This window comes from Microbacterium sp. BG28, from assembly GCF_034044005.1.
In the GTDB taxonomy this organism is placed as follows: domain Bacteria; phylum Actinomycetota; class Actinomycetes; order Actinomycetales; family Microbacteriaceae; genus Microbacterium.
In genome coordinates, this window is the sequence record NZ_JAXCHA010000003.1 from 739941 (window position 1) to 796859 (window position 56919).

At 68.5% G+C, this 56919-nt stretch carries 51 protein-coding genes and 1 pseudogene (2 of these 52 running past the window's edge); 32 read left to right on the forward strand and 20 right to left on the reverse strand.

Features of this window, described 5'->3' with window-relative positions; all coding sequences use genetic code 11:
- Together rfaE2 and SK224_RS14525 are read left to right on the forward strand one after the other, a co-directional pair.
- Positions 1-1007, forward strand: partial view of a D-glycero-beta-D-manno-heptose 1-phosphate adenylyltransferase gene (rfaE2, locus tag SK224_RS14520; protein WP_320435368.1) — the 3' portion only. It extends 478 nt beyond the left edge of the window; 1007 of the gene's 1485 nt are visible here — the last part of the coding sequence; its start codon lies off the left edge, out of view; its stop codon occupies positions 1005-1007.
- Positions 1008-1034: 27 nt separating this feature from the next.
- The gene (locus SK224_RS14525) at positions 1035-1616 is read left to right on the forward strand and encodes an SIS domain-containing protein (protein WP_320435369.1); all 582 of its coding nucleotides are present in this window, start codon (positions 1035-1037) and stop codon (positions 1614-1616) included.
- Here SK224_RS14525 and SK224_RS14530 read toward each other — a convergent pair.
- On the reverse strand, positions 1601-2197 hold the full coding sequence (locus tag SK224_RS14530; protein ID WP_320435370.1) for an HAD family hydrolase: 597 nt from the start codon (positions 2195-2197) through the stop codon (positions 1601-1603). The two genes, SK224_RS14525 and SK224_RS14530, sit on opposite strands and share 16 nt — an antisense overlap.
- A 71-nt stretch (positions 2198-2268) precedes the next feature.
- Between SK224_RS14530 and SK224_RS14535 the strand changes: the two genes are divergently transcribed.
- The 9 genes and pseudogenes from SK224_RS14535 (at position 2269) to SK224_RS14575 (ending at position 12752) form a co-directional block, all read left to right on the forward strand.
- On the forward strand, positions 2269-4074 hold the full coding sequence (locus tag SK224_RS14535) for a hypothetical protein (protein WP_320435371.1): 1806 nt from the start codon (positions 2269-2271) through the stop codon (positions 4072-4074).
- Between the two features lie 355 nt (positions 4075-4429).
- Complete coding sequence (locus tag SK224_RS14540) at positions 4430-4696, forward strand: hypothetical protein (RefSeq protein ID WP_320435372.1); 267 nt, start codon at positions 4430-4432, stop codon at positions 4694-4696.
- 35 nt (positions 4697-4731) lie between these two features.
- Positions 4732-7377, forward strand: a complete 2646-nt coding sequence (locus SK224_RS14545; protein WP_320435373.1) for a hypothetical protein — start codon at positions 4732-4734, stop codon at positions 7375-7377.
- A gap of 214 nt (positions 7378-7591) precedes the next feature.
- Complete coding sequence (locus SK224_RS14550) at positions 7592-7858, forward strand: hypothetical protein (RefSeq protein ID WP_320435374.1); 267 nt, start codon at positions 7592-7594, stop codon at positions 7856-7858.
- On the forward strand, positions 7855-8982 hold the full coding sequence (locus SK224_RS14555; RefSeq protein WP_320435375.1) for a glycosyltransferase family 2 protein: 1128 nt from the start codon (positions 7855-7857) through the stop codon (positions 8980-8982). The genes SK224_RS14550 and SK224_RS14555 overlap by 4 nt, the downstream gene beginning before the upstream one ends.
- 139 nt (positions 8983-9121) lie before the next feature.
- Entirely contained in the window at positions 9122-9985 is an 864-nt protein-coding gene (locus SK224_RS14560) for an NAD-dependent epimerase/dehydratase family protein (RefSeq protein ID WP_320435376.1), read from the forward strand.
- A pseudogene (locus SK224_RS14565) lies at positions 9985-10545 on the forward strand (dTDP-4-dehydrorhamnose 3,5-epimerase family protein); the annotation flags it as partial. The gene SK224_RS14560 and the pseudogene SK224_RS14565, both read left to right, overlap by 1 nt.
- A 75-nt stretch (positions 10546-10620) precedes the next feature.
- Positions 10621-11529 carry an ABC transporter permease gene (locus SK224_RS14570; RefSeq protein WP_320435377.1) on the forward strand — a complete coding sequence of 303 codons (909 nt, stop codon included), beginning with the start codon at positions 10621-10623 and terminating at the stop codon, positions 11527-11529.
- A gap of 2 nt (positions 11530-11531) precedes the next feature.
- The gene (locus SK224_RS14575; protein ID WP_320435378.1) at positions 11532-12752 is read left to right on the forward strand and encodes an ABC transporter ATP-binding protein; all 1221 of its coding nucleotides are present in this window, start codon (positions 11532-11534) and stop codon (positions 12750-12752) included.
- A gap of 63 nt (positions 12753-12815) precedes the next feature.
- Here the strand turns inward: SK224_RS14575 and rfbB are convergent, their stop codons facing one another.
- On the reverse strand, positions 12816-13814 hold the full coding sequence (rfbB, locus tag SK224_RS14580) for a dTDP-glucose 4,6-dehydratase (protein WP_320435186.1): 999 nt from the start codon (positions 13812-13814) through the stop codon (positions 12816-12818).
- A complete protein-coding gene (rfbA, locus tag SK224_RS14585) occupies positions 13814-14683 on the reverse strand; it encodes a glucose-1-phosphate thymidylyltransferase RfbA (RefSeq protein ID WP_320435379.1) in 870 nt (289 codons plus the stop codon). The genes rfbB and rfbA overlap by 1 nt, the downstream gene beginning before the upstream one ends.
- Before the next feature lie 108 nt (positions 14684-14791).
- On the opposite strand from rfbA, the gene SK224_RS14590 reads away from it, so the two are divergent.
- The 4 genes from SK224_RS14590 to SK224_RS14605 are packed head-to-tail and all read left to right on the forward strand — an operon-like array spanning position 14792 to position 18830.
- Positions 14792-16735 carry a DUF6541 family protein gene (locus SK224_RS14590; protein WP_320435380.1) on the forward strand — a complete coding sequence of 648 codons (1944 nt, stop codon included), beginning with the start codon at positions 14792-14794 and terminating at the stop codon, positions 16733-16735.
- 21 nt (positions 16736-16756) lie between these two features.
- Positions 16757-17503, forward strand: coding sequence for a glycosyltransferase family 2 protein (locus tag SK224_RS14595; protein WP_320435381.1), 747 nt, complete (start codon positions 16757-16759; stop codon positions 17501-17503).
- Complete coding sequence (locus SK224_RS14600) at positions 17500-17901, forward strand: DUF2304 domain-containing protein (protein WP_320435382.1); 402 nt, start codon at positions 17500-17502, stop codon at positions 17899-17901. Before SK224_RS14595 ends, SK224_RS14600 begins: the two co-directional genes overlap by 4 nt.
- Positions 17898-18830 (forward strand): glycosyltransferase, encoded by a 933-nt coding sequence (locus SK224_RS14605; RefSeq protein WP_320435383.1) that lies wholly within the window; start codon positions 17898-17900, stop codon positions 18828-18830. Before SK224_RS14600 ends, SK224_RS14605 begins: the two co-directional genes overlap by 4 nt.
- 3 nt (positions 18831-18833) lie before the next feature.
- On the opposite strand, the gene SK224_RS14610 is transcribed toward SK224_RS14605, so the two are convergent.
- Positions 18834-20060, reverse strand: a complete 1227-nt coding sequence (locus tag SK224_RS14610; RefSeq protein ID WP_320435384.1) for a polysaccharide biosynthesis protein — start codon at positions 20058-20060, stop codon at positions 18834-18836.
- Positions 20061-20092: 32 nt separating this feature from the next.
- Between SK224_RS14610 and SK224_RS14615 the strand changes: the two genes are divergently transcribed.
- Positions 20093-20863, forward strand: coding sequence for a glycosyltransferase (locus SK224_RS14615; RefSeq protein WP_320435385.1), 771 nt, complete (start codon positions 20093-20095; stop codon positions 20861-20863).
- Here SK224_RS14615 and SK224_RS14620 read toward each other — a convergent pair.
- The 3 genes from SK224_RS14620 to SK224_RS14630 are packed head-to-tail and all read right to left on the reverse strand — an operon-like array spanning position 20833 to position 23986.
- A complete protein-coding gene (locus SK224_RS14620) occupies positions 20833-21924 on the reverse strand; it encodes an acyltransferase (protein ID WP_320435386.1) in 1092 nt (363 codons plus the stop codon). The genes SK224_RS14615 and SK224_RS14620 overlap by 31 nt on opposite strands.
- Entirely contained in the window at positions 21921-23057 is a 1137-nt protein-coding gene (locus tag SK224_RS14625) for an NAD-dependent epimerase/dehydratase family protein (protein WP_320435387.1), read from the reverse strand. The genes SK224_RS14620 and SK224_RS14625 overlap by 4 nt, the downstream gene beginning before the upstream one ends.
- 38 nt (positions 23058-23095) lie before the next feature.
- Entirely contained in the window at positions 23096-23986 is an 891-nt protein-coding gene (locus SK224_RS14630; RefSeq protein ID WP_320435388.1) for a glycosyltransferase family 2 protein, read from the reverse strand.
- Positions 23987-24074: 88 nt separating this feature from the next.
- Here SK224_RS14630 and glf point away from each other — a divergent pair, with 88 nt between their 5' ends.
- The 3 genes from glf to SK224_RS14645 are packed head-to-tail and all read left to right on the forward strand — an operon-like array spanning position 24075 to position 26776.
- Positions 24075-25211: a UDP-galactopyranose mutase gene (glf, locus tag SK224_RS14635; RefSeq protein WP_320435389.1), complete on the forward strand. Its 1137-nt coding sequence runs from the start codon at positions 24075-24077 to the stop codon at positions 25209-25211.
- Between the two features lie 30 nt (positions 25212-25241).
- A complete protein-coding gene (locus SK224_RS14640; RefSeq protein ID WP_320435390.1) occupies positions 25242-26033 on the forward strand; it encodes an ABC transporter permease in 792 nt (263 codons plus the stop codon).
- Complete coding sequence (locus SK224_RS14645) at positions 26033-26776, forward strand: ABC transporter ATP-binding protein (protein ID WP_320435391.1); 744 nt, start codon at positions 26033-26035, stop codon at positions 26774-26776. Before SK224_RS14640 ends, SK224_RS14645 begins: the two co-directional genes overlap by 1 nt.
- Here SK224_RS14645 and SK224_RS14650 read toward each other — a convergent pair.
- The 4 genes from SK224_RS14650 to SK224_RS14665 all read right to left on the reverse strand — a co-directional run bounded on the left by SK224_RS14650 (position 26761) and on the right by SK224_RS14665 (position 32448).
- The gene (locus SK224_RS14650) at positions 26761-27738 is read right to left on the reverse strand and encodes a glycosyltransferase family 2 protein (RefSeq protein WP_320435392.1); all 978 of its coding nucleotides are present in this window, start codon (positions 27736-27738) and stop codon (positions 26761-26763) included. The two genes, SK224_RS14645 and SK224_RS14650, sit on opposite strands and share 16 nt — an antisense overlap.
- Positions 27735-29645 (reverse strand): glycosyltransferase, encoded by a 1911-nt coding sequence (locus tag SK224_RS14655; protein ID WP_320435393.1) that lies wholly within the window; start codon positions 29643-29645, stop codon positions 27735-27737. The genes SK224_RS14650 and SK224_RS14655 overlap by 4 nt, the downstream gene beginning before the upstream one ends.
- 89 nt (positions 29646-29734) lie before the next feature.
- Positions 29735-31042 carry an O-antigen ligase family protein gene (locus tag SK224_RS14660; protein ID WP_320435394.1) on the reverse strand — a complete coding sequence of 436 codons (1308 nt, stop codon included), beginning with the start codon at positions 31040-31042 and terminating at the stop codon, positions 29735-29737.
- Positions 31039-32448 carry an O-antigen ligase family protein gene (locus SK224_RS14665; protein ID WP_320435395.1) on the reverse strand — a complete coding sequence of 470 codons (1410 nt, stop codon included), beginning with the start codon at positions 32446-32448 and terminating at the stop codon, positions 31039-31041. The genes SK224_RS14660 and SK224_RS14665 overlap by 4 nt, the downstream gene beginning before the upstream one ends.
- 41 nt (positions 32449-32489) lie before the next feature.
- Between SK224_RS14665 and manA the strand changes: the two genes are divergently transcribed.
- From manA to SK224_RS14685, 4 genes are all read left to right on the forward strand, one after another.
- Positions 32490-33653, forward strand: a complete 1164-nt coding sequence (gene manA, locus SK224_RS14670) for a mannose-6-phosphate isomerase, class I (protein WP_320435396.1) — start codon at positions 32490-32492, stop codon at positions 33651-33653.
- Positions 33654-33822: 169 nt separating this feature from the next.
- Positions 33823-34149, forward strand: a complete 327-nt coding sequence (locus SK224_RS14675; protein ID WP_137416374.1) for a WhiB family transcriptional regulator — start codon at positions 33823-33825, stop codon at positions 34147-34149.
- Positions 34150-34223: 74 nt separating this feature from the next.
- Complete coding sequence (locus SK224_RS14680; protein ID WP_320435397.1) at positions 34224-37094, forward strand: glycosyltransferase; 2871 nt, start codon at positions 34224-34226, stop codon at positions 37092-37094.
- Positions 37091-38500 (forward strand): DUF5719 family protein, encoded by a 1410-nt coding sequence (locus SK224_RS14685; RefSeq protein WP_320435398.1) that lies wholly within the window; start codon positions 37091-37093, stop codon positions 38498-38500. Before SK224_RS14680 ends, SK224_RS14685 begins: the two co-directional genes overlap by 4 nt.
- A 6-nt stretch (positions 38501-38506) precedes the next feature.
- Here the strand turns inward: SK224_RS14685 and SK224_RS14690 are convergent, their stop codons facing one another.
- Positions 38507-38944 carry a metallopeptidase family protein gene (locus SK224_RS14690; RefSeq protein ID WP_320435399.1) on the reverse strand — a complete coding sequence of 146 codons (438 nt, stop codon included), beginning with the start codon at positions 38942-38944 and terminating at the stop codon, positions 38507-38509.
- 58 nt (positions 38945-39002) lie between these two features.
- On the opposite strand from SK224_RS14690, the gene SK224_RS14695 reads away from it, so the two are divergent.
- Entirely contained in the window at positions 39003-39212 is a 210-nt protein-coding gene (locus SK224_RS14695) for a DUF3499 family protein (protein WP_320435400.1), read from the forward strand.
- Here SK224_RS14695 and SK224_RS14700 read toward each other — a convergent pair.
- Positions 39209-40033: an RDD family protein gene (locus tag SK224_RS14700; protein ID WP_320435401.1), complete on the reverse strand. Its 825-nt coding sequence runs from the start codon at positions 40031-40033 to the stop codon at positions 39209-39211. The two genes, SK224_RS14695 and SK224_RS14700, sit on opposite strands and share 4 nt — an antisense overlap.
- 16 nt (positions 40034-40049) lie before the next feature.
- Between SK224_RS14700 and SK224_RS14705 the strand changes: the two genes are divergently transcribed.
- The 3 genes from SK224_RS14705 (at position 40050) to katG (ending at position 43824) form a co-directional block, all read left to right on the forward strand.
- Positions 40050-41045, forward strand: coding sequence for a stage II sporulation protein M (locus SK224_RS14705; RefSeq protein WP_320435402.1), 996 nt, complete (start codon positions 40050-40052; stop codon positions 41043-41045).
- Between the two features lie 83 nt (positions 41046-41128).
- Positions 41129-41560, forward strand: a complete 432-nt coding sequence (locus SK224_RS14710; protein WP_320435403.1) for a Fur family transcriptional regulator — start codon at positions 41129-41131, stop codon at positions 41558-41560.
- A gap of 20 nt (positions 41561-41580) precedes the next feature.
- Positions 41581-43824: a catalase/peroxidase HPI gene (gene katG / locus SK224_RS14715; protein WP_320435404.1), complete on the forward strand. Its 2244-nt coding sequence runs from the start codon at positions 41581-41583 to the stop codon at positions 43822-43824.
- Positions 43825-43965: 141 nt separating this feature from the next.
- On the opposite strand, the gene SK224_RS14720 is transcribed toward katG, so the two are convergent.
- The 5 genes from SK224_RS14720 to SK224_RS14740 are packed head-to-tail and all read right to left on the reverse strand — an operon-like array spanning position 43966 to position 49321.
- Entirely contained in the window at positions 43966-45273 is a 1308-nt protein-coding gene (locus SK224_RS14720; protein ID WP_320435405.1) for a DUF58 domain-containing protein, read from the reverse strand.
- A 1-nt stretch (position 45274) separates the two neighbouring features.
- A complete protein-coding gene (locus SK224_RS14725; protein WP_320435406.1) occupies positions 45275-46234 on the reverse strand; it encodes a MoxR family ATPase in 960 nt (319 codons plus the stop codon).
- On the reverse strand, positions 46231-47373 hold the full coding sequence (locus SK224_RS14730; protein WP_320435407.1) for a DUF4350 domain-containing protein: 1143 nt from the start codon (positions 47371-47373) through the stop codon (positions 46231-46233). Before SK224_RS14730 ends, SK224_RS14725 begins: the two co-directional genes overlap by 4 nt.
- Positions 47370-48005 carry a DUF4129 domain-containing protein gene (locus SK224_RS14735; RefSeq protein WP_320435408.1) on the reverse strand — a complete coding sequence of 212 codons (636 nt, stop codon included), beginning with the start codon at positions 48003-48005 and terminating at the stop codon, positions 47370-47372. Before SK224_RS14735 ends, SK224_RS14730 begins: the two co-directional genes overlap by 4 nt.
- Entirely contained in the window at positions 48002-49321 is a 1320-nt protein-coding gene (locus tag SK224_RS14740) for a glycerophosphoryl diester phosphodiesterase membrane domain-containing protein (RefSeq protein ID WP_320435409.1), read from the reverse strand. Before SK224_RS14740 ends, SK224_RS14735 begins: the two co-directional genes overlap by 4 nt.
- 110 nt (positions 49322-49431) lie before the next feature.
- On the opposite strand from SK224_RS14740, the gene mtrA reads away from it, so the two are divergent.
- The 5 genes from mtrA to hpf all read left to right on the forward strand — a co-directional run bounded on the left by mtrA (position 49432) and on the right by hpf (position 54933).
- Positions 49432-50112, forward strand: coding sequence for an MtrAB system response regulator MtrA (gene mtrA, locus SK224_RS14745; RefSeq protein ID WP_137416386.1), 681 nt, complete (start codon positions 49432-49434; stop codon positions 50110-50112).
- Positions 50113-50114: 2 nt separating this feature from the next.
- Positions 50115-51797: an MtrAB system histidine kinase MtrB gene (gene mtrB, locus SK224_RS14750; protein ID WP_320435410.1), complete on the forward strand. Its 1683-nt coding sequence runs from the start codon at positions 50115-50117 to the stop codon at positions 51795-51797.
- Complete coding sequence (locus SK224_RS14755) at positions 51794-53458, forward strand: LpqB family beta-propeller domain-containing protein (RefSeq protein ID WP_320435411.1); 1665 nt, start codon at positions 51794-51796, stop codon at positions 53456-53458. Before mtrB ends, SK224_RS14755 begins: the two co-directional genes overlap by 4 nt.
- Positions 53459-53551: 93 nt before the next feature.
- Positions 53552-54208, forward strand: a complete 657-nt coding sequence (locus SK224_RS14760; protein ID WP_320435412.1) for a ComF family protein — start codon at positions 53552-53554, stop codon at positions 54206-54208.
- Positions 54209-54273: 65 nt separating this feature from the next.
- Positions 54274-54933 carry a ribosome hibernation-promoting factor, HPF/YfiA family gene (gene hpf / locus SK224_RS14765; protein WP_320435413.1) on the forward strand — a complete coding sequence of 220 codons (660 nt, stop codon included), beginning with the start codon at positions 54274-54276 and terminating at the stop codon, positions 54931-54933.
- A gap of 63 nt (positions 54934-54996) precedes the next feature.
- Here the strand turns inward: hpf and SK224_RS14770 are convergent, their stop codons facing one another.
- Both SK224_RS14770 and SK224_RS14775 read right to left on the reverse strand, forming a co-directional pair.
- The gene (locus SK224_RS14770; protein ID WP_320435414.1) at positions 54997-56313 is read right to left on the reverse strand and encodes a hypothetical protein; all 1317 of its coding nucleotides are present in this window, start codon (positions 56311-56313) and stop codon (positions 54997-54999) included.
- Positions 56314-56369: 56 nt separating this feature from the next.
- Positions 56370-56919 carry the 3' portion of a PadR family transcriptional regulator gene (locus SK224_RS14775; RefSeq protein WP_320435415.1) on the reverse strand. 23 nt of this gene lie beyond the right edge of the window, so only the last 550 of its 573 coding nucleotides appear in the window; its start codon lies beyond the right edge, outside the window; the stop codon is at positions 56370-56372.

Genomic DNA, 56919 nt, shown 5'->3' on the forward strand with positions numbered 1-56919 from the left:
TCATCTCCGACTACGCCAAGGGCATGCTCGACGCCGAGCTCGTGGCCCGAATCGTCGCCGTGGCCCAGCGACACGGTGTTCCGGTGATTGTGGATCCCAAGTCGGACGACATCGCGAAGTACCGTGGCGCGACGGTGGTCAAGCCCAACTTCGCCGAGGCTTCGCAGATGGCGGGTCTGGCGGCGACGGCGCCCGATGAAGAGAGCCTCGACATCGTCGCGCAGCGGCTTCTCGTCGACGGCATCGGCGCCGTCGCTGTGTCGCTGTCGGCCGTCGGTGTCGAAGTGATCGAGGCGCACTCCCGCACTCGCATTCCGACGCGCGCCCGACTCGTCTCCGACGTATCCGGCGCTGGCGATTCGATGATCGCCGGCATCGCCGTCGGTCTCGCGAGCGGGATGACGATCCTTCAGGCGGTGCAGGTAGGCAACATGGCGGCGGGTATCGCGTGTGGGCGCCCCGGAACCGCCGTCGTCTCCGCCGCCGATCTTCTCAACGAGCTGCTCGTGGAGTCCGCTCCCGAGGACCGACCCGGAACGATCGAGGACTGGGCCGAGCTGGCGCAGTTGGTTGCGGTCGAGAAAGCAGCGGGTAAGCGGGTCGTCTTCGCCAACGGTGTGTTCGATCTGCTGCATGCCGGCCACGTCAGCCTCCTGAAAGAGGCGCGCTCGCTCGGTGACGTGCTCGTAGTGGGCGTGAACTCCGATGCGTCCACGGCCAGGTTGAAGGGGCCGTCCCGGCCGCTGCAGCCACAGGCGGATCGGATGGCGGTGCTCGATGCCGTGCGGTACGTCGACTTCGTCACGGTGTTCGAACAGGACACTCCCCGCGACCTCATCCGTGCCATCCGTCCCGATGTGATCGTCAAGGGCTCGGATTACCGGCCCGACGAGGTGGTGGGGGGCGACGACGCCAAAGCCTGGGGTGGGACGGTGCATATCGTCTCGCTGCTCGACGGCGTTTCCACGACAAGGCTGTCGCAGGGGCAGCAGGTGCGCCGCGACTGACGCGGCGAGAACGGGAAGGTGAACGGCGTGAGTGTTGTCGCAGACAATCTCCTGGAGAACGCGGCGCGGATGACGGCGCTCGCGAGTGACGAGAACTTCGGACTCGCGTTCGAGCGCGCTTCCGAGCTGATGGTCACGAGCCTCAAGAGCGGCGGCACTCTCTTCGCGTGCGGCAACGGCGGTTCCATGACCAACGCGCAGCACTTCGCGGAGGAGTTGACGGGGCGATTCCGTGCCAGCCGTCCGCCGCTGCGCGCGATCGCGATCTCCGACCCCTCGCACCTGACGTGCGTGGCGAACGACTACGGCTACGAGTACGTGTTCTCGAAGTTCATCGAGGCCTTTGCGCGTCCCGGAGACGTGCTGCTCGCGCTGAGCACGAGCGGGAAGTCCGCCAACGTCTTGCGTGCAGCCGAGGCGATGAAGGCCGCCGGCGGCACCGTCGTGGCCTCCTCCGGTCCCGCCAGGACCGTGATCTCAGAGGTGGCTGACGTGTCGTTCGCCCTAGGGGAGAGTCGCTGGGCGGACCGTATCCAGGAATCAGAGCTCGTCGTCATCCACTCGCTCATGCAGGCGATCGAAGACGGCTTCGGCTACTCGACCGATTGAGAGCTGCGCGCGGCGTCGACGGCGGCAGCGAACTCGGCGAGACCGGTGAATGTCAGGTTCGCCCGCGGGTCGACTGTGTCGTCGACCCGCACGGCGACACAGCCGCCGGTGGCAGTGGCCAATCGCCTCGCCATCTCGATGTCTGAATCGGTGTCACCCACCATGATGCTCAACGAGCCGTCGACGTCGGGGTTCGCGTCCAGATAGCCGATGGCCATTCCGGGCGAGGGCTTGCGGCATGCGCATCCCTCGGTCGCCAGATGGGGGCATGTCTGCACAGCATCGATTCGCCCGCCTGCGTGCGTCACCTCTGCGATCATTCGGCGATGGATCTCGTCCACCGACTCCGCGCTCATGAGGTGCTTGCCGACGCCTTGCTGGTTCGTCACGACGACGATGCGGGGCGCCCACATCGCGAGTGATCGAAGCGCATCGAGGACTCCGGGGAGGAACTCGAACTCGGACCAGTCCCGGACGTACCCCGCCACGATACGCCGGTTGATGACTCCGTCACGATCGAGGAAGAGGCACCACTCACCCGCGCGCGTCGCCACGAGCTGCGTCATCGCGTGCACCGTCATCCTTCGACGCTACCGTGGTCTCGAGCGTGAGCTGAACGTGGGTCGTCGCCCGGTTCTGTAGAATTCGAATGGTGGAGTCTGGGGGTGCCGAAAGGCGGATCGTGTCGATGCTGAGCGTTGACCACCGCTCGCGCTGGGAGATCTTCGCCGGGGCGGCGCTTGTCGTGGTGGCGACGGTTGCCGTGGCCGGTTGGTCATTCTTCGATCGGGATGACCTGGTCTTCGCGGAGTACTTCCAGCTGAACCCGCTCACCTCCGACGTGTTCTTCCGATCGTGGTTCGGGCACCTCATGCCCGGATACATCGCCAGTGTGTGGGCATTCCTCGAGGTCTTCGGACTCTCTTGGCCCGCCGCGGTGCTTTTCATCTCGGCTATTCATGCGGGGGCGTTCGTAGCGCTCACGCGCTGTCTCGATGCGGTCGTCGGCGCGACCCGTCTGAACGTGATCGCCGCTCTCGCCTTCTCCCTGTCGCTCGGCCCCATGATGCTGAGGCTGTGGTGGGCGGCGACGCTCAACAACATGTTCGCCTTGGCGCTCGGACTCGCCGTCCTGGGGTGTGCGACCCGCTGGCTCGTCACGGGGAGAGCCCGCCATCTCCTCGCCGCACTGTCTCTGTACGCGCTGGCGCTGGCGATGAGCGAGAAGAACCTCCTCTTTTCGCTTCATATCGCGGCCTGGTGCCTGCTCGTGGTCTGGCGAGGTCTTCCCCTCGGTCAGAGGCTACGCAACGCGGTGCGCGCCTGGCCGCTCTGGGCCGGACTGGTCGTGCTCTCGCTCGTCGACGTGATCGCTTTCCTCACGGGAGGCTACGTCGATGAGTCGGGTGATTCGCCGTCGGTCATGTCGACCGTCAGCTTCGTCACCCACAACATCCTGGGTGGTCTCGTTCCGTCACTGTTCGGCATCGACATGGCCGACGAGACGACCAACCTCCTCGACCCCCGCGTGGTCATCACGGTGCTGCTGCTTGCCGCGTTCATCGTGTGGAGTCTTGCGGCTTCGCGGCTTAACCGTGGAGTCTGGGCTTTCGCGCTGATCGCCGTGCTCGCCAACGCTGCGGTGCTCTCGCGGCGTGGCGAGATGATCGGGGACGCGGGGAGTCGCCAACTCCGCTACTTGCTGGAGAGCTCGGCCCTGCTTTGGCTGGCCCTCGGCGTCGTCCTGGTGCTGTCCTTGCGCGCTCGGCGAGGGATGACCTCCGTCGCCGGTGGACGGCATTCGGTCCGTGCGGTAACGCTCTTCGGCCTTACGAGCGCCACCCTGCTCGGCGTCGCGGCGAGTCTTTCGTGGGCGCTGACGCTGGTGGGCGCCGTCGAGCGCAGCGGCGGATACCAGGCGCGAGGGTGGGTTTCCGCGCTACGGGATACGCTGCCTGATCCGACCCCGCCCTTGATCGACTCGCCGCTTCCCTTGTCGTTCGGGATGCCGACTCTGCATCCCTACGATATGGTCGGCGCTCTGTTGCCGAGCCTCGGTTGGAACGACGTGCGCACGACCACGGTGCTTGAAGGGGCCTGGGTTGTCGGGCCGGACGGCGACGCGGGACCCGCGGAGCTGTCGGACCCCGACGTGCAGTTCGCGGGTGAGAGGTGCACGGATGGTTCCTTCAACGTGCCGATGCCGGAGATCAGGACGGCGGGGCGTACCTACCTGGTGCTCGACTTCACGCAGGGGTCGGGCGACAGTATGACCTTCTTTGTGGCGGACGGCTGGACCACGATCGATCGACCCGAAGGCGCCGGTACTGTCGTCGCGTATATGGCGGATCCGATCGACGGGGATCTGGAGGTCGGGTCGCAGGGAGGGAACATGTGCATCTCCGCGCTGACCGTCGCTGACGTGGTTCCGGGCGGCGTGCCTTCCACCCGCAGATAGGCGGACGGCGGGCGCGTCCAGTATCGGCCTCGTGTCGCTGGATGCGTATGGGCGGATGTACGCCGATACTGGGGGAGTGAGTATGGGATACGACTTGTCGTCCGCCGAAGGGGCTCCCGCGCGGCGACCGCGTCGCAGGCTCGTGGCACTGGTGGTGACCGTCGGGCTGCTGGCAGGCGCGCTATCGGCGTGTGCGACGCCAGCAGCGTCGGTTCCCACGCCCACGGCAACGGCCTCAGCTGGACCGACGCCGACGTCCTCTCCTGAATCCACATCGACGCCTACTCCCACCTCGACCGACCAGGTGATCCCAGACGCGCAGCCCGACCCGAGCGGACCCGCCAGCGTGACGATCGTGAGTTCGGGATCCGACGGGTCCAGGGTCTACGCCTCTGGCCTGGTCACCGGCGATGGTGGATCGGGCGGCGTGTGCACCCTGACCGCGACCGCTGCCGACGGGAAGGTGCTGACCGGAACGATCGATGCTGAGCCGACTCCCGCTGCGGTCAACTGCGGTCTGATCGAGATCGTCGCACCGCAAGGGGCTTGGACTCTCGTGCTGAGCTACAGCTCCGCCGACGCGAAGGCGTCTTCCGGCCCGGTGACAGTCACACAGCCGTGAGTGTGAAGAGTCGGAGACCCTGTCCTCGCTACCTCGTGGCGATTCTCGGTGTCGTCGTCGCGGTCGTTGCGTCGCTGACGGCAGTCATCCTGCCGCCGGCGGTCCCCACGGCGCTTGCCGCGGACGCGAGCAGCTTCCAAGACGGTTACTTGATCTCGGACCGCAACTTCTTCGACTCTCAGTCGATGACTGCCAGCGACGCGCAGGCATTTCTGAACTCCAAGCTCTCCTCTTGCGCAGGCAGCAACGGGATGCCGTGCCTGAAGGACTATGTTGCGCAGTCGACACCCGCTGTGCCGGCGAACGCCTATTGCAACGCCTATCCCGGTGGCACGATGACTGCCGCGCAACTCGTCGTGGCCGTGTCGCAGGCGTGCGGGATCAACCCCAAGGTGATCCTCGTCATGCTTCAGAAGGAGCAGGGACTCGTCACCGCGACCTCACCCACGCCGCGCAACTACAGTGCCGCGCTCGGGCAGGGTTGCCCGGACGGAGCGGCGTGCGATCCGCAGTTCGCGGGATTTTTCTACCAGATCTACGGCGCGGCCAAGCAGTTCCAGGTCTACCTCAAGAACCCGAGGTCGTTCGGGTATCAGCTGGGCTGGAACAACATCCTTTATCAGGCGACACCGCCCGATAACAGCCGTGTCTGCGGCACGAAGCGGGTCTACATCCAGAACGATGCGACTCGTGCGCTGTACATCTACACGCCCTATACGCCCAACCAGGCCGCCCTGAACAACCTCTACGGTACGGGCGATTTCTGCTCCAGCTACGGGAACCGCAACTTCTGGCGGCTTTACACCGACTGGTTCGGTGATCCGACCGCGGAGCGCGTCACCGGCGCATATGCAGACACGTGGGCGGCGCTCGGAGGAGTGAACGGAATCTTGGGCGCGCCGACCGGGGATGTCGTGTGCATCAACAGTCGTTACTGCCAGCAGGCGTTCCGTGGGGGCACGATCTTCTGGTTCCCCGGCCGCGGCGTGTTCGGAGTGCCGACCGTCATCGAGTCGATGTGGCGGAACATCGGCTTCATCGACGGTGACGCGGGGATGCCGACCGGGGTGGTCGTCTGCGTCTCCGATGGGACGTGCTCGCAGTCCTTCGACGGCGGCGTGATCGCTGCCGACGCAGTAGGGGGCAACCTCGTCGGGCGTCACGTCGCATCGACGTGGCTCGCCGTCGGTGGCGTCAGCCTAGGTGGTGCTCGCGGTCCCGAGGTCTGTACCGGTAGTCAGTGTGCGCAGCTGTTCGCGCGGGGAGCTCTCTTCTCGGGCAGTGCGGCGACCTCGATCACCGGTTCGATCTTCAACGTCTGGAGTGCGGCGGGCATGTCGGGAGGCTCGCTCGGCTATCCGTCGGCTGACGCCGTCTGTGTCACCGCCGGATGCACACAGCGGTTCGACGGTGGCCTCGTGGTCTCCGGCGGTGACCACGCCGAGATTGTTCCCGCCGCGATTGCGACGAAGTTCTTCGCCATCGGTGGGGTATCCGCCGTGGGCGGCCCCGTCGGGCCCGCCTCTTGTGACGCAGCCGGTGCCTGTTTCCAGCGCTTCCAGGGCGCCCGCATCGATGTCTCCCCTGCGCGCGGCAGCATCGCCACGACCAAGTGGTTCCTCGACGCGTGGGCTGCCCGCGGATTCGAACAAGGTCAGCTGCGATACCCGACCGCGGAAGCGAGCTGCTCGACGGTGACCTGCTCGCAGCCGTTCGAGGGTGGCGTTCTCTCGGGGTCGCCGTCGAACGGTGTGGTCGCTGTGTACGGCGAGTATCGGGATGTGTGGATGGCGTCGGGCGGTCCCAGCGGTTCGCTGGGTCTGCCTTTGGCGGGAGACTCTTGCAACGGTCGCAACTGTGCGCAGTCGTTCCAGCGCGGGGTCCTCGCGTGGACGCCCCAGTACGGCATGATCACGGTTTCGAGCTGGTTCCTTGCGCCGTGGCAGGCGCAGGGGGCGGGTTCGGGTCGTCTGGGTGCTCCGATGGCCGCGGCGACGTGCTCGGCGGTGACGTGCTCGCAGGCGTTCGAGGGTGGCGTTCTCTCGGGGTCGCCGTCGAACGGTGTGGTCGCTGTGTACGGCGAGTATCGGGATGTGTGGATGGCGTCGGGCGGTCCCAGCGGTTCGCTGGGTCTGCCCTTGGCGGGAGACTCCTGTAACGGTCGCAACTGTGCGCAGTCGTTCCAGCGCGGGGTCCTCGCGTGGACGCCCCAGTACGGCATGATCACGGTTTCGAGCTGGTTCCTTGCGCCGTGGCAGGCGCAGGGGGCGGGTTCGGGTCGTCTGGGTGCTCCGACGGCCGCGGCGACGTGCTCGGCGGTGACGTGCTCGCAGGCGTTCGAGGGTGGCGTTCTCTCGGGGTCGCCGTCGAACGGTGTGGTCGCTGTGTACGGCGAGTATCGGGATGTGTGGATGGCGTCGGGCGGTCCCAGCGGTTCGCTGGGTCTGCCCTTGGCGGGAGACTCCTGCAACGGTCGTTGGTGTGTGCAGGGCTTCCAGCGAGGATCGATCGTCTGGTCCCCGGCAACCGGCATACGCGCCGTCGCGGAACCCATCGCCGGGCGGTGGAACGCGGCCGGCGGGGCGGACGGAACATACGGTCTCCCGACGGGCTCGGCGGCGGTCTCGGGAAACAGCGTGTCCCAGCAGTTTCAGCGCGGGACGATCACGGCCAACCGATGATCGCGCGCGTCCTCCGTCCGGGGTCCCTCAGGGCGCAGTGATAACCTAGCGACCACGTTCGCGCGCCTTCGGATGCTGCATGGCGTCACCGTTCGCAGCCAACCGGTGGCCGCCATCGGAACCCGGATGCCGCGACTGTCCCCGCCCTGACGTCCTGGGTCCGAACGGACCGTACGGGTGGCGTCCACGCAGATGTACGAGAGGTTTGTAAGCCATGGGGGAACCCCAGAGACTGTCGCCCCAGGTCGTTGACGCGGTTTCGCTCGAGCGGGCGCTCCGGGATGTGGAAGCGGCAAACCTTCGGGTGATCGAGTTGACCAAGACGATGGTGGCGCGTGAGGAACGCATCGCGACGCTGGAGAGCGAGATCGTCAGACTCAAGCGCGCGATGGACCCGCGCAGGCGTCTGGAATACCTCTTCCGGAAGAACCACGTGCTGTACGCGCTGGCGCGTCGAGCGAAGCGGATGACTGGGCGGTGAACCAGACGCAGTCTGCTCGCGTTCTCCTCGCAGTCACGTTCTACAACGGCCGCGCCTTCGCTGCGCGCACGCTGGAGTCGATCTCGAGGCTGGAGCACCCGGGGTTCGAACTCGACGTGCTCGTCTTGGACGACGCGAGCCCGGAGCCCGGCTTCAGCGAGTATCTTTCCGAGCTGGCGCAGTCCGCGGGTGCGACGTACTACCGCACGCCTCGCAACCTCGGCATTCCACGAAACGTGAACCTGGGACTCGCGACGGCCCAGCGGCTCGGTTATGACTACGTCATCATCTCCAACTCGGATGTCATCTACTCGAAGGACTCCGTCAAGATTCTCTTCGACGTGGCGACGGCAGCTACGGATGCGGCGTCGGTCACGGCATGGTCCACGAATGTCGACCCCTACTCGTTGCCTAACGGGGTCGAGCTGTTCGTCGAGTCCCAGGACATCGTGGATCGTATCGGTGACGCGCTCTCAGCAGAGTTTGGCATGTCGGCGCTGCGCGTGCCCGCCGGGATATCTTTCGCCATGATGGTGCCGGTCGCTGCACTGGACGTCGTCGGGCTCATGGATCCGGTGTTCGGGCGTGGCTATGGTGAGGAGTCCGACTGGTCGGCTCGTGCAGACAGTGCGGGCTACAGTCATCTGCTTGCTCAAGGTGCGTTCGTGTATCACGCGGGACGTGGCTCCACATTGGCCGCGGGTGTCGTCTCCGGAAAAGACATCGCGGACTGGCGCAACCAGGGCATCGTCGATCACCGCACGCCGATGTTCCAGTGGAATGTCGACGGGTTCCTGCGCTCCGGCGAGCTGGATCACGCCAAGCGACGGGCAGTCGATGCGATCGTGCGTCATGCGGCCGCCGAACGCGGCTACGCCCTGATCGACTCGTCACGTGACTGGGAGAACGTCGACGAGGACGTCGTTGTCGTCGCTACCCGATCCGCAGAGCACGAGTTGTGCACGGCTCACTGGTGCGGATTCACCACCGACCTCGACACCGACTCGGTCGACGTCCTGGGGGCTGTTCGGCGTTTCTTCGGTGACAGGAGCCCCGTCTACACCAACATCGCCCCCGCCCAGTGGGAAGGGGCCGGCCGGTACGGATACCCGCTTGAGTTGTGAAGGGGTTTGCTCACACGGTGAGCCGGAACGGAGCCGTCCACGCTGACGACGCGTTCAGGTGCGCTTCAGTAGTCTCTAATTGCATTGGCGACGTCGTCGTCATGGAGTGGTCCGCCTCGAGCGGGCACGAAGGGTGAAGATGGGTCAGGCACTGGTTGTCACCGGCGCGGGCGGATACGTGGGGCGGCATGTGGTGAGCGCGGCCGCCGACCTCGGGTACCGCGTCATCGCGCTCGTACGCGAGGCCCGAGAGGGCGAGATAGATCCTCGCGCTGAGATCTCGGAAGCCGATGTGCTCGACCCCTCGTTCGACCTGACGGACATCGTGCCGGTGGACGAGGTTGGTGCTGTCGCGCACCTCGCGTGGCAGGACGGCTTCGTGCACAACGCGTCCTCGCATATGGACAACTTGTCCGCGCACTACCGCTTTCTGACGACGCTGGCAGATCGCGGCGTGCGCCGCGTCGCAGCGTTGGGGACCATGCACGAAGTGGGCTACTGGGAAGGCGCCATCACGTCCGACGTGCCCACCAACCCGATCACGCTGTATGGCATCGCGAAAGATGCACTGCGTCGTTCGACGATGCTGTCGATCGGAGATCGGGTCGAGTACGTGTGGCTGCGCGCGTACTACATCCTCGGCGACGACCGACGCAACAGATCGATCTTCGCGAAGCTCCTGGATGCGGCCGACCGTGGTCAGACGAGTTTTCCTTTCACGACGGGGAAGAGCCTTTACGACTTCATCGACGTTGCGGAGCTGGGCCGGCAGATCGCTGTCGCGGCGACGACGCCCGGCGTGACAGGTGTGCTGAACACGGCGTCGGGGGTGCCCGAGTCGCTTGCTGATCGTGTCGAGCGGTTCATCGTCGAGAACAGCCTGCCGATCTCGCTCGAGTACGGAGCGTTTCCCGATCGGCCTTATGACTCACCCGGGATCTGGGCGGATGCCGCAGCGATCCGCGCGCTGATGGCCGCGTCACCGTTCGCGAAGGAGAAGTGATGGCACTGGAGTATGGCAAGGCTCTGCGTGTGCGCGACACCGAGATTCCCGGGGTCCTTCTGTTCGACCTGCCGGTCCACGGCGACAACCGAGGCTGGTTCAAGGAGAACTGGCAGCGCGAGAAGATGATGGAGCTGGGGCTTCCCGATTTCGGCCCGGTCCAGAACAACATCTCTTTCAATGACGCGGTCGGCACCACGCGCGGCATTCACGCCGAGCCCTGGGACAAGTTCATCTCCATCGCCTTCGGCTCGGTGTTCGGCGCCTGGGTGGATCTGCGTGCGGGGGAGAGCTTCGGCCGTGTGGTGACTGCCGAGCTCGACCCGTCGACGGCCATCTACGTTCCGCGGGGCGTCGGAAACTCCTACCAGACGCTCGAGCCGAACACCGCGTACACCTACCTCGTCAACGATCACTGGAGCGCGGACAAGGTGGGCGAGTACTCGTTTCTCAACGTGGCGGATGACACCGTCGCTATCGAGTGGCCGATCCCGCTGTCCGAGGTGGAGCTATCCGATAAGGACCGGGCGCACCCGCGACTCGCCGATGTCGTCCCCCTCTGAACGCCTCACGGTCGCGCTCGTCGCGACTGTTCGCCCTCGGGTCGCGACGGCCCTCGTCTTAGAATTGGCATGATGGAGTCTGCAAACGAGCAAGCCGCGTCGCGATATCGGCGACTGTCGGCACTGCCGCTCGATGCCGTGGGGGCGGCCAGTGGCGGAACGGGGTGGCGTGCCATCCGGAACGTGTTCTCGCACCGCGAGATGCTCGGGCTCCTGGTGCGCCGCGATCTCAAGGCACGTTACAAGGATTCGGCTCTCGGATTCTTCTGGTCTCTGGTGCGACCTCTGGTCCAGCTGGCCGTCTACTTCGTGGTCATGGGGCAGTTCCTGCGTGCAGCCCAGAGCATCCCGGACTTCGCGGTGTACATCTTCTCTGGTCTGTCGGTGATCGGCCTGTTCACGGAGATCGTCGTCGGCGGAACGAGTTCGGTGCTCACCAACGGCGGGCTGGTGAAGAAGGTGTATCTGCCGAGAGAGGTCTTCCCTCTCTCGAGCGTAGGATCGGCCCTTTTCAACTTCGGTATCCAGCTTCTCGTTCTGCTGGGTGCTACCTTCCTGGTGCTCAAGCCCCCGCTGCACTGGGAGATCGTCTACTTCCTACCGTCTCTGCTGCTCATCGTGGTCTACGGCACCGCCTTCGCGTTGCTGTGCAGCGCCGTGAACGTGTACCTGCGCGACACCCAGTATCTGGTGGAGGTGATCACGATGCTCCTCTTCTGGGCCAGCCCGATCGTCTACTCGTGGGAGATGGTGAAGTCGCTCGTGACCTCGCCTATCTTGCTCGAGGTGTACACGAACAACCCGCTCACGCTGGCGGTTCTCGGCTTCCAGCGTGCATTCTGGGTCGCCGGGGATACCGTGGAGACGCCGGGGGGACTCATGATCCGCATGCTCGTCGCGACACTGGTGGGCCTGGTGCTGCTGTTCGTGAGTCACCGCATCTTCCTGCGTCTGCAGGGTAACTTCGCTCAGGAGCTGTAGCAATGCCTGACTCTGCTGTTCTCTCGTCAAACGAGGCGCCCACGCGCCCCACGGTCGCGCGCATCGAGGACGTGCACAAGCGGTTCACCATCCGCAAGGACTCCTCGATCAAGGAGCGCATCGTCACCCTCGGACGTGCCGGGCGCCGGCACCGGCAAGATTTCTGGGCCCTGCAGGGCGTCACTCTCGACATCAATGCCGGCGAGACCATCGGGCTCATCGGCCACAACGGCTCGGGAAAGAGCACGCTCCTGAAGGTCATCGGGGGCATCCTCGAACCGACCAAGGGTGCGGTACGTCGTCGCGGGCGTCTCGCCGCACTGCTCGAGCTGGGCGCGGGGTTCCATCCCGACTTGACGGGACGCGAGAACGTCTTCCTCAACGCGGCGGTTCTGGGGCTGAGTCGTGAGGAGACGGAGGCCCAGTTCGACGACATCGTCGCTTTCGCGTCGATCGGTGACTTCATCGACACGCAGGTGAAGTTCTACTCATCCGGCATGTACGTTCGGTTGGCGTTCGCCGTCGCCGTGCACACCGATCCCGACGTCCTCCTCGTGGACGAGGTCCTCGCGGTCGGGGATGAGGCTTTCCAGCGCAAGTGCATGGACCGCATCCGCGATTTCCAGAAGCAGGGGCGCACGATCATTCTCGTGAGCCATTCGCTCGATCAGGTCACGGATCTGTGCGAGCGTTGCGTGCTGCTCGAGAAGGGCAGGGTCGTCTTCGACGGCGAGCCCGTCGCCGCCGTCGCCCGGTTCCGGGATCTGCTCGAAGAGCGCCGCGTGGCCGAGAAGGTCGCGAGCGGATCGTTCGACCGCCGGCCGGGGGGCGCCATCACAGCAGTGTCCGCAACGGTGCAGCGCGAGGACGGCGTTCAGGTCGCGCGCCCGGGCGATGACATCGAGATCTCTCTGACGATCGCTGCGGAGGGACTCGAGGCGGCGATATGTCGCATTCAGGTCGACGATGCTCTGGGACAGAAGGTCTTCGCGACCGGCACGGACTGGCTCAATATGTCTGTGCCTACGATCAACGGCGAACGCGTTCTCACGTTCCAGCTGCGTCATCCGCAACTCGGAGGGGGCAAGTACTTCGTCAACGCGACGTTGATGGATGACCGCGGTCAGACGCTGCACAACGTGACACAGGCCACGTCCTTCAACGTCGAGCCCGACCCGCGTGCGATCGGCTACGTGCGGATCGACGTCGACATGAACATCTGACGAGACTGGCCATGACGCGGCAGCTTGAACGAGCGGATGAGCGCTGAGCTAGCCGCCGTTCGTTCACTGTCCCTTGCTGGCGTAGAAGGCTTCGACGCCGTCTTTGGTGGGTGCCCACCATGCTTCGTTGTTGCGGTACCAGTCGATGGTGTTGGCGAGGCCGGTTTCGAAGTCGCTGTAGGCGGGGGCCCAGCCGAGTTCGGTGCGGAGTTTGGTGGAGTCGATCGCGTAGCGCAGGTCGTGGCCGGCGCGGTCGGTGACGTGGTCGTACGCGTCGGCGGGCTGTCCCATCTGGGTGAGGATGAGTTCGACGACGTCTTTGTTGTTCTTCTCGCCGTCGGCGCCGATGAGGTACGTCTCGCCGATGACGCCCTTGTCGAGGATGGTGAGCACGGCGGAGGAGTGGTCGTCGGCGTGGATCCAGTCGCGCACGTTCTCGCCCGCACCGTACAGCTTGGGGCGGATCCCGCGGATCACGTTCGTGATCTGACGGGGGATGAACTTCTCCACGTGCTGGTAGGGGCCGTAGTTGTTGGAGCAGTTGCTGATCGTGGCGCGCACCCCGAACGAACGCACCCACGCCCGCACCAACAGATCCGAGCCCGCCTTGGTCGACGAGTACGGGGACGACGGGTTGTAAGGCGTGTTCTCGGTGAACCGGGCCGGGTCGTCGAGTTCCAGGTCGCCGTACACCTCATCGGTGGAGATGTGATGGAACCGTTTGTCGTGCTTACGGGCCGCTTCGAGCAGCGTGTACGTGCCGATGATGTTCGTGTCCAGGAACGGACGCGGATCGTGCAGGCTGTTGTCGTTGTGGGACTCGGCCGCGTAATGCACCACCGCATCCACCTGACCGAACAACTCATCCACCAGCGCCGCGTCGGCGATATCGCCCACCACCAGCCGCACCCGGTCCTCGGGGAGCCCCGCGAGCGATGCTCGGTTACCGGCGTACGTCATCTTGTCGAGCACGATCACCTCGTGATCCGTGTTCCCCACGACGTGGTGCACGAAATTCGAACCAATGAACCCGGCCCCGCCGGTCACGAGGAGCTTGGACATCAACGTCCCCTTTCCAGGGTTTCGAGCAGGTAGGTGCCGTAGCCGGACTTCACGAGTCTCTCGGCGCGCTCGCGGAGCTCGTCATCGTTGAGGAACCCCTGACGCCACGCGACCTCTTCCGGCACTCCGATGCGCAGCCCGGTGCGTCGTTCCATCGTGCGCACGTAATCGGCGGCGTCGGTCATCTGGTCGAACGTTCCCGTGTCGAGCCACGCCGTGCCACGCGGTAGGACTTCGACCTGCAGCTTGCCGCGTTCGAGGTACGCCTTGTTCACGTCCGTGATCTCGTACTCGCCCCGCGGTGACGGGGCGAGAGAACGGGCGATCTCGACCACGTCGTTGTCGTAGAAGTACAGGCCCGGAACCGCGTAGTTCGACTTCGGCTGCGCCGGCTTCTCCTCGAGGGAAACGGCGCGTCCCGCCTGGTCGAACTCGACCACGCCGTACGCGGAGGGCTCCGCGACCCAGTACGCGAAGACGGCCCCGCCGTCGATGGTCGTGTACCGCTTCAGCTGCGAACCCAAACCCGGTCCGTACAGCAGGTTGTCACCGAGAACGAGAGCCACCTTGTCGGAGCCGATGAAATCCGCCCCGATCGTGAACGCCTGCGCCAAGCCGTCAGGAGAGGGCTGCACGGCGAACGTGATCGACACCCCGAACTGCGACCCATCGCCCAGCAGCCGTTCGAAAAACGGCGCGTCGTGCGGAGTCGTGACGATGAGAATGTCGCGGATCCCAGCGAGCATCAACGTCGACAGCGGGTAGTAAACCATCGGCTTGTCGTACACCGGGATCAACTGCTTTGACACGCCCAGCGTGATCGGATGCAAACGCGTCCCCGAACCCCCGGCCAGAATGATGCCCTTCACGCTCCCTATCCTGCCATGAGCTTTCGCGGGTCTGCGGGCTCCCAGCAAGAGCGGCCGTCGGGCTCGTTATCCTGGACGGGACCGTGTCGCGCCGCGAGTGGAGTACCTGTGACCTGGCTAGACCTCATAGGCGCCGTCGGCGTCCTCCTCGCCATCACTGCCGTCATCGGCGGGTCGGTGGCGTGGGCGGTGGGGCTGCGGGGGCTCTGGCTCATCGCTGCTGCGCCGGCCTTCTTCGCCACGATAACGGCGGGTGCCGCCATCGTCGCGCCATGGATGGGCCTGGGGTGGTCGCTTCTGCCGGTGGTGATCGTCGCCGTGCTGATCGGCGGTGTCTCGGCCGCAATCCGGGTCGTCGTCGGCAGAGGCCGGCCCCGTAAGCCCGCAACCTCGCGCCGGTTCGACATATGGGTTCTCATCGCGCTTGCGCTCCCGGCGGCCGTTCTCGTCTGGCGCTGCGTGGAGATCCTCGGCGCGCCCGGGAGCTTCTCACAGACCTTCGACAACATCTTCCACCTCAACGGCGTGCGCTATGTGCTCGACACCGCCAACGCCTCGTCGTTGCACGTGGGCTTCATGACGAGCCCGAGCGGAAGTCTCGCGTTCTATCCTGCGGCGTGGCACGGCGTCGTCGCGCTGATCGTCCAGCTGACCGGCGTCACGATCCCTGTCGCCACAAACGCGATGATCATCGTCGTGTCCGCCGGTGTCTGGCCCGTCGGGGCGGTGCTGCTTGCACGCACCCTCGCCGGGGCCCGGCCGGCCGTAGCGGTCGCGGCGGGCGCAGTCGCCGCCGGCGTCCCGGCCTTTCCGATCCTGCTGCTGGACTACGGCGTGCTGTACCCGCTGCTGTACGGGCTCGCCCTGCTTCCGTTCGCTCTGGCGGTGGTGGCCGGCATGCTCGGCGTCGCCAAGGATGCCCCGCATCTGGACGCCGGGTGGTGGATTCTCGTCTTCGCCGGCGCGATCGTGGGGATGACACTCGCTCATCCCGGCGCGTTCGTCGCGCTACTGGCGCTGTCCGCGCCCATGGTCTGCGCCGTTGTGGTGCGGGCACTGCGTCGACGCGGCTGGCGCCGCCGCGCGCTTACGATCGCCGGGTTCCTGTCTTACCTGGTCGCGGGTGTCCTGCTCCTCAAGGTGCTGCGACCGCCCTTGGCGGCGCGGGGATGGCCGCTGTCGCATTCGATGGGGGACGCGCTCGTCACTGTCCTCGCTGGCTCGATGTGGTACCAGGTGCCTGCGTATGCCGTCGCCGTCCTCGTCATCTTGGGTATCGTCTGGACGCTGATAGACCGCACCCGGGAAGCCTGGCTCATGCTGGCCATGTACTTGGTCGGGGCGTGGCTCTACGTCGTCGTCGTCGCACTGCCGCTCCCTCATCTGCGTGATGCGTTCACCGGCAGCTGGTACAACAACGCGCCTCGACTGGCAGCGATCTTCGTCGTGGCATTGTTGCCGCTCGCCGCCTATGGCGCGGCGAGGACATGGACGTGGCTGCGCGCCCGGATCCCCGCCGGAACGAGGCAGCGAGTCCCGCGCGGAGGGGCGATCGCCGCTGGCCTGGCCGCCGCCGTGGCTCTCGTGGCTGTGGCTCAGATCGGGGCCGTCCCGCGCGCCGTCGAGTGGGCGTCGTCGACGTATCGGATGACGACGGAGTCCGCTCTCGTATCGAGCGACGAGTACGCGCTCCTCGGGCGCCTCGACGACGAGGTGCCCGAGTCGGCGGTGGTGGCGGGCGACCCGTTCGCCGGAGCCGCGCTGGCGTACGCACTGGCCGATCGTCGTGTGCTTCTGCCGCACGCGCTGGTCGAGATGGATGATGTGCGCACACGGATCGTTGAGGCGCTGCACGAGGGTCGCTTCGACGCGGCCGCGTGCCGAGCCGCCGACGAAGACGACGTGAGGTACATCCTCGATTTCGGCACGGTCGGGGTGCACGGCCCGGTCCAGGGTTACGCGGACTTGGAGAGGTCACCCCAAGTGACACTCGTCGACCAGCAGGGCGACGCTCGGCTCTACGAGCTGACCGGATGCTCGCTGGCGGGATAGTCGGCCTTTAGAATGGCCATGATGGCTCCTTCTGACGCGCGTGTTCTCGTGATCGTTCCCGCGTGGAACGAGGAGCGCAGCGTCGGCGCCACGGTCCGCGAGATTCGCGCCGCCTCACCGAACTATGACGTCGTCGTCATCGACGACGGCTCGACGGACGACACCGTGGCCGTGGCCGTGTCGGCAGGCGCCACCGTTTTGCATCTGCCCTTCAACCTCGGTGTCGGTGGCGCGATGAAGACCGGGTTCACGTACGCTCAGCGCCACGGATACGCGCAAGCGATCCAGGTCGACGCGGACGGCCAACACAACCCTGCGGACATCGCAAGGGTGCTCACGGGCTTGCAGAACGCCGACATCGCGATCGGTGCGCGTTTCGCGGAGGTCGGCGATTACGAGGTGCGCGGACCGCGACGCTGGGCGATGGTCTTCCTCGCCCGCGTCGTCTCCCGCGCCGCCGATACGCGGCTCACCGACGTCACGAGCGGGTTCCGAGCGGCGAATCGCAGAGCGATCGACCAATACGTGCGCTATTACCCCGCGGAGTATCTCGGTGACACCCTCGACTCCCTGGTCGCCGCGGTGCACGCCGGACTGAAGGTGACGCAGGTCCCCGTTGCGATGCGACCCAGGGCCCATGGACGGCCGAGCCAGGGGCCCGTCGGCTCGACCGTCTATCTGCTGCGTTCCGTCTTCGCTCTCGGGCTGGCTCTGCTCCGCGGCTCCCGAGCCATCCACCCCAGCGAACTGCAGGGGGCGCCTTCATGATCATCTTCGCCTCCATCGCTCTCGCGCTGCTGATCATCGTCGTCGTGATGTGGCTGCTGCTCACACGCCGGCTGCGTGAGAAGTACGCGGTCTTGTGGCTCGTGATAGGCGTGGTCGTCCTCGTTCTGGGTATCTTCCCGCAGCTCCTGCTATGGCTCACGTCCGCGCTGGGGGTCCAGCTGCCCGCCAATCTGCTGTTCGCGCTGGCGATCGTGCTGCTGCTCGGGGTCGCGCTGCATCTGTCCTGGGAGCTGTCCCAGGCGGAGGAGGAGATCCGTCGGCTCGCCGAGGAAGCCGCCATCAGCAGAGCCGAGCTGACGGCGCTCGCCGCTCGCGTTGACGCGCTCGAGGCGAGCGTGCACGATGACCGAAATCCGACGCCGGATTCCTCCTCGTGACGAAGACGTGGGTCGTCTTCTCCGCCTTCCGTCCCGATCCCGACCTCGTGGAGTCGGTTCGCGCGGCGATTGCCGAGGTCGCGCGCCGGGTCGTCGTCGTCGACGACGGCAGTGGTCCTGGATGGGACGAGGTCTGGGACGAGGTGGAGTCCGCGGGCGCGCAGGTGCTGCGCGCGGACGAGAACAGCGGTATCGGCGCGGCGCTGAATCGCGGGGTCCGTCATGCCCTCGAAGCAGGTGCGTCCGCCGTGCTCACCTTCGACCAGGATTCGACCATCTCCCCGGGCTTCGTCGACGCCCTTCAGCGCGCGTTCGAGGGGGCGGAAGGCGCGGGTGTGAGGGTCGCCTTCGTGGTGCCGGAGAGCTTCGCCGGTGTGAGCCAGGTGCACAACCGCGACGGAGGTGTGCTCCGCACGCGCCACTCGATCCAGTCCGGCATGCTCGTGCCGCGCTCAACCTGGGAGCGGGTAGGACTGCTCCGCGAGGACCTGTTCATCGATCTCGTCGACACCGAATTCGAGTTGCGGTGCGCGGCCGCGGGACTCGTCGGCGTGGCGGCGCCGGGGCTCGGCCTGGGACACGCGCTCGGTCGTCAGTACGCGCGCGAGCTGTTCGGCCGGCGCGTCCGCCTTCCCGGCATCCCGGATGTGGTCACCCTCAGCTCTCCTTTCCGGTACTACTACCGGGTGCGCAACCGGCGGGTCGTGAACAAGCTCTACCTACGGAGTGCTCCGGCGTGGGTGTTGCGCGATACGGCTCTGGAGATCATCCACTTCGTCAACGCCCTGATGCTCGCTCGCCCGCGCCGCGCGCTGTTGGCGCTGTATCGGCGGGGCTGGCGCGACGGGGGACAAGGCCGAGGCGGGCGGATGCCGTCGGAGCTGCAGCGGGTCGCAGCCGAGATCGTGTGGCGAGCCCCCGAAGCCTGACGCTCAGGACGTGACGGCGGTCTCCCGGCGGAACTGGCGCCACGCGGGGAAGGCCAGGATCGCCACGGAAACCGCCTCGGCGACGGCGACGCCGAGAGCTACCCCGTCGGCGGAGCCGTGCGCGGCGCCGATCAGCATCGTCGTGACACCCACGAGAGCAGAGCAGATTGTGGCGGCGAACACGAGCCGGAAGCGACCTGCCGGGATCAGCAGATTGCGGATGAGAGGCGTGCCACAGGAAATGAAGAAGAACGCTGTGCCGAAGAGAGCGCATGGCAGCGGCGCTGCGGCCACTGCGGCGCCGAAGACCAGGCCGGTGGCCCAGGGGCCGAGAATGGCGATCGCCGTCCCGCCGACGGCGCCGAGGCCGCCGAGCGCGGCGAAGGCGATGAGGTGACGGCGTGCACGGTTCACGGCGCGCGGGTCGAGCACCCAGGCTTGGAAGGCGTTGCCCACGGCGATGACCGCGAGCAATCCGATCCGATAGACACGGTCCGTCGAAGCGAAGGAGCTCGCCGCCGATGCGGAGAGACCGACCGTGGCGATGGGGATCCCGGTCGAGCCATAGACGTTGCCCGCAGCATCGATGGCGGCCGTGGGAACCAGCGAGGCCAGCACCCGGCGCGTGGGGCGTGCCGGGACACCCGCGGGGTCGTGTCCGGTGCTCACCAGGCGCGCGTGGATGGCGAAGGCCGGAACGGTCAGCGCCACGAGGAGCAACGGGTACCAGAACACCTGACCCGTCAGGAGCAGGAAGGGAAGTGCGAGCGCGGAGGCCGCGAGCTTGGGGACGCCGTCGAAGAGCATCAGAGCCCGCGGGTTGCCTTCGCCGATGCAGAACCATGCCGGAGTGAATCCACCGACCGCCATTGCCACCGCGATCATGACGGACTCGGTGCGGTAGTCGGGGGAGCAGACGACGTATGTCACCACGCCCGCGAGCGGAACGACCAGAAGCGCCGTCCACGCGCGGGAGCGGAGACTCTCGGACAGGATCACCGCTCGCTCGTGCGCGTCGGAGGCACGTGCCACCCGTACGGGACCGATGACGCTCCAGCCGAAGAGCACCCCCACCATCGCGAGCAGGCCGATGGCCTGCCCGGAGTTGACGTTCGCCCACCCGCTGTCGCCCACGAACCGCGAGATCACCGGAAGTATGATGAAGGGTGCGAGCGCCGAGATGATCGGTGCGCCCGCGAATCCCGCGAGGCGGAGAATGAAAGACCGCATCGCCAGCAGTCTATTCGCGGATGGAACGAGAGATGAGCGCCGACATGACGACCGTGAGTGTCTGCATGGCGACCTACAACGGGGCCGCGTACGTCGTGCACCAGCTGCAGTCCATCCTGGCTGAGCTGCGGCCCGACGACGAGATCGTCGTGGTCGACGATGCGAGCATCGACGAGACCGTACAGCTCGTCCGAAGCATCGACGACGACCGCATCCGCGTGATCGCGCAGCAGCGTAACGCCGGGTATGTCGCGAGCTTCGCGCGCGCTCTCGCCGAAGCGCGGGGCGACGTGCTCATGCTGTCCGACCAGGACGACGAGTGGGTTCCCGGTCGCCGTGCTCTGCTCGTTGCTGCACTCGGTGACGCCGACGTCGTCGCGTCCAACCTCGAGATGCTCGGCACCGGCGCGCCGCTGACTTCGCCGCTGACCGGCAAGCCGTGGGTCCTGATGTCGTCCGATTCCCCGATCCGGCGCCAGCTCGCGATCTTCGCGGGCGTGGCGCCGTACTACGGGTGTGCGATGGCGCTGAGACGCTCGGCGCTCACCTATCTGCTTCCCTTTCCCGACGGGTTGCGCGAGTCGCACGACCTGTGGATCGCGACGGCTGCCAATGCGCAGCGCCGCCTGGCGCATGTCGGCAGCGCCACGGTGCGTCGACGGGTGCACGAATCCAATGCGTCGACCTCCTCGCCGCGAGGGGTTCGTGCGGCGCTGCGTTCGCGCCTCCTCATGCTGCAGCTGTGGCGAGAGGCCCGGCGTCGGCGCGCCGCTCAGGCCGGCGGAGGCGCGGTCGGCGCCTGAATGTCTCCCGCGCGAACGGCACGGGGGCGTACCCGCGCCATAGCAGGGCGCTCCACGAGAACCCAGCTCGCCCAGGCGAAGACGAATGTGACGACCACGGTCATCGCGACGTACGGCCAGAATCCGAGCTTCATCCCTCCGGCGAGGTAGGACAGCTGCTGCACCGGCCACGCGTAGATGTAGAAGCCGTACGAGACGTCGTTGCGTGCGATCCACCCCGGCTGTGGGATGACGGTCGACAGATACAGCAGGGCGTAGGCGAGCAGCGGCGCCCCCAGTTGGCCGCCAATGTCGGGCACGAAGACGATGCAGACGGCGGCCAGCGGAACACTGGCGAGTCCGATCCATCGATTGAGGCCCCAGCGGTCGATGATCATGTAGGCGAGCGCGCCGGCGGCGAAGAACGAGAAGAGTCGCGCGAACTGGAAGAAGTCGTTGTCCAGACCGCCCGTCGTCCACAGCACGGTGATCGCGCGCACCACGACGCTGCCGACCCACACGGTGCCCACCGCCACGATCGACCTCCGGTAGATCGCGAGGGCTCCCAGCAGCCACGTGATGACGTAGCACAGGAACTCGAAGTAGAGCGTCCACAGCGAACCGTTCCACACATCGGGATAGGGCACGCCGCTGAGCGTGGTCCCGATTCCGTACACGCGGATGTACAGCGTGATATTGCTCCACACGTACTCGAGCGGATTCGGAGCGGTCGAGAGGAGACCGCCGAGGTTTCCCTGCTTGATCATCAACGCGAGGGGGGCGAAGACCACGGCGATGACGATGAGGCAGACGAGGTAGGCGGGAAAGATGCGAGCGACGCGATGCAGCAGATAGTCGCCGGCGCGCGTGCGGAAACGGCTGCGGGTGATCAAGAAGCCACTGATCACGAAGAACCCGGCGACGGCCCATCCGCCCAGATTCTCGCCGTTGAAACTCGGGCCGCTTCCCACGCCCGCGATGTAATAGGCATGTGCCACGAGCACGAGGGCCGCGAGCAGCAGGCGGAACAGGTTCAGGGAGTTGTGGCGGTACGGGAACGCGCCGGTTGACGCGGCGCTCACTTCAGGAGATTCCGCGCGGACATCTCGTCGAGGGATCTCTGATAGCCGTCGTCGTCGACAGGTTCGGAGCGCACCCAGTCCACGAACCGTCGCACTCCCTCGGCGAACGGTGTCGCGGGGACGAAACCGAGCATCTCGGAGATGTGGGTCGTGTCGGCGACGTTATGGCGGATGTCGCCCAGACGGTAGTTACCCGAGACCCGCGTGGGAACTCGCGTGCCGAAGGCTGCGAAGAGAGCCTCGATCACCTCATTGACCGTCGTTGCCACCCCTGAGCCCACATTGAAGATCTCGCCGGCGGCCCGCGGGTGTGTCGCTGCCAGGAACGTCGCCTCGACGACGTCGTCGACGTACACGAAGTCTCGGGATTCCCGTCCATCCTCGAAGACGTTGATCTCCTTGCCCTGGCGGATAAGCGTCGAGAAGATGGAGAGGATCCCCGTGTAGGGATTCTTCAGCGACTGACCCGGTCCGTACACGTTCTGATACCGCAGTGAAACGGGCTCGATGCCGATCGTGGGAGCCACCGTCATCACGAGGGCCTCCTGCGTCTGCTTCGTGATGCCGTAGACCGAAGAAGGATGGAGCTTCGCATCCTCCGCCGTCGGGACGAGCTTCAGGGGGCCCTCGCCGCTCAGGTGCACCTCGAACTCTCCGGCTGCCATGTCACGGTCGGCGCGATGCGTCGGGTAGACGATGCGCCCGTCCGGCGTGCGGTACGCCCCTTCGCCGTAGATGGAGCGCGACGAGGCGATCACGATGCGACGCGTCGAGTGCCGGTCATTGGCCAGCACATCGAGCAGCTTCGCGGTGCCGCCGACATTTGTCTCGCAGTACCGATCGATTTCGTACATGGACTGTCCCGTGCCGGTCTCCGCGGCGAGGTGGACCACGACGGTCGCCGGCGCGAGGGCGCGGCGTAGATCCGCCGCCGACGTGACGCTGCCATGGATCACGGTCGCGACGCCGTCGAGCGAGCGAAGCATGGGTGACGTCGTCTCGGGATCCTCGCCGTGCACCTGCGGGATCAAGGCGTCGAGAACGCTGACCTCGTGGCCAGCCTCGGCGAGTCGGGCCGCCAGACGCGACCCGATGAAGCCCGCACCCCCGGTGATGAGGACGTGTTCAGACATCGGGGCTCCTGGAGACGGTCGATAGGAACGGGCGGGAGTCAGAGCGAAAACACATGAGACAGGGTTGATCTTAGTCCGGCGGCGGAGGGCCTTCTGATGACACCGGGCAGCTCCGTCACCGCGTGCAGACGAGAGATCGGTCGCAGCCTTGCGGCGTGTGCCGTGCGCTTCCATCCTCTGGCGGCGGCCAGCTCGTGAGCCTGGCGGTAATAGGCGCGTTCGTCGCGGAACCGGGTTCCGTCGAGGATCGTGCGCTGAGACGCCGATGCGCTGTGTCGGCGATAGGAGAACGCCACCGTCGGGTTGTAGACCAGCGTCGCGCCCGCGAAGGCGAGATCCATGAGCAGGGCGAGGTCCTGGATGATCGGCAGTCCCTCCCGGAAATCCGTACCCTTCAGGGCCGAGGTGCGGAAGGTCAAGGACGGCCAGTAGAGCCAGTCGCCGCGGATGAGGCTCGTCGCCATCGTTTCGCCCCGCAGCACCGCCACTCCTTCGCCCCGTCGGGGCGCGAGCAGACGCTGCTTGACCCGGTCCGCCAGCGGCTTCACGACGGCTCCGCTCTCGTCGATCACGTTGACACCTGGCTGGACGACGTCCGCATTCGGGACGGCGCGGATCGTCTGAGCGATGAGGCCGACGTAATCGGGATGCAGGAGGTCGTCGGAGCCCAGCAGCATCATGTACGGCTCGTCCGCGAGACGCACCGCCTCGCGGTAGTTCCCGGTGATTCCGAGGTTCGCATCGTTGCGCAGGTAACGCACACGCTCATCTGTGATCTGTGCGAACCACTCGGCGACAGAGGGGTCCGGGTAGCAGTCGTCGATGACGGTGAGCCGCCACTGCGGATCGCGTTGTGCGAGCACGGATGCGACTGTCTGCTTCAGCAGGGCGGGATCCCCCCAGTAGGGGATGAAGATGTCGAGCGTCATGGCGTCCTCAGCCTACGCAACGACCGCGGATAGGATGGAGAGCCCGTCCTCCGCCGCGCGCAGCGCCCGCTCAGAAACCGGTGACCTCATGGATCTCCTCATCGTCGGCTCCGGCTTCTTCGGCCTCACCATCGCCGAGCGCGCTGCCGCGGCGGGCCGCAAGGTCACTGTGGTCGAACGCCGTCACCACATCGGCGGCAACGCGTACACCGAGAACGAGCCGACAACGGGGATCGAGGTGCACAAGTACGGTGCTCACCTCTTCCACACCTCGAACGCCACGGTGTGGGAGTACGTGAACCGCTTTACGGCGTTCACGAACTACGTGCACCGCGTCTACACGACCCATAAGGGCGTCGTCTATCCGCTGCCGATCAACCTCGGCACGATCAACCAGTTCTTCCAGGCGGCCTACAGCCCCGACGAAGCGCGCGCGCTCGTGCAGGAGCTGGCGGGGGAGTTCGATCCGAAGAAGGCCCAGAACCTCGAGGAGCGTGCGATCGGGCTCATCGGCCGGCCCCTGTACGAGGCCTTCATCCGCGATTACACGGCGAAGCAGTGGCAGACCGATCCGCGCGACCTGCCGGCCGAGGTGATCTCGCGCCTTCCCGTGCGCTACACGTACGACAACCGCTACTTCAACGACAGGTGGGAGGGGCTGCCGGTCGACGGCTACACGGCGTGGCTTGAGCGGATGGCCGATCACCCGAACATCGAGGTCAAGCTCAGCTGCGACTTCTTCGACGAATCGCAGCCGCTGAACAAGCGTGCCGTCGTCGGTCAGGTGCCGGTCGTCTACACGGGCCCCATCGACCGGTACTTCGACGACGCCGAGGGGGCGCTGTCGTGGCGCACGCTCGACTTCGAGCAGGAAGTGCTCGACGTCTCCGACTTCCAGGGGACCAGCGTCATGAACTACGCGGATGCGGATGTGCCGTATACCCGCATCCACGAGTTCAAGCACTTCCACCCCGAGCGCGCCGAACGCTACCCGACGGATCACACCGTCATCGTCCGAGAGTTCTCGCGCTTCGCCGAGCGCGACGACGAGCCGTACTACCCGGTGAACACCCCGCAGGATCGTTCCGGGCTCCTCGCCTACCGCGAGCTCGCCAAGGGAGAGCGCGACGTACATTTCGGTGGGCGTCTGGGCACCTACCAGTACCTCGACATGCACATGGCCATCGGTTCGGCCCTGTCCATGTGGAACAACACTCTTGCCTGAGCGCACTCGTCCGGTTCATAGAATCCTCCGATGACCACGACCACCGTGGGCGCACCCGGAACACCCCGGCGCTACCTCCACTCCCTGTGGCTGCTGTCGGCGCGCGACCTGAAGGTGCGTTACGCCACCAGCGCGCTGGGATACCTCTGGTCTGTGCTCGATCCGCTCGTCATGAGCGTGATCTACTGGTTCGTCTTCACCCAGGTCTTCGGACGGCATGTGGGCGAGACGCCCTACATCGTGTTCCTCATCACGGCGCTCCTGCCCTGGGTGTGGTTCAACGCCGCGGTCACCGACTTCACCCGGGCCTTCAACAAGGACGCCCGGCTCGTGAGGTCCACGGCGATCCCGCGGTCGATCTGGGTGAACCGCATCGTGCTCAGCAAGGGCGTCGAGTTCCTCTGTTCGATCCCGGTGCTCGTGCTGTTCGCGGTCTTCGGGGGAGCGACGGTCGGATGGGGGCTGTTCTTCTTCCCGCTCGCAGTCCTGTTGCAGACGGCGCTGTTGGTCGGCCTGGGGCTCATCGTCGCTCCGCTCTGTGTGCTCTGGGGCGACCTGGAGCGTACGACCCGACTCATCCTGCGCGCTCTGTTCTACGCGTCGCCCATCATCTACGGCGTCTCGGATCTTCCCGGCGGTTTCCGAGAGGTCGCCGCTCTCAATCCGCTGGCCGGCATCTTCACGCTGTATCGTGCCGGGTTCTTCCCCGATCAGTGGGACACTCTGTCCGTCGTCGCAGGCGCCGTCGTGAGTCTCGTGGTGCTCGGCGTCGGCATCCTCGTCTTCCGGCGACTCGAGCGCCCCGTGCTGAAGGAGCTGTGATGTCCGCGGAGCTGGCGATCGACGTCGACGGGCTGGGCGTGCGTTTCCGGCGCAATCGACGCGGTCGGCGCAGCCTGAAGGATCTGTTCGGCGGCGCATCCCGGCGGTCGCGTCCCGGCGAGTTCTGGCCGCTGCGCGGCGTCACCTTCACTGTTCGGCCCGGTGAGTCGATCGGTGTCGTCGGGCGCAACGGTCAAGGCAAGTCGACCCTTCTCAAGCTCGTCGCAGGCGTCCTGCTGCCCGACGAAGGAGTCGTACGGGTCAACGGTGGCGTCGCTCCGCTCATCGAGATCACGGGCGGCTTCGTCGGAGATCTCACGGTGCGTGAGAACGTGCGACTCACGGCAGGCCTCCACGGGATGAGTCGGGCCGAGGTCTTGCGACGCTTCGACTCCATCATCGACTTCGCCGAGCTCCACGACTTCGTCGACACCCCCTACAAGCATCTGTCGAACGGCATGAAGGTGCGGCTGGCCTTCGCGGTCGTCTCTCAGCTCGAGGAACCCATCCTTCTCGTGGACGAGGTGCTCGCCGTGGGGGACAAGGCGTTCCGGGAGAAGTGTTACCGCCGCATCGATGAGCTGCTCGCTGCGGGGCGGACCCTGTTCTTCGTCAGCCACAACGAGAAGGACCTCCGCCGTTTCTGCACGCGAGGCATCTACCTCGACAAGGGGGAGCTGAAGATGGATGCGCCCATCGCCGCCGTGCTGGAGCGGTACAACGCCGACTACGCCGTGGGCTGAGTCTCCACCAGCGGCGGCATCGGGCGCCAGGAGCGGTCGCGCGCGATCTTGCGCCCGTCGCGCAGCCCACGCGCCAGATGGCTCGTTCCGCGCGCTTTTCGCTCGACCATCGCGAGTCGGATGAGTTCCTTGGCGAAGGTCATCGCCGTGCCCAGACCGAACAGGACCGGGTTGTAGACGCCCAGCTCACGGTAGTACCGCTTGATGTAGGCGCGGTTTCGCATGATGTAGTAGCGGTACGCGTCACTGGACGCGTTCATGTGACGGATGCCCATGTCCCACTGCTTGATCTCGCGGGTGCGGCGCAGCACGAACTCGTCGACGATGACCGAGGTCGTGATGCGAGAGGCGAGCCAACCGTACAGCTGATCGTCCCAATAGATGAAGAAGCGCGGGTCGGGGAGACCGATCTGTCCCACCACGTCGCGGTGGATGAACATCCCCTCGAAGCAGCCGGAGTTCATCTTCTTGTACCCGGACTCGTCGAATCCGGCCGGCGCGAACGGGATGGGGATCCCCATGCGGTCGGCAACGCGGTACTGCCAGTAGAACTCACTGCCGTCGTAGTCGTAGCGCCGACCCTGGATGCTCTTGAACCGCGGCGTCCACTTCCCCATGCGCGCCAGGCCATCGGGGAGTACCTCGACATCGTCGTCCATGAGCCAGATCCACGTCGAGCCCAATTCGTATGCGACTCGCATCCCCTCGCTGAAACCGCCGGAGCCGCCCGTGTTCGTCTCCAGCCGGCGATACACGATCTCCGTGGCGATGCGTTGCCGGAAGGAGTCGACCACGGCGGTCGTGTCGTCGCTGGACGCGTTGTCCACGACCACGACGTGTCCCGGCTTCGGATCCATCGCTTCGATGCTCGTCAGCAGCTTCGTCAGAAGGGCGGAGCGGTTATAGGTCACGATCGTGATCGTGGCCGTGGCCGGATCGAACTCCGGCAGGGAAGCGGTCATGCGTTGTCCTCGAACACGGTACGCCAGCGCTCGACGCTGGTGAGGTCGGATGCCGCCGCGCGGTAGCGGCGTGAGAGTCCAGGCCATTCGCGGCGCAGACGTCGGTGGAGGCGCACGCTGTCCACGAGCATGCGGCGGAAGGTTGTGCGGTCGCGCACGTAGACGTTCTTGCCGGATCCGTTCGCCGCACTCACGATGGCGCTGTCGACCAGCGGAACACGCCACCAGAGCGCGTCCTCTTTGCCGTACTCCACCTCGGGGAGCGTGGATCGATCGCCTGACGTGGGGCGCAGCCAGTGCGATGCAACTGTTGAGGCGGTGAACCACCGCAGACGCCAGCCGGTCGGGTTGTCGTAGTCATGACGCCGACGCAGCGGAAACACCTGCCGGCCCCGCCGTGAGCGCAAGGGCACGCCGCTGTCGGTGTGCACGACCGTCTCGGGGTAGTCAGCGGCGAGCGCGCGGGCGGCCGGCATCGCTGTGGCGAGAGTGGCCCACATGTGCTCGGGGCCCGAGAGGAGGTCGCGGATAGCTTGATGCCGCAGCGCGACGGGGTAGTACTGCATCATCATCAGGTGCTTGAGGTCCACCCGACGACTGTGTCGAAGAAGGGTGCCTCCTCCCGGCAGAGACGAGTGCAGGAGCGCCGCGACGATCCGGTTGCGGGCGTGGAAGTATGCCTGCCAGTCGATGGAGTCGTCCTTGCCCACCCACGAGACGTGCCACAGGGCGACACCCGGCATTGAAACCGTCGGGAATCCCGCCTCGCCCGCCCGCAGGCAGAACTCGGCGTCGTCCCATTTGATGAAAGCGGGCAGCGACAGCCCGATCTCGCGGATGATCTCGAGCGGGATGAGGCACATCCACCATCCGTTGTAGTCCGAGTCCATGCGCATGTGCAGCATGGGGGACTGACGGAGGTTGGCGACGCTGAAATCGTGCGGGAGCTTCTCCTGGTACAGGGCGCGCCACATGAACGGTGCCTCGTCCACGACCTCGGCCCACGCGTGGAGCTTGGGGCGATCGAGCAGGTCGAACATGTGCGCACCGACGATCGTCGGGGTCGATGCGTAGCGTCCGAAGACGATCGATCGTCGGACGGACTCCGGCTCGATGCGCACGTCGTCGTCCAGCAGTTGGATGAAGTCGCTCTCCGGCCGTGCCAGGGTCTCGCTCATGGCGCGCGCGAAGCCGCCCGATCCGCCCAGGTTGGGCTGGGTCAGTACGGCGAGGGTCTCCCCGAGCGCGGTGGCGACGTCGGCGTAACCGTTCTCCTCGGCGACATGCTGCGTGCCCTGATCGATCACGAAGATGCGGTCCAGCAGCTCCAACAGGTCGGGGGCATCGGCCAGGCTCCGCAGCGTCCCGACGCAGTAATCCGGCTTGTTGTAGGTGGTGATGCCGATCGAGGCCTTGCCGTGGCGGACCGGAGCGGTCTCGGTGGTCCACTCGGCACCCTCGAAGGTCATGGCCTTCTCGTCCGCCGCGATGTCGAACCAGATCCAGCCGCCGTCGCTGTACTGGTCGAGTGTGACGTGGAAGGTGCTCGTCGCCTCGCCGTCCACCTCGCGCGTCTCGATGCGCTGCTTGGTGCCGCTTCCGTTCGATCGGTAGAGCAGGATCGTCGCGGGTCCCTGCGTGCGCACGGTGAGCACCACATCTCGAACCGGCGTCCAGTGCTGCCAGTACGAGGCGGGGAAGGCATTGAAGTACGTTCCGAATGAGACCCGCCGTCCGCTGACGATGCGCGCCCGGTTGCGTCCGAGGATGTTGGCGAGCTGAGCCCGATTGGAGACCCGTACGGGTTCGTCGTCGATGACGGACCAGGTCTCGGGATCCGCGTAGAGCGGGAGAAGGTCGGGGTCGCGGTCGAGAGGGAACACGACCTTCTGCAGAACATGCGGCACGAGTGGATCTCCGGTTCGGTCGGCGGCGCGCTACGTAGAGCCGGAGCACGATCCTACCGGCCCGACCTCGTGAACCGCCCGGAGGTCGCTCACCGGGTGCGCTCTTCGGGAAGCAGCGGCGACGCGGGATCGCCGTTGTCGAGCCGGTCCCGCCAGGAGCGCGACTGTCCGGCGCGGCTGGCGCACACCACCAGGAGGAGCCATCCGTACCCGAACAGGGTGAAGCTCTCGAACACAGAGTCGATGAGCAGCGCGGTGAGGACGAGGGGCGTCCAGGTGTAGACCACGGCCCTCCGGTTGCTGGCCTCGAGCCACGACCGCACGAGCGCGACGGTGCAGAATCCGGCGAACAGCAGCAGGCCGAACCATCCCACCTGCAGGAGGATGTCGAAGTAGGCGTTGAGCGCCGACGCGTGGCGCTCGCCGAGGTTCACGTTGATGGAGAGGAACGGGAACTCGGTCGTCGACCACGTGCCGAACCATCCCCATCCCTGCACAGGGTGATAGCGGACGTAGTCGAGGATCGTGTTCCACAGATCGGCGCGGGTCGCGAAGTCGCTGCCGGCGCCGAGCATGGCGATGATGGGGCCGCGGGCGGCATAGGCCACCGCCAGGGCGACCACGACGATTCCGGCGAGCGTCGCCTGCAGCATCGGCTTCGATTCGGGTCGGGTGTGCCGCACGACCATGAGCGTCAGGGTGGCCAGCCCGACGACGAGGGCGATCACGATCACGGTGGGGGAGTCGCTCAGCACGGCCATGCCGCCCCCGAGGAGCACCGAGAAGACCGCGAGGCCGGGGCGAACGGACTGGGTGCGCCACTCGACGAGGAACGTGATCAGCGCGAGCACGGCGACGAAGCCGAGCGCGTTGCGCGTGCCGAAGATCCCTTGCACGGGTCCGAGCTCGGCGATGAGACCCTGCACGCCCAACAGGGGGAAGGGCATGTCGATGAGGATGCCGAAGAGGATCTCCACGCCCAGGGAGATGGCGAGCAGCCACCGCATGACGTCGCCCAGCGCCCGGGCGGTCTGCAGGGTGTCGCGCACGTGCGCGATCGTGACGCCCAGAAGCGACAGCGCTGCCAGGGCCACCCAGCCGATGAGGGACTTCGGTTGATCGGTCGACCAGAAGACGCTCACCAGCGTCCATCCGAGAAAGAGTGCGAGCGTCGCGGACGCCAGCCGTAGCGGCGACAGCTCCCCCCGGCGCGCGATCAGCATGGCGACGGCGAGGGTGCAGAGTCCCGCGACCATCGTCACGTAGGTCACCCGGCCCATGAGCCGTTCGATGGCGAAGGCGCCGAAGGTCGTGCCGAAGACGACGAGAGTGAACGCGCGCGCCAACCGTGCCGAGCGCAGCAGTTCGCCCACGCCGGAGGCGGCGGGGGCGATCATTCCTGATCCGACACGGGGTCGCCGCGCTCGATACGCCACGACGTCTCCGCGGGGCCGACGCCCAGCAGCGGTGACTGGCGCACCTTGAGCCCGAGCAGGACGACGAGCATCCAGCCCCACACCACCAGCGGGCCCGACTCCGCGAGACCCTGCACGAGCAGAACGGTCGCGACGAGCGTGGGCAGCAGCGTCAACGGTGAGTACGGGCGGTCATCGCGCAGATCCCATCGTGGGCGGTCGATCGCGAAGAACCAGGCGCGCCAGATGAACGTCAGGTAGACGCCCGCCATCAGGAGCACACCGATCACGCCGAGTTGGAGGAAGACGTCGATCCACATGTTGTGCGCCTGCATGACCGTCTCGCCGTGGTCGACGATCCATCCGTCGAAGTGCTTGTCCCAGGGCAACCACGGCGAGGCGAAGCCCCATCCGGTCAGGGGACGCTCGCCTGCTCTGGCCAGCACCTGCTCCCAGATGCCTTCGCGTCCCGTCAGGTCGGCCGACCTGCCGAGGGCTGCGAAGAGCGTGTCGCGAGCGAAGAAGAGGATCGCGGCGCCGGCGAAAGCCACGGCGGCGTAAGCCGCGTAGTACACCGTGCGTCCGCCTGGCTTCGTGACGGTGCGCATGAGCAGCACCGTCACGAGCACGACGACGACGGCGGCCGCCGAGAGGTAGGCGGTCGCAGAGCCGGCGTGGACGAACAGCAGCGCGGCGATCGAGATCCAGATGATCGCGGAGACCCGCCCCTCGGCGTGCGCCGCCCAGCGGATGCAGAAGACGATCAGCCCGAGCAGTGCGACGACCGCGAGGAGGTTGGCGTTTCCCTGGATGCCCTGGACTCGCCCGTCGAGGTCGAAGAGGTTGTTGCGTGACCAGTAGACGATCGGGTCGTACTTCACACCCCGCTCCGGAAGCACCCAGCCGGGCAGGATCGGTCGGCGCACGAGCAGCGACACGACGAGCTCGAAGGCGAGCGACAGTCCCAGCGACCACTTCAGCGCCGCCGAGATGGCGGCGACGATCTCCCGCCAGGTGAGCATCGCCGCGACGAACAGCCCCTGGCCCGTCGTGATGAGCCACAGCGCGAGCGTGGTGCCGGTCGTCGCGGGCCACGCCGACCAGATGAGCGAGGCCGCCGCCCAAACGCCGTACGCGAGGACGAACCATGGCAGGCGGCGTCGGTCGACCGGCGGCCGGATCAAGAGCCACACCACCAGGGAGACGACCGCGGTCGCGACAACGATCGCGGTCGAGATAGTGACCCCGAAGGCCAGCGTCCATGCGGTGCCCGCGACCGCCTGGAAGACGACGAAGACGCACCACGCGCGCAGCAGCAGATGTCCGGTGCGCTCACGCAACGGCGGTGCGGGTGCGGGACCTGCCGGATGTTGGGTTCGGACGGCCATGATGCCCTCAGATTATCCCGGGACCCTTCTAGGCTGGGGGTGTGCTGGCCGAGCTGACCAACGTCCCCCGTGACTACTCGTGGGGCTCCCCCCATCTCATCGCAGACCTGCAGGGCCGCGAGCCCTCCGGCGCGCCCGAAGCCGAGGTCTGGTTCGGGGATCATCCCGGATCGCCCGCCCAGCTCCCCTCCCTCGGGATGACGTTGGCCGCGTGGTTCGATGCGCAGGAACCCGGCGCGGGCCAGAAGACGCGGCTGCCGTACCTGCTCAAGCTGCTCGCCGCGGGCTCCCCCCTGTCGATCCAGGTGCACCCCTCGCGCGAGCAGGCCGCGGAGGGGTTCGCGCGGGAGGAAGCGGCCGGCATCCCGCGGGATGCGGCGCACCGCACCTACAAGGACGACAATCACAAGCCCGAGGTGATCGTGGCTGTCAGCGACCGTTTCGAGGCGCTGGCGGGCCTCCGGCCGCTCGCCGCGACGCGGGGCATCCTCGCGGCTCTGGGTCAGAACGAGGGCGTTGTGGCACTCGCCCGGGCGCTCGAGGGTGCCGACGAGGCCTCGGCGCTGCGCGACGTGCTGGGCTGGCTGCTCTCCGGCCACGCGCAGAGCGTGGTCGACGGGGTGATCGCCGCCGTGCGTGAGGCCGCTCGGGCGACGCCCACCGACCATTTCGTCGCGCTGAATCGCATCGCTGACGCCTACCCATCGGATCCGGGGGTCGTGGTCGCGCTGCTCATGAACCACGTGGTGCTGGCCCGAGGCGAGGCGATCTTCGTGCCGGCCGGTGTGCTGCACGCCTATCTCTCCGGTCTGGGCGTCGAGATCATGGCCGCCAGCGACAACGTGCTGCGCGGCGGTCTGACGCCCAAACACATCGATGTCGACGAGCTGTTGCGCATCCTCGACACGACACCGGGCGAGGCGCCGAGACTGCCGGCGATCGTGGGGGAGCCGGGCGTCGACGTCTTCGCGCCCGGGATCTCCGACTTCGAGCTGCTGCGCGTGACGGTGGACGAGGGCGAGGTGCGTCGCGTCCGCCTCCGCGGACCCGCCATCGCCGTGGCGACCGTCGGTGCACCGATCGTGTCGGCCGCGGATGCTCGGGTGCGACTCGCGCCGGGAGACGCGGCGTTCGCCACGCCCGACGAGCAGCATCTCGAGGTCACGGGTACGGGGGAGCTGTTCCTCGCGATGCCGGGACGCTGATCGCCTTCTCGTAACGAATCCGCTCCATCGACACGCCGGCGGCGCGTCGCGAAGATTAAAGCGTGGGTTGAGGGTTTACGATCAGCGACTTGCTTTCCTCGAATCACACCTGTGTAATTTAGGCACCCGCCCACCGCGGGGCGTGATTTCGAGATCGTGGGGAGAGCACATGGCGAGCGCACCGTACCGCTCAGGCGTTCCCGACAACTGGCACGTCGATCCGGTCTTCCTCGGTGTCCCCGGCGTCCGTCGCGAAGCTCCTGTCGACGACGACAACCCGCTGTCGTGGCAGACGGATGCGCTGTGTGCGCAGACCGACCCCGAGGCCTTCTTTCCGGAGAAGGGCGGATCCACCCGCGACGCGAAGCGCATCTGCACGACCTGCGATGTCCGCGACGAATGCCTGGAGTATGCGCTGCGTAACGACGAGCGATTCGGGATCTGGGGCGGGCTCAGCGAGCGCGAGCGTCGCAAACTCAAGCGTCGTGTGAGCTGAACGCTCTGTCGAGATCGCCGATTGCGGCGCGTGCACCTCGCGCGTCGCGAACTCGTGCTTAGGCTGACTCAGTCATGTCGGCCCGTGTCCACGCTCTCCTCGTCGTGCGCCCTGAAGCGCGTACGGCCGCCGCGTCGCATCTCGAGCGAACGCTGTCCGCCCTCGCCGCGCAGACCCGCCCGGTCGATGCGCTGACGATCGTTCTCTGCGGCGGCGACTCCGCCCTCACGCAGCTCGTCACCGCGTCCGGCGCCGAAGGAGTGATCACCGCCGGAGCCTCGACGTCGTTCGCCGACGCGGTGCGTCTCGCCTCGGTGCGTATCAGTGGCGAGTTCGTCTGGCTTCTCGCCCAGGACACCGCGCCCGAGCCCGAGGCGTTGCAGCGCCTGCTCGCCGGACTCGAACGCGCCCCCTCGGTCGCCGTCGTCGCCCCCAAGCTGGTGGAGTGGGACGAGCCGGCCCGCATCGCATCGCTGGGTGTGACGATGACGACGCTCGGCCGCGCCGTCGAGCTGGTGCAGGACGAACTCGATCAGGGCCAGCACGACGGTGACGAAGACGTTCTCGGGGCTGATGTGCGCGGGCTTCTCGTGCGCGCCGACCTGTGGCGCACCCTCCGCGGTGTCGATCCCGCGCTGGGCGGGGCCGACGAGGGTCTCGATCTCGGCGTGCGCGCCCGCTTGGCGGGTCACCGGGTGGGTCTCGTGCCCACCGCGCGGGTGGCGGTCGCCGGCGACGGCGTTGCGGGCCTGCCCACGGCGGCGACGCGACGCGCCCGCCGCCGTCGCGCCTACGCTCGCCGGCTCGCGCAGATCCACCGTCGCCTGGCGTACGCACCGGCCGCGGCGGTGCCGCTGCACCTGCTCTCTCTCATCCCCCTGGCGCTCTGGCGCGCGGCGGCGCTGCTGGTGGCGAAGCAGCCCTCGCGCGTGCTGCCCGAGTGGGGTGCCTCGATCGTGGCCTTCTTCCGGTGGGGCGCGATCGCCGCATCCCGTGGTGTCATCCGCCGCTCGCGCAGCGTCGCGTGGTCCCAACTCTCTCTGCTGCGCATCAACAGGTCGACGCTCCGGCAGCGCTTCGACGCGGATCCCGACGCCGATGCGATGAACCGACCGGTGCGTGGCGAACTCCACTTCTTCACGGGTGGGGGCGCGTGGCTCGTGCTGGCGGGACTGGTCGTCTCGGCGGCCGCATTCCCCGCCCTCCTTGCGTGGCCCGCTCTCGGCGGCGGCGCCCTTGAGCCGCTGCGGGCGACACTCGGTCAGCTCTGGGCTGACGCCGCCTTCGGGTCCCGAGCGACTGGGCTGGGGGTTGCAGGGCCGGCCGATCCGTTCGCCGCCGTCGTGGCACTGCTCGGCTCGCTCTGGCCCGCAGATCCCTCGCGCATCCTCGTCGTGCTGTGGCTCACCGCGCTGCCGCTCGCGGTGCTGGGCGGCTGGTTCGCGGCGACACGCCTGACGTCCCGCTCGCTGCTGCGCAACACCGCCGCCGTCGCCTGGGCGCTCGCGCCCACCTTCTGGGCCTCCCTCATCGACGGTCGCCCCACGGGCGTGATCGTGCACCTGCTGCTGCCGTGGCTGTTCTACGCCGGGGCTGTCGCCCATCGGTCGTGGGCCGCGGCAGGGGCGGCGTCGTTGTTGCTCGCGGGAGTGCTCGCGTGCTCTCCATCGCTGGCTCCCGCACTGATCCTCGTCTGGATGCTGGCGATGATGCTCGTCGTGGTCGCACGCGGTGGACATGGAGCAGGGCAGATCGTCTGGAGCGGCGTTCCCGCACTGGCGCTGTTCGCCCCCCTCATCTGGGCTCAGCTGCACGGCGGCACGGTGTGGGGTCTGCTCGCCGACCCCGGCCCGGTATGGGCGGGCGCACAGGCAGGCGCCGACGCGGCCGGGCGCTTCGCGCTGGCAGCGGGGTTCCCCAGCACGGACTTCGCCGGGTGGGCCGGCCTTCTCGGTTCCACGACCATCGGCCCGCTCGTCACCACGGTGGTCGTCCTGGTCGCCCCTCTCGCGCTGCTCGCCCTGCTGTCGCTGCTGACCCCGCGGTGGATGGTGGCCGGTGTTCTGCTCGTGATCGCGCTGCTGGGGCTCGCCACCGCGTTCGCGGCCGTGGGCTTCGCCGTGTCCGTCGACACCCGGGGCACGCCAGTGGCCCTGTGGCCGGGTGCGGCTCTGAGTCTTGCGTGGCTGGGGATCGTCGCGGCCGCCACGGTGACGCTCGACTCGGGTGTTCCGGCGCGCGCCGGTGGCCTGCGCGTCTTCGGCGCCGTCGCTGTCATGGGCACCCTCGCGCTCCTCGCTATTCCGTCGGCCACCGCGATGGGCAGGGGGCAGAGCGAGCTGCAGATCGGATCCTCGTCCACGCTGCCCGCCTACGTGGCGGCACAGGGGCGCGATGATTCGAACGTCGGCACGATCATGCTCTCGCCTCTGGCCGACGGTTCCGTCGCAGCCCAGGTGGTGTGGGGCGGCAGCGAGACCCTGTCGGGCGTCTCCACGTTGGACGCGACCCGCACCGTCGCCTCGGCCTCCGACCAGGAAGTGGCGGAGCTCACCGCGGACCTCGTCACCTCGACCTCGGAGGATGTCGTCGCACGCGTCGCGGCGGCCGGGATCCGCTTCATCGTGGTCGCTCCCGAGACCTCGGACGAGAGCGACGCGGCGCGCGCTCTTCGGCTGTCGGCCCAGACGGCGCTCAACCAGCGCGACGACCTCGACGTCGTCGGCGCGACGCCGAAGGGCACGCTCTGGCGCGTGACGACGGACGTGGCCGAGCGACCTGCGCCGAGCGCAGAGATCGTGCGTCAGGGGTGGGGCGTCACGGTGGTCCAGCTCGTGGTCGTCGCGATCGCTCTGCTGCTCTCCGTCCCCACGGCGGCCTCGCGGCGCGAGGCGCGTCGTACCCCGCGCACCGTCGGTCCGCGTTCGCGGGAGGAGCAGGCATGAGCAGGCAGCGGATGTGGCGCTGGGCCGCCACGAGCACGCGGCTCGTCGTGGGCGCAGCCCTCGCTGTCGGCATCGTCGGTGCGGTGGGCGTCGGTGTCGCCGCCAACTGGCCCACCCACACGCACGAGCCGCTCGCCGTGGGGGTGACTCCCACCCCGGCGGACACGGTGCTCGCCTGCGCCGGACCTCTGCTCGCCCTCGGACGTGACGCCACGCAGGCCGACCAGATCGCCAGCGCAGCGCCGACGGCTGCCGTCTCGGGATCGGACGGCGCGGCGCTGACGCAGTCGTCGGAGCCGAGCGCCCCTGACGTCGTCGGCTCCGACGGGCACCTCGTCTTCGTCGCGCCCCCGCTCGACGAGAAGCGATCGGATGCCGCGGCGGCTGCGAGCGGCACGGTCGCCGCCGAGGATCTGCGTGGCTTCGCGGCTTCCGCCTGTCAGCCGCCGCTGATCGAGTCCTGGCTCGTCGCGGGCGCGACGACCACGGGCTCGGCGGACGTCATCCTTCTTTCGAACCCTTCGGATGTGGCTGCCACCGTCGACCTCACCCTGTACAGCGCGACCGGTGCCTCCGTCCCGCCGTCGGGCAGCGGACTCCGCGTCGATGCCCACACGCAGCGCCTGGTGCCGCTGGCCGCGCTGGCGGTCGGTGAAGGAGCGCCGGTCGTGCGCGTCACCGCCTCCGGCGCGCCGGTCGCCGCCGCCCTGCAGTCGAGCCTCTCCCGGACCCTGCTGGCGGGCGGTGTCGAGCAGAGCGGCGCGATCGTCGGTTCCGCAACGCAGCAGGTGATCCCTGGAGTGCGGGTTCCGCAGAGCGCGGTGGATGCGGCATCCGCCGGCGCGACGACCCTCCTGCGGCTGCTCTCACCGGGCGCCGACGCGACGGCCACCGTCACCGTGCAGGACGACACGGGGCGTACCGCGCTGACACAGCAGGTCCCGCTCGGCGCGGACCTCCCCACCGAACTCGACCTCGCGGGTCTCTCGGCAGGCACGTACACCGTGCGCGTCGAGGCCACATCGGCCGTCGTCAGCGCCGTCTGGCAGACGACGAACTTCGCCGACGGTGCGGACTTCGCTTGGTATCCAGCAGCAGAGCCCATCGTCGACCCGAGCGTGATCGCCGTCCCCGAGGGGCCGTCGCCGCTCCTGGTGATCGCGGGGTCCACGGTCGGTTCCGCCGACGTCGTGCTGTCGCCGCTGAGCGGCGCCACCCAGACCGAGCGGGTCAGCGTCGCAGCCGGCGACACCGCATCCGTTCCGGTCCAACCGGGCGCGGTGTACCGCATCGAGACCTCGAACCCGGTGCGGGCGTCGGTGAGCTATCTGGCGGACGGGGCGATCAGCGCATTCCCGGTGTGGCCGGCGGATGCGGCCGCCGCGGAGATCATCGTCCGCCCCTGAGCCCGCTCAGAGGAAACGGAAGCGATCGGGGCCCAGGTCCCACGGGTCGCGCCCGAGGAACTCGGCCGCCGCGCGGAAGACGCAGCTCTCGATCATCATGCGCCGATGGGTGTCGTCGTTCCGGTGCAGATGCGCGAGACGTTCGATCGGCAGCCGGTAGAGCACGATGCGCTTCTCGTCGGCAAGAACGCTCCAGCGCGGGATGCCGTCGGCATCCGCCGCCGGAGGCATGTCGGCCATCTCGAAGCGCACCTCGCGCAGCTCCGGCCAGGCCCCGCGGAGGAACTCCGCGACCGAACCGACGGCGAGGTCGAACCGGTCGACGCGCGTCTCGAGGGGCGGGAGCGGTGGGCGCACGACGGCGCTCCGGCCCTGCCGGCCGTGACGCCCGTGACGTTCCGGTCGCGGGGCTGCGGGTGCGGGGCGCGACCGGCGGCGGATCATCTGACCATCCTAGGCGCGGCGCACCACCGGTGTCTCCGGGGCGCGTTAGGGTCGCACCGTGCAGGAACGTCAGTGCTCAAAGGTCTCGTGCGCGCGTGAAGCGGTGGCGACGCTCACCTACGACTACGCCGATCAGATGGCAGCGGTGGGCCCGCTGGGTCGGGCGGGGGACCCCCACGCCCACGACCTGTGCCAGGTGCACACCGAGCGACTGTCCGTACCGAAGGGATGGCTGGTCGTTCGTCACGAGACGCTCCGCGCTTCCTAGCCGCGGCGCGTGACGGGCGCGGGCAGCAGTGCCTCGGCCCGCGCATCGCGCGCCCGGATGGCCGACAGCTCGCGCTGGAAGCGCAGCGCCGCCACGGCCCGGATGAACAGCTCCGGATCCGCGGCCGGAACGGGGGACACGGATGCGGCCGCCTCTGCGGCCAACTGGGTCGCGAGCACCCGTCGCGCCTGCGGCTGCAGTTGCTCCGCCTGTCGGACAAACCTCGCGAGACGCCGCGCGACCGACGCCGGGAGCGCCGCCACATCGGCGATGCGGGCCCACTCGGCAAGGGGTGCTGGCACCTGCGGTTCGAACGAGGCGAGACGCCCGGTGCGCGTGCGCTGACTGAAGGTGCCGGCCATGAGGTCGCCCAGTCGCTGTGCGCGCGGCGTGAACATCCCGGTCAGCGCCGCCACGGAACCGAGGGCGAACCAGATCTCCAGGACTCCGACGAGAGAGCGGATCAGTGCCTGCCGGAATCCCGCCGCTCCGCCGTCGGTGCGGACGATGCGGGCGCCGACGATGAGCTTGCCGAGGCTCCGGCCGCGGGTGGCGGTCTCGATGGTCGTGGGCGCGACGACCAGGAGAACGACCGCCAGCAGGATCGAAACGATCGTCCCGAGTCCCGAGTCGACGGAGAGGACCCCGGTCAGCCCGAGCGCCAGCAGCACGATGAGTGCGGCGGCCACGGTCACGATCATGTCGATCGCGGCCCCCGCCACTCGGAGGAAGAACCCAGCCGGTTGCACGTCGAGGGCGACGGCCTCGCCGGTGAGGATCTCGTCCTGGCCGATCTCGACCAGCGTCACGGCGGAGGGCATGGCTACAGTGAAACATATGGACCTCGACGCGCTCACTGCCGCCCACAGGTCCGAGTGGGAGCGTCTCGACGAGTTGGCCGGTCGCCGCCGGCTGAGCGGTCCGGAAGCCGACGAACTCGTGACGCGCTATCGGGCGGCATCTGCGGATCTTGCCGAGTTGAAGACGGCCGCGGGACGCAGCCCGCAGGCCGATCACCTCTCTCTCGTTCTTGCCCGCGCCCGCCTGCGGCTCACCGCCGGCGACGGCAACCTGCTCCGCCGCATCCCGCAGTTCTTCCTCGACCAGCTGCCCGCGGCGCTGTACCGCGTGCGCTGGACGACACTCGCGGTCGCGGTCGCCTTCGTCCTGGCCGCGGCGCTGGTGGCGTTGTGGATCTCGTCCGATCCCGCCCTCGTGGCGACCCTGGGCTCCGAGGCGCAGCTCTCCTCGTATGCGAACGACGAGTTCGTCGCCTACTACTCGGACAACCCGGCGGCGGTGTTCGCCGGCACGGTGTGGACGAACAACGCCTGGATCGCGGCGCAGTGCGTCCTGTTCGGCATCACCGGCATCTGGCCGGTCTCGGTCGTGATGCAGAACGCGGTCGGTCTCGGCACAGCCGCGGCCGTCATGGGCTCCTTCGACCGGCTCGACGTGTTCTTCGCGTACATCCTTCCCCACGGCCTGCTCGAGCTGACCAGCGTGTTCGTCGCGGCGGCGGCGGGGCTCCACGTCTTCTGGGCATGGGTCGCCCCCGGCCCGCGGTCGCGGCGCGAGTCGCTCGCCGCAGCGGGTCGCTCGCTCGCCACCGTTGCGATCGGCCTGGTTCTCGCCCTGGCGCTGTCGGGAGTCGTCGAGGCCTACGTCACGCCGCAGCCGTGGCCTTGGCCCGTGAAGATCGCGCTCGGCACCCTCGCCCTCGGCGTCTTCCTGGTGTACATGCTCGTGGTCGGGCGCCGGGCCGCACGCCGCGGCCAGACGGGGGACCTGGGCGAAGATGACATCGGCCAGACCGAGCTCGTCGCGGGTTGAGCGGGAACGGATTCAGCGATCGTTCATCTGATCGCGGGCGTGTCGTATTTTTGAATAGTTCAAAACAATGACAGGATGCGGGAGTGGCCCCCGCATCCGTCGAGACAGAGATCGCCCTGCGTCACGCGGGCCTTCGAGTCACCGAGACCCGGCGCGGGGTCTACAACGCGCTGCACGCGCTGCCGCACGCCCGGGCCGACGAGGTGTTCGCCCGCGTGCGTGAGGGTCTGCCCGCGACGAGCATGCAGTCGGTCTACAACGCCCTCGGCGACTTCGTCGACGCGGGACTGGCCCGGCGCATCGAGCCCGCGGGGCATCCCGGGCTGTTCGAGCTGCGCGTCGCCGACAACCACCATCACCTCGTCTGCCGCGGCTGCGGGCGCGTCGAGGATGTGGACTGCGTCGCGGGCGCGGCGCCCTGCCTGCATCCCCAGCAGACGCATGGCTTCTCGGTCGAGGCTGCCGAGGTGACTTTCTGGGGCATGTGTCCGGCATGTGCCGCCCAGAGCGAATGACCCCCCACGAAAGGAAACAGATGTCCGACATCACGACGGGTTGCCCTGTACCCCACGACGGTGCCGACGAGACGCGGTTGCCCGTCGGGCCATCGCCGGTCGACGCCGAGCCCGACGGGGTGCTGCCGCATCCCACCGCAGGCTCTGCGAACCGCGTGTGGTGGCCGAAGAAGCTGAATCTGCGTCTGCTGGCGAAGAACCCGGTCGTGGGTAACCCTCTCGGTGAGGGCTTCGACTACAAGGCCGCCTTCGAGGCGCTCGATCTCGCGGCGGTCAAGCAGGACATCCTCGAGGTCATGACGACGTCGCAGGACTGGTGGCCGGCCGACTTCGGTCACTACGGCCCGCTGATGATCCGTATGGCCTGGCACAGCGCCGGCACCTACCGGGTGACCGACGGGCGCGGCGGCGGCGGGCAGGGACAGCAGCGTTTCGCGCCGCTGAACAGCTGGCCGGACAACGTGAACCTCGACAAGGCGCGTCGCCTGCTGTGGCCGGTCAAGAAGAAGTACGGCCAGTCGATCTCCTGGGCGGATCTCATGATCCTCGCCGGCAACGTGGCGTTGGAGTCCATGGGCTTCAAGACCTTCGGATTCGCCGGCGGACGTGCCGACGTCTGGGAAGCGGACGACGACGTGTACTGGGGCCCCGAGACCACGTGGCTCGGCGACGAGCGCTACTCCGGCGATCGCGAGCTGGAGAAGCCGCTCGCAGCTGTCCAGATGGGGCTCATCTACGTCAACCCCGAGGGTCCTAACGGGGAGCCCGACCCGCTGCGATCGGCGCGCGATATCCGCGAGACCTTCGCCCGCATGGCGATGAACGACGAGGAGACGGTCGCGCTCATCGCCGGCGGCCACACCTTCGGCAAGACGCACGGCGCGGCATCCGACGAGAACGTGGCCGAGGACCCCGAAGCCGCGGGAATCGAGGACCAGGGGCTCGGCTGGAAGAACGCGCACGGCACCGGCAAGGGCGACGACACGATCACGAGCGGGCTCGAGGTCACTTGGACCTACCACCCGACCCGCTGGGACAACGAGTTCCTGCACATCCTCTACGCGTACGAGTGGGAGCTGTTCAAGAGCCCGGCGGGCGCGTGGCAGTGGCGTCCCGCGAACGGTGCGGGCAGCGACATGGTGCCCCTGGCCCACTCGGACGGGCGTCGCGAGCCGCGGATGCTCACGAGCGACATCGCCCTGCGCGTCGACCCGGAGTACGGCAAGATCACCAAGCGCTTCCTCGAGAACCCCGAGGAGTTCCAGGACGCGTTCGCCCGCGCGTGGTTCAAGCTGACCCACCGCGACATGGGCCCGAAGGTGCGCTACCTCGGCTCCGAGGTGCCGGCAGAGGATCTCATCTGGCAGGACCCGGTGCCTCCGGTCGATCACGAGCTGATCGACGCGGCGGATGCGGTCGCGCTGAAGTCCCGCATCCTCGAGTCCGGGCTGAGCGTCTCCGAGCTGGTCTCGACGACGTGGGCGGCCGCATCGACCTTCCGCGGCAGTGACAAGCGCGGCGGCGTCAACGGTGCCCGCATCCGTCTGGCGCCGCAGAAGGACTGGGAGGTCAACAACCCCGCACAGCTGCAGAAGGTGCTCGCGGTCCTCGAAGAGGTCAAGGCCGAGTTCGAGGCAGCGGGTCGCCGGGTCTCGCTCGCGGATCTGATCGTGCTCGCCGGCAACGCGGGTGTCGAGCGTGCCGCGGCCGACGCGGGCGTGATCGTGGAGGTGCCGTTCCGTCCGGGACGTACCGACGCGACGGCGGAGCAGACCGAGGAGCACTCCTTCGCGTTCCTCGAGCCCGCCGCCGACGGCTTCCGCAACTACCTCAAGGGGCGCCCGTCGCTTCCCGCCGAGTACCTGCTCGTCGACAAGGCCAACCTGCTGACCCTGAGCGCACCCGAGATGACGGTGCTCGTGGGCGGTCTGCGCGTGCTCGGTGCGAACTGGGACGGATCGCGCTACGGCGTGCTGACCGACCGCGTGGGTGTGCTCACGAACGACTTCTTCGTGAACCTGCTCGAGCTCGGCAACACGTGGAAGCCCCTCGACCCCGGATCCCACGCGTTCCAGGGCACGAAGGACGCCACCGGCGAGCTGGTCGGCATCGGCACGCGCGCCGACCTGGTGTTCGCCTCGAACTCCGAACTGCGCGCGCTCGCTGAGGTCTACGCCTCGGATGACGCGACCGAGAAGTTCGTCACGGACTTCGTCGCGGCGTGGACGAAGGTCACGGAGCTCGATCGCTTCGACCTGGCCTGACCCGCAGCGTAGAACGCCCTTCCGTCTCAGGCGGAGGGGCGTTCTTCGTCTGCCAGGGGGCGGCAGGAGAAGCGAAGAGGAGCGGCGGACTCAGCCGGCGGCGAGCGAGCGGGGGGTGGGGGCGACGTGCGCGCCCGAGGATCAGAGCAGCCCGCGCAGCTTGAGCGCGAGGTAGTGGTCGGCGACACGGGGCGGGAGGGATGCCGCATCCGCGGTCACGGCGACGGCGCCCGTGCGTCCGATCGCCGTCCCGACGCGCTCGCCGCCCTGACGGACGTGCTCGGTGGCCGCCCAGGCGTAGGCGGCGTCCGCATCCGTCATCGCGGTCTCGTCGTCGTGGTCGTCGACGGTCGATGCGGAGGCCACGAGCACCCGGGACCGGGCGGTCAGCGTGGGGAGGGCGGCGAGGAAGCCGCGCGCCGCGGCCGGGTCATCCTGTGCGGTGAGCAGCACCACCAGCGCCGGGCGTACCGTGAGCCTGCGCACCAGGGAGGCGACCTCGCTCCAGTCCGTGTCGATCAGCTGAGCCTCGACCGGCGCCATGGCGTCCACGAGCGCGGGGACGAGTCCGGCGCCGTCGACGCCGCTCACACGCGCGCGCACGACGCGATCCATCATCACAAGATGAACGTGGTCCCCGGCGCGGGCGGCCAGTGCGCCGAGCAGCAACGTGGCCTCCATGGCGGCATCGAGCCTCACCCCGTCGTCGACGCGGGTCGCGGCGGTGCGCCCGGTGTCGACGACCACGACGATGTGCCGATCGCGCTCCGGCCGCCACGTGCGCAGCATCGTGGTGCCGGAGCGCGCCGTGGCGCGCCAGTCGATCGAGCGGACATCGTCGCCGCGGACGTATTCGCGCAGGCTGTCGAACTCGGTTCCGCGACCGCGCACCTGGACGCTGGTCTCGCCGTCGAGCTCCCGAAGGCGGGCCAGGCGGGACGGCAGATGACGGCGCGAAGAGAACGGCGGCAGGACGCGCAGCACCCCGGGCGCGTCGATGCGCTGCTGGCGTCCGGCCAGCCCGAGGGGACCGAGCGCGCGCACGACAACGAAGCCGCTCACGAGCTCACCGCGTCGGCGCGGCACGAGCGACGCGGTGAGCGTGGCCGTGCGCCCAGGCGGCACATCGATGCGCGGGCGGCCCGCGGGAGCGCCGGCGGTCGGCTGCCAGGCATCCCTGATCCATCCCCTCACCGGGCGGCTGCCGGCGTTCGTCAGGTGCAGTTCGCTCAGCGCCACCTCGCCGCGCCGGGTGCGCGCGGGCAGGTTCCGCGACACGCGCAGGTCGGCGGGGCGGGGCGCGAGCGCGGTGTCGAGCGCGACAGCCGCGATGACGAGGACGAGCCACGCGCCGAACACCGCCCACGCCGGCACGCCCGCGGCGGACAGCATCACCAACGGGATGAGACCGCCGGCGACGACGATCGGAAGACGGCCGGTGACGAACACGTCAGATCGGGACCCTCGTCTGAGCGAGGATCGCGGTGAGCACGCCGTCCACCGTGACGCCCTCGAACTCCGCTTCGGGGTTCAGGCGCAGCCGGTGGCGCCAGGTCGGGGTGAGCATCGTCTGGACGTGATCCGGCGTGATGGCCGGGTAGCCGCCCAGCCAGGCCCACGCCTTCGCGGTGGCCAGCAGCGCGGTCGCGGCGCGGGGGCTCGCGCCCAGCTGCACGGAGGGAGCATCGCGGGTCGCCCGCGCGAGGTCGACGATGTAGCCGAGCAGGTCGTCGGAGGCCTCGACGGATGCGGCCGCCCGCTGCGCGGCGGCAATGCCCGCCGCATCCGTGGCCGGCGTCACGGCGTCGAGCGCGCGCGGATCGAACCCATCGGCGTGACGGCGCAGCACCTGCACCTCGGCATCCCGCTCGGGCACGTCGACGCGCAGTTTCAACAGGAATCGGTCGAGCTGTGCCTCGGGCAGCTCGTACGTGCCCTCATGCTCCACGGGGTTCTGGGTCGCCGCCACGAGGAACGGCGCCGGCAGCGGGCGGGTCACACCATCGGCGGACACCTGACGCTCTTCCATGGCCTCCAGCAGCGCCGACTGGGTCTTGGGCGGCGTGCGGTTGATCTCGTCCGCGAGCAGCACCTGCGTGAACACCGGACCTTCGCGGAACTCGAACTCGCCGGAGCGCGCGTCGTAGATGAGCGACCCGGTGACATCGCCCGGCATCAGGTCGGGCGTGAACTGCACGCGGTGCGTGTCGAGTCCGAGCGCGCGGCTGAACGCGCGCACGAGCAGCGTCTTCGCGACGCCGGGCACACCCTCCAGCAGGACGTGCCCGCGGGCCAGGAGCGCAACCAGAAGCCCCGTGACGACGCCGTCCTGGCCCACCACGGCCTTGCCGATCTCAGTGCGCACGCCGTGCATCGCCATCCGCAGAGCGTCGTCGGAGTTCTCGGTCATTGCGATTCCTTTCGCGGGCGGGACGGGGTCAATCGTGCCTCGAGGGCGCGGAGATCTGCAGCGAGGCGAGCGAGCGACCGGTCGTCGGCGACGGGCTCGTCGCCGAGCAGCGCGCGGCTGCGGGCGGGTGGGATGCCGGTGGCCGCGGCGACGGCATCGGCGGTCGCCGCGGCGTCGGCGCGGTGCGGCACGGACAGGGCCGTTGCCGCGCGATCGCGGGCGCGCCCTCGCAGCAGCGCCGCGGCATGATCGCGCGCGCCGGCACGGGCGTAGAGCCGGCCGAGGCCGCGCGTGGTCTCGTCGGCGCGCACCGTGACCGGGAGCCGCTCGTGCACGAGGGGGCCGAACCGCCGGCCGCGCCAGATCGCGGCCGCCAGAGCAGTCGCGCCGAGCAGCACGATCGCCGGTGTCACCCACGGCGGGGTCAGCTCGCCCAGCGTCGCGCCCGTCGCGCCGGTGCCGGCGGAGAGGGCGGGCACGAGCCACACCAGGCGATCGTGCGCGCCCAGCAGACCGAGCGCCAGAGCCGCATTGCCGTCGGAGGCGAGGTGCTCGTTGGTGAAGAGAATCGACCCGTCCACGGCGGCGAGGGTCGAGTCCCCTCGCTGCTCCCAGAGCAGCCCGAACGCGTCATCGACCGGGTAGCAGCCGACAGCATCCGGTGCGGCGAACGTCGCCCCGACGCTGACCGCTCCCGCGCGCCGTGCCACAGGCAGATCGCAGTCCGCAGCGATGGCGGCAGCGGTGCCGTATCCCTGGATGCGGCCGTCGAAGAGGAGCCGTACCGAGCGCGCACGAGGATCGGACACGACCACCGAGTCCGCAGCGTCTGCCAACGAGGTCAGCTGCGCGTCCGACAGCAGCGGAGAATCGGGCAGGACGAGCGTGCTCTCTCCCTCGCGAAGTGCGGCCTCCGCGGACGCGATGTCTCGTGTCACGACGACGTCGATGCCCTGCTCGGAGAGGATGCGGGCGAGCGCGCGCATCCCGTCCGGACCGGGATCGTCCGGATCGAACCTGTCGTATGCGCTGAATCGCATGTTCGCGGAGACCACCGCGCCGATGATGCCGACGACGATGATGGCGGCGCCGATGACGGCCCACGTGCGCGCGCGGGCGGGTCGGGGACGTACGCTCATCGCTGCGTCACCGGGGCGCGGGACAGTCGATCGTCGAGGGCGCGGACACGCTCGTACGCGTCGCGGCTTCCCGGCCGGTGCAGGTAGCGCACGTCATCGAAGTCGTGCGCCGCTTCGATGAGCGAGGAGGCTTCGGCGGGGAAGACGGCACCCGCTGACCGCGCGAAGGCGGTCACCGTGGCGCCGGGTGCCACGGTGACGCGCCGCTGCTCCTCGAGCCCGCGCGCCAGGGCGCGCACGGCGGCCACGGTCGCCGCCTCCCAGTCGCCGTGCTCGGCGAGCGCGGCTGCAGTGCGGCGCAGTTCGCCGGCTCCGGCGGTCACGGCGTCGCCGAAGAGCTCGCCGTGGGCAGCGCGGACGAGGCCTCGGGAGCGCGGCCGGCCCCAGATGAGGACGGCGAGCACCACCAGGAGCACGACCAGCAGCAGCGCACCGATGGCGACCAGGGGCGCCCACGCCGCATCCACGTCGCCGGCGAACAGCTTGGCGATGCCGTCGCCGATGGCTCGTGCGATGCGGTCGAAGGGGGTCGGTTCAGCCGCACGATAGCTCGGATCGGCGAGCTCCCGCTCGGCGAGACGTCTGGCCTCGTCGCCGTCGGGGATCAACGGCGCGGCCGCGGCGAGGATCACCGCTGGTCCGGACCCGCCTGTGGCGGAGCCCAGTCGGTCGGTGTCGGCGTGCCAGCCGGTGGTTGGTCGCCCGCCGGCTGATCCGTGGCGGTCTGCGCCGGTGCGGCCGGAGGTGCGGGTGCGGCGGCTCCGGGCGGCGTGTACGCGGGCGGCGGGCCGTATCCGTCCGCCTGCGGAGCCGGGTATGCGCCCGGCCACGGAGCGGTCTGCGGCAGCCAGGCGGCGGGGTGCGGTGCCACCGTCCGGCCGATGTGCCAACGATAGGGGTCGGCGACGCCCGCGCCCATCTGACGCTGGTCGACGTACGACTGCAGGTCCAGATCGAGACCCTCGGTGCGCATCCGAGCGTCCACATACACGAGACAGGCGGCCGTGGCATTCACGACGAGCGCGATCGACTGCACCAGAAGCGACACCATCTGCACCACGAGGCCGACCCCGACAGTGCCGATGACGGCGGCGACGTTCGGGTCGCCCGTGGGAGAGAGGACGCCGACGAACATGCCGCTGAAGAAGTTGAGGGGCACCACGACGATCTGGGTGATGATTCCGAAGCCGGTCTGAATGACGAACCACGTCGCGAGGGTGCGCCAGAACCTGCCGCGCGTGAGGCGCCAGGATCGTGCGATGGCCGCGAAGACGCCCGACCCCTCCAAGACCAGGATCGGCGTGACGAGGAAGAGCCGTGTCGTCATCCAGAAGGCAAGGGGGATGGCGGCCAGCACGAACAGGACCGCGACGATGATTCCGGCGGCCAGAGCGAGCACGCCGAGCGCGAAGGCCACCGCGGCGAGGATCGCCACGGCTACCAGCACGGCACCCGAGGACAGGAGCATGTAGCCGAACAGGCGCCAGAAGGCGGGGCGGATCCGCCGCCACAGCGCTCGGACCGACAGCTTCTCGGCGAGGACGCCGTGCGCGACCTCGGCCACGACCACGCCCTGCACGATGACCGTCAGCGCGGAGCTCGCGATGCCGAGCACGAGGCTGGAGACCACGGTGATCGCCGTCGCGCCCGCGAACAGGTCGGGGTAGTCAGGGCTCGACACCGGCACGGTAGCCAGGCGCGAGAAGCTGGCGTAGGCGATGCCGCCGACCGCGACCAGCAGCACGAGATACGTCGCCATCTGCATGCCCAACGCGAACCCCAGCAGCACGCGAGGATTCTGTCGCAGAGCGACGAAGGAGCGCCCCAGCACGGTTCCGAACGTGAGCGGATGCAGCGGCACGATTCCCGCGCGCGGAGCGGGCGTCCATCCGGGTTGCGCGGTCGTCATGATCTCCTCGCGGTCGTCATCGCCTTCATCGTGACACACCTGAAGGGAGGCTCGTGGGCCCCGGCCCGCGTGTGGACTACTCTGAAGGGGCGCACGGGGGCATCGGTGGAACCCGGCCGCCGAGCGGACGCAAAGGAAGAACGCGTTTCATGACATCACGCATTCTCGTGGTCGACGACGACACGGCCCTGGCCGAGATGATCGGGATCGTGCTCGACACCGAGGGCTTCGAGACGGTGTTCTGCGCCGACGGCGCTCAAGCGGTCGACGCCTTCCGCGCCGAGCGCCCCGATCTGGTGCTGCTCGATCTGATGCTGCCCGGCATGGACGGGATCGAGATCTGCACGCGCCTGCGCGCGGAGTCCGGTGTTCCGATCATCATGCTGACCGCGCGCACCGACACCGCCGACGTCGTCGCGGGGCTCGAGTCGGGTGCCGACGACTACATCGTCAAGCCGTTCAACCCGAAGGAGCTGGTCGCCCGCATCCGCACCCGTCTCCGTCCGGCCGCGACGGATGCCGGGGAGAGCCTGCGCATCGGCGACTTGACCGTCGACGTCGCCGCCCACGAGGTGCGACGGGGATCGACCCCCATCCCGCTGACGCCGTTGGAGTTCGAGTTGCTCGTCGCGCTGGCCTCCAAGCCGCAGCAGGTCTTCTCGCGCGAGATGCTCCTGGAGCAGGTGTGGGGCTACCACTACAAGGCGGACACCCGACTCGTCAACGTGCACGTCCAGCGATTGCGCGCGAAGGTCGAGCTCGACCCCGACAACCCCAAGATCGTCACGACGGTGCGCGGCGTCGGATACCGCGCCGGCGCCGCGAGCTGAGGATGCCCGCCGCGACCGCCCCCCGGCCGGCAGTCCGGCTGCGGCGCGAGCTGCGCGCCTGGCGCACCTGGCCGTCGCGGGTGCTGGGCTCGTGGCAGCGCTCACTGCGCTTCCGCACGCTCGTCCTCACGATCGCGCTGTCGACGCTGGCCATCCTCGTGGCGTGCGCCTGGATGGCGCTGGCGATCCAGAACGACCTGTTCCAGTCGCGTCGCGACCAGGTGCTGGGCGATGCCCGCCGCGCCACGACCGCGGCTCAGGCCACGCTCGATTCGGCGCTGCAGGGCGACAGCGCCCAGGTGCGCAACGTCGTCGACAGCGTCATGGCCAGCCTCGGGCGCCAGTCCGACTCGGACCTGGTCGCCATGTTCCGCGTCGATCAGACCCCTTCGGCGACCGCCCCGCAGGACTTCGTGCTCGGCGGCGGCAACTGGGACGGTCAGATCACGGATGCGCTGCGCGACAAGGTGCGCTCGGACGCCGACGTGCAGTGGTGGCAGTCGATCGCCCTCACCGACGCGTCGGGGCGCGTGGTGCCCGGGATCGCGGTCGGACAGCAGCTGAACGTCGCGGGCGTCGGCGCGTACGAGCTCTACATCGCCTACGACCTAGCCGCGGCCGATCAGACCCTCGGCTTCGTGCAGGGGACGCTCTGGGTCGTGGGGCTGGCACTGATCGCGATCATCGCGGGGATCTCGTGGTTCGTCCTGCGGTCGGTGACCGTGCCGATCGGGGAGGCGGCGCACACCTCGGCGGAACTGGCGGCCGGTCGACTCGACGTGCGGTTGGATGTGCACGGCGAGGACGAGATCGCCACCCTCGGTCGTTCCTTCAACGCGATGGCGGACAGCATCCAAGCGCAGATCAAGGAGCTCGCGGAACTCTCGCTCGTGCAACAGCGCTTCGTCTCGGACGTCTCCCATGAGCTGCGCACGCCGTTGACCACCATCCGTCTCGCCGCCGACGTGCTCAACGACCATCGGGAGGCCTTCGACCCGGTGAGCACGCGCGCCGCCGAGCTGCTGCACGCGCAGGTGCAGCGGTTCGAGACGTTGCTCACCGACCTGCTGGAGATCAGCCGCTACGACGCCGGGTCCGTGCAACTCGAACTCGAGCCCACCAGCCTCGCGCATCTCGCCGAGGACGTCGTCGCCCAGATGCACCAACTCGCCGAACAGCACGGCAGCGACGTGCGCCTCGTGGCGCCCGGCGGCTACTCGCCCGTCGAGATGGACCCCAGGCGGGTGCGCCGGATCGTTCGCAACCTCCTGGGCAACGCGATCGAGCACGGCGAGGGCCGGCCCATCGTCGTGACCGTGGATTCGGATCAGGATGCGGTCGCGGTCGGGGTGCGCGACTACGGGATGGGAATGCGGCCCGAAGACCAGGAGCGGGTCTTCGACCGCTTCTGGCGTGCCGACCCGTCGCGCAAGCGCACGATCGGGGGCACGGGACTCGGCTTGGCCATCGCCTTGGGCGACACCCGTCTGCACGGCGGCACCCTGGGCGTCTGGTCGTCGCTCGGGCTCGGCACCAACTTCGTGCTCACCTTGCCGCGCCGCGCCGGCGCGGAGCCCGCTTCTTCGCCGCTCTCGCTGGCTCCTGAGGGCGACGGCCTCGACGATCTGGGGCTCACCCAACCGATCGACGTCGACAGCGCGCTGCGAGGCAAGGAGTCCACATGAGACGGGTCCTCATCGCCGTGCTGGGAGCGCTCGCGCTCGTGCTCACCGCGTGCGCCGGCCTGCCGACGACGGGGACGGTGCAGCCGGGGCCGCAACTGGGGTCGGACTCCACGGCGCCCGACGTGATCTACCGTCCGGACGGCCCGCAGCCCGGTGCAACGGCCCGGCAGATCGTCGACGGCTTCGTGCGCGCCGCGTCCGGACCGCAGGACAACTGGCAGGTGGCCCGACAGTTCCTCTCGGACGGCTATCGCGACCAGTGGAAGCCGGAGGCGGGCGTGATCGTCGACGTGCTGGCCGACCGCAGCTACGCCGAGATCGATGACGAGATCGTGCTCGATGTCACTCCGCAGGCGACGATCGATGAGGCCGGCACGTACACGCTGTCGGACGAGGGAGCAAGCGTTCCCCTGCCGTTCGCGCTCGCTCAGGGTGCCGACGGCGAGTGGCGCATCACGCACGCGCCGGACGGCATCGTGCTCGACGAGGACCTGTTCCGCAACGTGTTCCGTTCGTACGACGTCATGTACTTCGATCCGACCTGGCGATACCTGGTTCCCGACGTGCGCTGGTTCCCCACCACGAACGCACTGACGAGGATCGCTGCCGCCGTCGTGAACGGCGAACCCTCGCCCTGGCTCGCCGCATCCGTCGTCTCCGCCTTCCCCGACAACGTCACGCTCGTGCCTTCCGTGCCGCTGACCAACGGCGTCGCGCAGGCACAGCTCAGCGAGCAGGCGCTCGGGCTGGATCAGGTCACTCTGGACCGGATGCAGACCCAGCTCTCCGCGAGCCTGGTCACCGCGCAGGTCACCGCGGTCGAGATGCAGGTCGACGGCGCGAGGGTGAACGCATCGAGGATTCCGACACGGTCGACGCTCGTCGACTCACGGGCGCTGGTGCGCGACGCGGACGGATTCGGATACCTCCTCTCGGGCGAGCTCACACCGCTGCCCGGACTGTCGTCCGCGCTCCTCGAGGCCGAGCCGACAGCCGTCCAGCTCGGGGTCGGCCGGAGCACGGCCGCCGTCCTGCTCCCGGATGGATCGGCGGCGGAGATCACCGACGAGGGCGTCAGCCGCATCGTCGACGATCGTGCCGGCGTCCTCGCCCCCACGATCGATCCCTTCGGCACCATCTGGACCGTCCCGGCCGCCGAGCCGTCCCGCGTCCGGGCGACAGGGACGGACGGCACCGTCCTCGACGTGCCTTCGGCGTGGGGGGCGAGTCGCATCGACGCGATGCAGATCTCTCGCGACGGCAGCCGGATGGCCGCCGTGCTGACCGCCGGCGGCCGATCGATGCTGGTCGTGGCCGGCGTCGAGCGGGACTCGACCGGTATCCCGAGCGCCCTGGGCCCTGCCGTGTCTCTGACGACGCTCGACGCGCCCACGCACGGGCTGGCGTGGCTCGACACGACGACGATCGGTGTCGTGTCGGGGGATGCGGCAGCGCCCGTGTTCGTGCAGCAGGTCGTGGGAGGAGCCGCGACCATCGTCGACGCGCCGGTGGATGCGGTGGCCATCTCCGGTGCGAACTCGCCGGCGGCGGTGCGCATCCTCGCGGCCGACGGCACTCTGTACGTGCGCCGCCAGTCGAACTGGGTGCAGACCGCGACCGGGGTCCAGGTGCTCGCCACGCAGCAGGGCGACGCCGACTGAATCGTCCTCCCCACGGGGCGGGCGTCGGCGCGTCGCGCTCGCGGGCAGCGGCGGTGCCGTCGCCTCGTGTGCGGTGCGGAGCAGGCTGGACGGGTGATCGCCGCACTCTCCGACGCCCTCGCCCTGATCCTGCCCGTCGACTGCGCGGGGTGCGGCGTCCCGGACCGCGTTCTGTGCGAGACATGCACCGCCGTGCTCGCCGCGCCGAGGCCGCTCCGCCACGTGCTGGCGCCCGGCCTGGTCGTCCATGCGGCCTTCGACTTCGCGGATCGACCGGCCCGCGCGCTGCGCACGCTCAAGGAGGAGGGACGTACGTCGCTCGTGAGACCGTTCGCCACAGCGCTGGCCGCCGCGGCGCGGGCAGGCTTCCCGGATGCGGAGGTGCTGTTCGTTCCGATGCCGACCTCCGCTGCGGCCTTCCGGCGGCGGGGACACCGGGTGGTGGAGGCGATCCTCGATCGCAGCGGCCTGCCGGCTCTGTCGGCGCTCCGCCGCATCCGGAGCACACGCGATCAGCGAGAACTCGGCCGCGCCGAGCGGACGCGCAACGTCGACGGGAGCCTTTGCGCCCGTCGACGACTGGACGGCCGACGGGTCGTCATCGTCGACGACGTCGTCACGACGGGAGCGAGCGCCGGCGAGGCGGCACGGGCGCTGCGGGAGGCGGGCGCCGAGGTCATGGGCGTCGTGTGCGTCGCTCACACACGCCGCGCCGGATTCGTTCGTGACACGGACATGAACGCGGGCTAGCGTGGGGGTGACAAGGCGACGAAGGTCCGCCCTTGACCGGGTGGACCGGAACAAGGAGGTCAAGGATGGAAACCAACATCGTCGGCGTGGGCGTCGGCATCTCGGACCGTTTCCGCTCTGTCGTGGACGAGAAGTCCAGCCGCATAGAGAACATCGCGCCCCGGGCCACCGGGCTCGAGGTCAAGGTCACCCATCGGGCGTACCGCAACGGTGCTCACGAGGACTCCACCGTCGAATTGACCCTCACCGGAAAGGGGCCGGTCATCCGCGCTGAGGCGGTCGACGGCGACAAGTTCACCGCCCTCGATCTCGCCGTCGACAAGCTGTGCGAGCAGGTGCGTCGTGCGAAGGACAAGCGCGTCGACGCGCGGAATCATCCACGCGGAGCCCACTACGAGAAGGGAACCGGCGAGATCGCAGGCATCGATGTGCAGCCCGCATCCGTCGATGTGCTCAAGGCCGTCGCGACGGGCGAGGTGCCTGTGATGACAGGGGCCGAGGATGAGCAGGACTACACGCCGGTCGTCATCCGTACCAAGCAGTTCGACGCCGAGTGGATGAGTGTCGAGGATGCCGTCGACCGGATGGAACTGGTCGGCCACGACTTCTTCCTCTTCATCGACGCGCGCAGTGATCAGCCGAGCGTCGTCTACCGGCGCAAGGGATGGGACTACGGCGTCATCGCGCTCGACACCCTCGCGCAGCCCGCGCGCGTCGCCTCCTGACGACGAAGAGAGAAGGGGCCGCCTCTGTGCAGGGGCGGCCCCTTCTGTCGGTCGGCGAGGGGGTCAGTCGAACATGTCGCCGAGGAGACCGCCGATGACCAATCCTCCGAGGATGCCGCCCATCGCGTCGCCCATGCCGCCGCCGCGACCGCCGCGACCGTAGCCGCCCCAATCGTCGTGGCGCGGGCGAGACGAGTCGATGTCGCGCTGGGCCAGCTGCAGTGCTTCGCTCGCGAGCTGCCCGCTGCGGCGCGCAAGCTGCAGGGCGCTCTCACGTGAGTCTTCTTCGTCCGGGAGGTTGGCGATCTCCAGCCGCGTGCGCTCCGCCTCGGCGAGACGGGTGCGCGCGTCAGCGCCGATCCACCCGCTGTGACCGTTGATGAGGCTGCGGGCGACCGCGATCTGACGGTCGGCGTCGTCCACGGCGTGGCTCACCTGCGCGGGGCTGGGAAGGGGGTGCTCGGCCCGGCGTCGTGCCTTGGCGACAGCCTCGTCCAGCGCCGTGTTGGCGGTGCGCAGTTGCGAGAGCTGCGTGAAGGGGTCGGCGGGGCTGCCGGCCGGCGGGAGCGCGGCGAGTGCTCTCTCGAGTTCGATCATCGCCTGCTGGATCTCGGGGTTCGCGGGCAGCGACCGGGCGCGGATGATGTCGTCGCGCGAGTCCGCGATCACCTCGGCGAGGGTGGACTCGGCGCGCAGCGCCTCGATCTCGAAGTCCTCCACGCCGTCCAGGAGCGATTCGGCCCGCCGCACGGCCTCCGTCGCCGCCTCGAGGGCCATGTTCGCTTCCTCGGCGCGATTCGCCTCGCGACGGCGAACGGACACCTCTGCGCTGTGCGCGGCGAAGGTGAGCACCTGCTCCGCTTCGGCGGGCGCGTTCTCGACCTGGCTGAGCGCGGCGGGGGAGTAGCGCTCGCGCAGGCGCTCGACGACCTCGCGCGCGCCGGGCACGCGTTCGCGCAGCTTCTCGGCATCCGCGCGGACGCCGGCGAGCACCTGTGGTGCCTGCCGGATCCGGGCGACCGCCCCCGCCAGTGCGGAGGTGCGGTCGTCGAGGAGATCCTCGGCCCACTCGCACAGCTGCACGATCCGCGCGTTGCGCGTCCGCAGCTCCTCCGGAGTGTCGGGGATCTCGTCGTGATTGAGCTGGTGCAGCTGGAAGGCCTCACCGAGGTGGGTGCGCACGGCCTGCAGCGCCTCACGCAGCTCTTTCGTGGAGCGTTCGCCGAGCTCCGCCTCGGCGAAGGCGAGCTCTTCCGTCGTGGCGCGGATGCGCTCATCCGCGGCGACGAGACTCTGCTGCGCGCGTCGGGCGAGATCTGCGTTCTGCGCGTCGATCTCGGCCTGCTGCTCACGCTTGCGCTTACCCCAGAAACCGGCCATGGCTCGATCCTAGGCGCGCTGGATGTGCCTGTTCTCAGCAGGAACGGATCGGACGTTCACGCGATCCGGGCGGGGCGTCCCCGGCGGGGGCGGGATGGCGAGATCGGCTGCACGCGGGACTCCTCGGGAGTCGCCGCCAGCCGCTCGAGCACACGCTCCAGCCACCGCACCTGGGCCTCCGCACCCGCCAGACGTGCCTCGTGGGCGATCGACCGTGCCAGATCGTGCTCCTCGATCGCGGCCGCTCGCGCGTGCGCGAGCCGGTCGGCGGCCGCATCCCGCTCGGCACGGGCAGCAGCGTACGCATCCACACCGGGCAGGGTCGCTGCCAGGGCGATCTTGGTCGCGATCTCGTCTCGCGAACCGCTCGCGGCGGGGAGGGGGCGCAGGAGCCACCCCGACGCGGAGGCGACGCCCGCCTCGGTCGCGGCGTAGTAGACGTGCCCTTGCGCGTCGACGGCGCCCTTGACCACGAGGCCGTCGCGCTCGAGCCGATCGAGCGTGTTGTAGATCTGCCCGACGTTCACGCTCCAGTCCGTGCCGCTGCGCCGCTCGAGTTCGGCGCGCAGCTGATAGCCGTAGCACGCGCCCTGCGCGAGGATGGCG

What these genes read in the sequence shown, in the direction of transcription:
- SK224_RS14530 (WP_320435370.1), bottom strand. Translation starts at nt 2,197, where the DNA reads ATGACGGTGCACGCGATGACGCAGCTCGTGGCGACGCGCGCGGGTGAG.
- SK224_RS14550 (WP_320435374.1), top strand. Translation starts at nt 7,592, where the DNA reads ATGGGGGAACCCCAGAGACTGTCGCCCCAGGTCGTTGACGCGGTTTCG.
- SK224_RS14560 (WP_320435376.1), top strand. Translation starts at nt 9,122, where the DNA reads ATGGGTCAGGCACTGGTTGTCACCGGCGCGGGCGGATACGTGGGGCGG.
- SK224_RS14570 (WP_320435377.1), top strand. Translation starts at nt 10,621, where the DNA reads ATGGAGTCTGCAAACGAGCAAGCCGCGTCGCGATATCGGCGACTGTCG.
- SK224_RS14575 (WP_320435378.1), top strand. Translation starts at nt 11,532, where the DNA reads ATGCCTGACTCTGCTGTTCTCTCGTCAAACGAGGCGCCCACGCGCCCC.
- rfbB (WP_320435186.1), bottom strand. Translation starts at nt 13,814, where the DNA reads ATGTCCAAGCTCCTCGTGACCGGCGGGGCCGGGTTCATTGGTTCGAAT.
- SK224_RS14595 (WP_320435381.1), top strand. Translation starts at nt 16,757, where the DNA reads ATGGCTCCTTCTGACGCGCGTGTTCTCGTGATCGTTCCCGCGTGGAAC.
- SK224_RS14600 (WP_320435382.1), top strand. Translation starts at nt 17,500, where the DNA reads ATGATCATCTTCGCCTCCATCGCTCTCGCGCTGCTGATCATCGTCGTC.
- SK224_RS14610 (WP_320435384.1), bottom strand. Translation starts at nt 20,060, where the DNA reads ATGCGGTCTTTCATTCTCCGCCTCGCGGGATTCGCGGGCGCACCGATC.
- SK224_RS14615 (WP_320435385.1), top strand. Translation starts at nt 20,093, where the DNA reads ATGAGCGCCGACATGACGACCGTGAGTGTCTGCATGGCGACCTACAAC.
- SK224_RS14625 (WP_320435387.1), bottom strand. Translation starts at nt 23,057, where the DNA reads ATGTCTGAACACGTCCTCATCACCGGGGGTGCGGGCTTCATCGGGTCG.
- SK224_RS14630 (WP_320435388.1), bottom strand. Translation starts at nt 23,986, where the DNA reads ATGACGCTCGACATCTTCATCCCCTACTGGGGGGATCCCGCCCTGCTG.
- glf (WP_320435389.1), top strand. Translation starts at nt 24,075, where the DNA reads ATGGATCTCCTCATCGTCGGCTCCGGCTTCTTCGGCCTCACCATCGCC.
- SK224_RS14640 (WP_320435390.1), top strand. Translation starts at nt 25,242, where the DNA reads ATGACCACGACCACCGTGGGCGCACCCGGAACACCCCGGCGCTACCTC.
- SK224_RS14645 (WP_320435391.1), top strand. Translation starts at nt 26,033, where the DNA reads ATGTCCGCGGAGCTGGCGATCGACGTCGACGGGCTGGGCGTGCGTTTC.
- SK224_RS14650 (WP_320435392.1), bottom strand. Translation starts at nt 27,738, where the DNA reads ATGACCGCTTCCCTGCCGGAGTTCGATCCGGCCACGGCCACGATCACG.
- SK224_RS14660 (WP_320435394.1), bottom strand. Translation starts at nt 31,042, where the DNA reads ATGATCGCCCCCGCCGCCTCCGGCGTGGGCGAACTGCTGCGCTCGGCA.
- SK224_RS14665 (WP_320435395.1), bottom strand. Translation starts at nt 32,448, where the DNA reads ATGGCCGTCCGAACCCAACATCCGGCAGGTCCCGCACCCGCACCGCCG.
- SK224_RS14675 (WP_137416374.1), top strand. Translation starts at nt 33,823, where the DNA reads ATGGCGAGCGCACCGTACCGCTCAGGCGTTCCCGACAACTGGCACGTC.
- SK224_RS14680 (WP_320435397.1), top strand. Translation starts at nt 34,224, where the DNA reads ATGTCGGCCCGTGTCCACGCTCTCCTCGTCGTGCGCCCTGAAGCGCGT.
- SK224_RS14685 (WP_320435398.1), top strand. Translation starts at nt 37,091, where the DNA reads ATGAGCAGGCAGCGGATGTGGCGCTGGGCCGCCACGAGCACGCGGCTC.
- SK224_RS14690 (WP_320435399.1), bottom strand. Translation starts at nt 38,944, where the DNA reads ATGATCCGCCGCCGGTCGCGCCCCGCACCCGCAGCCCCGCGACCGGAA.
- SK224_RS14700 (WP_320435401.1), bottom strand. Translation starts at nt 40,033, where the DNA reads ATGCCCTCCGCCGTGACGCTGGTCGAGATCGGCCAGGACGAGATCCTC.
- SK224_RS14705 (WP_320435402.1), top strand. Translation starts at nt 40,050, where the DNA reads ATGGACCTCGACGCGCTCACTGCCGCCCACAGGTCCGAGTGGGAGCGT.
- katG (WP_320435404.1), top strand. Translation starts at nt 41,581, where the DNA reads ATGTCCGACATCACGACGGGTTGCCCTGTACCCCACGACGGTGCCGAC.
- SK224_RS14725 (WP_320435406.1), bottom strand. Translation starts at nt 46,234, where the DNA reads ATGACCGAGAACTCCGACGACGCTCTGCGGATGGCGATGCACGGCGTG.
- SK224_RS14730 (WP_320435407.1), bottom strand. Translation starts at nt 47,373, where the DNA reads ATGAGCGTACGTCCCCGACCCGCCCGCGCGCGCACGTGGGCCGTCATC.
- mtrA (WP_137416386.1), top strand. Translation starts at nt 49,432, where the DNA reads ATGACATCACGCATTCTCGTGGTCGACGACGACACGGCCCTGGCCGAG.
- mtrB (WP_320435410.1), top strand. Translation starts at nt 50,115, where the DNA reads ATGCCCGCCGCGACCGCCCCCCGGCCGGCAGTCCGGCTGCGGCGCGAG.
- SK224_RS14755 (WP_320435411.1), top strand. Translation starts at nt 51,794, where the DNA reads ATGAGACGGGTCCTCATCGCCGTGCTGGGAGCGCTCGCGCTCGTGCTC.
- hpf (WP_320435413.1), top strand. Translation starts at nt 54,274, where the DNA reads ATGGAAACCAACATCGTCGGCGTGGGCGTCGGCATCTCGGACCGTTTC.
- SK224_RS14770 (WP_320435414.1), bottom strand. Translation starts at nt 56,313, where the DNA reads ATGGCCGGTTTCTGGGGTAAGCGCAAGCGTGAGCAGCAGGCCGAGATC.